The organism is Kitasatospora sp. NPDC023385, from assembly GCF_055664045.1.
Window position 1 is genome coordinate 166622 of record NZ_JBVOOL010000006.1, and the last position, 54575, is coordinate 221196.

Here is a 54575-nt window from a genome sequence, read left to right on the forward strand (position 1 = left end):
GGCGGTGAGCAGGTCCTTCAGGATGCCGATGGTGACCTCGTCGGCCAGCTCGCCCTCGGCGTCAAAGCGCTCGTGCGAGCGGAAGGCGACCAGTTCGGGCTTGACCACGACGTCGCTGTCGGTCCAGACGAAGACCTGGCGCAGCGCCAGCTGGGCGCGCACCGAGCCGAAGTTGGTGGGCGCGGCACCCATGATCGCGGTGGGCTTGCGGTGCAGCGGCAGGCCCTCGCTCTTGCTCCAGTCGGTGCTCAGCCAGTCCAGGGCGTTCTTCAGCACGCCGGGGATCGAGTAGTTGAACTCCGGGGTGGCGATCAGCAGGCCGTCCGCGTCGAGCACCTTGCGGCGCAGCTCCTCGACGACCGCCGGCCGCACGCCCGGGTGGTCGAGGTCGTAGTCGTACGGCGGGATGTCGCGCAGGCCGTCGTAGATCTCGATCTCCATGCCGGTGGGATTGAGCGTCCGGGCGGCGCGCAGCAGGGCGGTGTTGTGCGAGTCGGCGCGCAGCGAGCCGGAGATGGCGAAGACCTTGGACGGGCTCATGACGGTTGCTCCTTGCGGCGGTGTGACGGGCGGTACGGCCGTGGGTGCGGCTGTGGCTGAGCGGTTCGCCGTTCGCGGCGTTCCGACACCGAGGAATCTAAACGGATCAGTTCAGTTCGTCAACCAGACAGTTCAGTCTTCCCCGCAGCGATCACGCTCACCCACGGGGGAACCCCGCCTGGCCTGGCCGTACGGCCACGCAAGCCGCCCCGCCCCGCCCCTCCTGTCGGGGGCGGAGCGGGGCGGCGGCGGGGCGGCGGCGGTCAGCGGGGCAGTGCCCGGGAGGCGGCTCGCGCTATCACCGGTAGCGGTAGCGGATCCGGCCGCGGGTGAGGTCGTAGGGGCTGAGCTCCACGAGCACCCGGTCGTGCGGGAGGATCTTGATGTGGTTCTTGCGGACCTTGCCGCTGATGTGGGCGAGCACGATGTGCCCGTTGGGAAGTTCCACCTTGAACGTGGCATTGCGCAGGCACTCGGTGACGGTGCCTTCGACTTCGATGCCGTCTGCGGTCTTGGCCATGGCTCTCACCTCTTTCTCTCGGGTAGTGGTGCGGTCGGCGGGGAATGCGGGGCGCGAACTGCGGGGCGGGGCGTCAGCGGCGGACGAGTTCCAGGGTGCTGCCCGTACGGCGGGCGCCGATGCCCTCGAAGAGGGCGGTGGCGGCCGTGTTGGACTCCGTCACCTCGGCCCAGGCCGAGGCGGTGCCGCAGCGGTGCAGCCCGTCCAGTGCGTGGGCCAGCAGGGCCCGGGCGATGCCGCGGCGCTGCCGGTCGGCCCGGACGGCGAGCAGTCCGATCCGCGGCCGGGTCGGCGGGGCCACCCGCACCATCCCGACGTAGTGGCCGTCCTGCTGCGCCACCGCGTACTTCGAGGGGTCGAGCACGGTGGTGCCCGCCGGGCAGGGCAGGATCCGGGCCGGCATCGCCGACCAGCCGGGGCCGGCCTCGACCTCCTCGTGGATGACGAGGTCGAGGGCGCGCAGCGGGCGCTCCCGCGCCTCGCCGGCGGGCACGATGGTCACGCCCGCCGGGGGGCGTGCCGGGCCGAGGCCGGTGGTCTGCGGGTCGGTGGGTACGAGGTAGCTCCACTCGCGGCGGACGGTCGTGAAGCCGGCGCGCTGCCAGGCGGCCGTCGTGTCGTGGTCGGCCTCGTCGGTGAGGGTGTGCAGCGGTTCCGGCAGGTCGGCCGACATCGCGGCGGCGAGGCGGTCGAAGGCCGCGCCGTGCCAGGCGTCGATGCTGACGAAGAGCCGCCCGTCGGGTCGGCGTGAGGCGTCGCCGGTGCCGACCACGCGGTCGTCCTGTACGGCGTGCCACTGGGTGTCCGAGCTGCGGGTGACCACGAGTGCGTGGCCGTCGGCGCCCGGGGTGGAAGGTGAGGCGGTCATGGTGTTGTCCTTCGGGAGTGCCTGGTCCGAGGCGCTCCCTGGCGACACCTACGTCACCCGCCCACCGTGACGGAAAGGGGGGAGCACCCATGCGGATACAGCCTTCATGGGTCTCACCTCCTCGCGTTCTTGCACGGCTGCGCAGACGGTAGCAGTCGGTGGTGTGCCCGGCCAACCGATATACGGGTGGACCGGTCGTCGGCCTCCTGGGCGAGCGGTGCCGCGCGCAGGCCGTGGACGGACCGCCGGGGGTGTCCGCAGGGTGAGACGCCCCGTCCCACGCCGGCGGGTTTCTGCCAGCATTCCGGGCATGCAGCAGCAGCTGATTACCAGCGGCAGCGTGCCGGCACCGAGCCGGGAGGAGTGACCCTCCCCGGCCCGCCGCCCGCACGCAGACCTCTCGCGCTTCGCGAGGGGTCTTTCTGCTTTTCCGGCCGCCCGCCAGTCCCCTCCACAGACAGGACCGCCGCCATGGAACACACCCGGCTCACCGTCACCCTGCGCCCCACCACCGGCACGCTCGCCCGCCTCGCCTCCACCCTCAACAACCACCGGGTCCTGGACCTGGCCTTCAGCGCGGGGGCGGCGGCTTCGGCCAGGGCCGTCGTCCGGGTGCCGCAGCCCGAGGCCGTACGCGTCCAGCAGAAGCTGCGCAGGCTGGTCGACGTGATCGACGTGGCCGTGGAGCCGGCCGGGTGAGCCCGCCGCCCCGGGGGGGGCGAGCGGTGCGGCGGGCGCGGCTGCGCCGGGTCAGGCGGGGCGGCGGGCGCGGTCGGCGATGTTGCGGGCCATGGCGCCGAAGACCAGGCCGTGGAAGGGGGCGATCGCCCACCAGTAGGCGTGGCCGGCCAGGCCGTGCGGGTGGAACAGGGCGCGCTGGTGGTAGCGCGCGCCGCCGTCCCCGTCGGGGGTGACCCGCAGTTCGAGCCAGGCCAGTCCCGGCAGGCGCATCTCGGCCCGCAGGCGCAGCAGTCGTCCCGGCTCGATCTCCTCCACCCGCCAGAAGTCGAGGGCGTCGCCGACCCGCAGGCGGTGGCGGTCGCGGCGGCCGCGGCGCAGTCCGACGCCGCCGGCCAGGCGGTCGAGGGTGCCGCGCAGGGACCAGGCGAAGGGCAGGGAGTACCAGCCGTTGTCGCCGCCGATGCCCTCGACCACCCGCCACACGGCCGCGGGTTCGGCGGCCACGTGTCGTTCGCGCAGGTCCTGGTAGAGGCTGCCGCCGGCCCAGTCGGGGTCGGTGGGCAGCGGGTCGCTGGGGGCGCCGGGCAGGGAGGCGGAGGACCAGCGGGTGGTGACCTGGGCGTCGCGGATGCGGCGCAGGGCGAGTTCGACGGCGCGGTCGAACCCGGTCAGGCCGCCGGGCGGGTCGGGGATCCAGCGGGCGATGTCGTGCTCGTGGCAGACCACCTCGTGGCGCAGGGACTCCACCAGCGGGCGGGCGAGCGGGCCGGGGACGGGGGTGACCAGGCCGACCCAGAGGCTGGACAGGGCCGGGGACAGGACGGGTACGGGCACGATCACCCGCCGGGGCAGGCCGGCCACCGTGGCGTAGCGCCGCATCATCAGCCGGTAGGTCAGGACGTCCGGTCCGCCGATGTCGAAGGCCCGGTCGGCCTCGGGCGGCAGGGCGGCCGCGCCGACCAGGTAGGAGAGCACGTCGCGTACGGCGATGGGCTGGATGCGGGTGTCGACCCAGCGGGGGGTGACCATGGCGGGCAGGCGCTCGGTCAGGTAGCGGAGCATCTCGAAGGAGGCGGAGCCGGAGCCGATGATGACCGCGGCCCGCAGTTCGGCGACGGGCACGCCGGCGGAGCGCAGGACCCGGCCGACTTCGGCGCGCGAGCGCAGGTGCGGGGACAGTTCGGCTTCGGGTACGCCGGCGGGCAGCAGTCCGCTGAGGTAGACGATCCGGCTCACCCCGGCGCGGGCGGCGGCCTGGGCGAAGGCGCGGGCGGCGCGCCGGTCGGTGTCCTCGAAGCCGGGCCCGGTGGCGAGTGAGTGGACCAGGTAGTACGCGGTGTCGACGCCGTCGAAGGCGCCGTCCAGGGTCTCGGGCCGGGTGACGTCGCCGGTGGCGGCCTCCACCTCGGCGCGCCACGGCTGGTCGCGCAGGCGCCCGGGGTCACGGGCCAGGCAGCGCACCCGGTGTCCGGCGGCCAGGAGTTCGGGCACCAGCCGGCCGCCGATGTAGCCGGTGGCTCCGGTGACCAGGCAGCGCCGTCCGGTGGGGGTTCGCTCGTCCACCTTCCGCTCCTTCCTTCCGCGGTCCGCCGCCTCGCCGTGTCGCCGTGTCGTGGGCGGTGGGGGCGGCCACGGCCGTGAGCCTACGACGGGGCGGCGGGGCTCGCCGGGCGGGCGTTCGCGGGTCGGGGCCCTCGCAGGTCGGGGCCCTCACAGGTCCGGGTCAGGGGGCGGCCGGTGTGCCGACGCCCTGGAGCAGGGTGTCGACGACCCTGGTGGCGAGCGCGTCCACGGCGGCGTCGGTGTCCGGGGCCTCGGCCGCGGCCTCGTGGATGAGCGCGTAGTAGACGCGCCGCGCCCAGTGCGGATCCGTGTCGGCCCGGAGCAGTCCGGCGGTGCGGGCGCGCGCGAACAGCCGCTCGCACTGGGCCAGGACGTCGGCGTGCAGGCGGGCGACCTCGGGGGCGTCGGTGGGGACGGCGCCCATGGCGAAGCCCCAGCCGATCTTGACGCGGAGCACGTTCGCGGTGACCTGGTAGAGCGCGACGGCGGGCGGGGCGGTGTCGGGCCGGGCGGCTTCGACGGCTTCGTGGAACCGCCGGGTCGCCCAGGCGGCCAGGGCCGTGATCAGGGCCTCCCGCGAGGCGAACCGCCGGTGGACGGTGGTCCGTGCGACCCCGGCGGCCTCGGCGATCTGCTCCATCGTCGCGGCCGGGTTCGCGGACAGGACCCGTTCGGCGGCTTCGAGGATCGCGCGTACGGTCCGCTCGGCGTCGGCGCGCAGCGGTTTGGCGGGGGCGGGCGGGGCCATGGGTGCGGTTCCTTCCGTGGCGTCGGACGACTCGGCAAGGGTACGCCGGTGTGGCATCTCCCAGAGAACTTGCAACATCAGTGATGCATGTTCTAAATTCAGTGCGTCAGAAGCGTTGCACTTATGCGTGGAGGAACACCATGGACCTGCAGCTGAACGGCAAGACGGCCCTGGTCACGGGCGCCAGCCGCGGCATCGGACTGGCCGTCGTCCGGGCCCTGTCCGCCGAGGGCGTCCGCGTCGTCGCGGCGGCCCGCACGCCCACCCCGGAGCTGGCGGCGGCCGGCGCGGTCCCCGTGGCCGTGGACCTGTCCGATCCCGCCGGGGCCGGGCACCTCGTCACCGAGGCCGTGGCCGCCCTGGGCGGCATCGACATCCTGGTCAACAACGTCGGCGGCGGCGACGGCGGCCTGAGCGGCAGCTTCCTCGACCTGACCGACGCGCAGTGGGCGGAGGTGCTGGACCTGAACTTCCTCGCCACCGTCCGGGTCACCCGGGCCGCGCTGCCCGCGCTGCAGGCCGCCCGGGGCGCGATCGTCAACGTGTCCTCCATCGCCGCCCGCGTCCCGCACGGCGGACCCGTCGCCTACGCGACGGCCAAGGCCGCGCTCACCGCGTTCGGCAAGGCCCTCGCGCACGAGTTCGGCCCGCGGGGCGTCCGGGTGAACACCGTCTCCCCCGGCCCGGTCCGCACCGCGATGTGGGAGAGCCCGACCGGCTACGGCGCGGGCCTGGCCGCGTCCCTGGGCGTCCCGCACGCCGACCTCCTGGCCGGCCTGCCGGCGGCGACGGGCATGCTCATCGACCGGCTCGTCGAACCGGCCGAGGTCGCCGCGCTCGTCGCCTACCTCGCCTCGCCGCTCGCCGCCGCGACCACCGGCGCCGACCACCTCGTCGACGGCGGGGCGGTCAAGACCGCCTGAGCGCCGCCCGGGCGCAGATCAGCGGCGGCCCGGGGCGGACACCCGGATCCGGGCCTCGACGCCGTCGCAGAGCAGCCGCACGCTCTGGACGAACTTCTCGTCCAGCGCGCGGGCCGAGGTCGACGCGGCGGCCACCGTCAGCGGGAAGCGTTCGTGGAGGTCGGCGACGGCCCGCGCGGTGACGGGCACGGCGGGCGGGTCGCCCTGCTCCTGCAGCACGAACCCGGTGACGTGGCTGAGCAGCGCGTCGGCGGCGACCGCGCACGTGGCCTCGGGCGCCCCGGCGTCCCGCAGGGTCTGCAGCAGTCGTTCCATCAGCGACAGCGCCCCCGTGCTGAGGACCTTCGGGCTGTCGGCGAACAGGGCGGCGCCGCCCGGGTGTTGCCGGATGCTGTGCCGCAGGGTGACGGCCTGGGCCTCCAACCGGCCCTTCCAGTCGGCCGGTTGGGGCAGGACCGCCAGCGCGGCTGTGCCGGCGTCGTAGGCCTGGCGGGCCAGCCGGTCGGCCATCAGCTGGAGCAGGGCGCCCTTGCTGGGCACGTGGTAGTAGAGGCTCCCGGCGTACGCGCCGAGTCGCTCCGCGACCTTGCGCATGGAGAGTCCGTGATAGCCCGATTCGGCGAACACGATCATGCCTGCGTCGATGATCCGGTCGGCGGTCAGCTTCACGGGGCGAGTGTACCGGGGCTTTTCAAACACTGTTTGAATCTGCTCACCACTACCGCTAGGGTCGCGGTCATCGCAGGTCAAACAGGGGGATGGGGGCGGCGATGGACGCGATCGTGTTCAACGTGACGACGGCAGGGCTGATGGTGCTGATGTTCAAGGCCGGGATGGCCTTGATCGGGCCGGAGACCGTGCAGCGGCGCGGCCTGCCCTGGGCCGCGGCCGGGCTGGCCGTGATCGCGATCGGCGCCGTGGTGACGCAGCTGTGCTGGTCGGGGGCGATGGACGCCTTCGACTCCGATCCGAGCAGGTCGGGCTGGTGGCGCGTGGTCACCTCGGTCTTCATGCAGAACGGCGGCCTCTTCGGCGGGGCGTGGAACATCGCCACCCTCGTGATCGTCGCCGCGCTCGCCGAGTGGTTCTGGGGCGCCCCCCTGATGGTGGGCCTGTTCGCGGCGGGCATCCTGCTGCCGCAGCACATCGACTCCCTCTTCGGGGAGGCCGACCGGACCACCGTCGACCCGCGCAACTTCGCCGGGAGTTCGGGCGCCACCTACTTCCTCGCCGCGACCCTGGCCGCCGCCCTGCTGCTGCGCGGCGGCACCGGCGGCGCCCCGAAGGAGCGGCTGCTCGCGCTGGCCGTGCCCGCCGCGGGCCTGGCCATGTGGTTCGCCCAGTCCAACGGGCACGGCCTGGTGGCGGTGTACGGCTTCGTCCTCGGCGCCCTGGTCCGGGTCCTGGCCCGCCCGGTCATCCGCCCCGACCGGGACCTGCAGAACCCGCCGCGCACGACCATGGCCTCGCTGACGGCCCTCGTCGGCCGCCGCCCCCGCCAGGCCGGCTAGAGCCCGGCCGGACCGGCGGGCAGGCCGGGGACAGCCCGGCCGCAGCGACCCGCCGAACAGGACAGCACCGCCCCCGGGCCCCGCGCCCGGAGCCGAGGCGTGGGGGGGGGCGCGCCCCCGCCCGGGGCCCCCCCCCCCCGGCCCCCGCCGCCCCCCCCCCCCCCGGGGGCGGCGGGGGGGCGCCCCCCCCCCCCCCCCCCCCCCCCCCCCACGCCTCTTCGCCATGCGCGCCGCCGACCACGGAAGAGGGATGACATGTCGAAGCACGCGTACGGAGAGTTCTCGAAGCGCCTGGACGAGGAGGTGGCCAAGCTCGTGGACCACGCCCACCAGGAGGCCGCCGAGGCCGTGGACCGGGCGCTGGGCCGGACCCCCGCGCCGAAGGCGTTCGACCACGCCCACTGGCAGGACCGGCTCGACCGGCTGCTCACCGAGCACCGCATCCCCGGCGCGGTGCTGGCCGTCCTCGCCGACGGCGAGATCCACGAACTGGCGAGCGGCGTCCTGCACACCGGGACGGGCGTCGAGACGACCACGGACTCGGTGTTCCAGATCGGCTCGGTCAGCAAGGGCTACACGGCCGCGCTGGTGATGTGCCTCGCCGACGCCGGCCGGCTGGACCTGGACGCCCCGGTCGTGGACGTCCTGCCCGGCTTCGCCGTCGCCGACGCCGAGGCCACCCGGACCATCACCCCGCGCCAACTGCTCAACCACACCAGCGGGATCGAGGGCGACTACGTCAACGACACCGGCCGCGGCGACGACTGCCTGGCCCGCTACCTCGAGGGCACCGCGGACGTCGGCCTCACCAACCCGCCCGGCGCCACCATGTCGTACTCCAGCACCGCCTACAACGTCCTGGGCCGGATCGTCGAGGTGGTGACCGGCGGCACCTGGGACGAGGCCCTGAAGGAGCTGATCTGCGGCCCGCTCGGACTCGAGCGGACGATGACGCTGCCCGAGGAGGTGCTGCGCTTCCGCGCCGCGATGGGGCACATGGGCGACCCCGGCGAGGACCCGGTCCCCACCCCGCTGTGGAACATGCTGCCCCGCTCGGCGGGACCGTACGGCGGCATCTGCGCCACCGCCGCCGACGTGGTCCGCTTCGCCCGGCTCTTCATCGGCGGGGGCACCGCGCCGGATGGCACCCGGGTGCTCTCGGCCGCGGCCGTGGCGGCCATGCTCGCCCCCGAGGTGGAGATGCCCGACCAGTGGTTCCTCGGCGCCCACTGGGGCCTGGGCTGGGGCCTGTTCGAGTGGGACGGCGTGCGCGGCTTCGGCCACGACGGCAGCACCTTCGGCCAGCTCGCCTACCTGCGCGCCATCCCGGCGAAGGGCCTCGCCATCGCCCTGCTCACCAACGGCGGAGGCGCCGCTCCCAAGGTCCACGAGGCCCTCTGCCGCGAACTGAGCGCCGAGTTCGCCGGGGTCGCCATGCCCCGGTTCGAACCCGCCGTGGACCACCCGGCCGTCGACACCACGCCGTTCACCGGCACGTACAAGCGCGAGGGCTTCCTCATGACGATCGCCGACGACCCGAGCGGCGAGGGCGTGCTCCGGCTGCGCTACGAGGGGGCCGAAGGACTCGCGGGCACCTTCGAACCCCTCGTCTGGCACCTCACCCCGGTCTCGGACACCCCCGCCAAGACCGTGTTCGCCGGCCGCCGCAACGACAAGGACGCCTGGATACCCGTCGTGTTCTACGCCCTGGCGGACGGCAGCCGCTACGTCCACTTCGGCGTGCGGGCCACCGCCAAGTCCGGCTGACCACACGGTCCTTGAGCCCGAACCCCGAACCCCGGGCCGCGCGGCGGCTCGGGGTTCGGGGTTCGGGCGGCCCGGGGCGGCGGCGGGTCAGTAGCGCAGGGCGGCGGCGATCCGCCCGCTGTCGGCGAGGACGTCGTCGGGGACGAAGCTGACCTCGGCGCCGGTGCCGAGGGCGCGCTCGATCACCTCGTCGACGATGTCCTCCCGGGCCCCGGGCAGGCCCGCCTCGGCGGGGACGAGGTGCTCGCCGTCGTCGCGCACGGTGGTGCGGTAGTTCTCCTCGACCACCAGCCGGGCGATCCGGCCCTCGCCGGCGGCCCGCCAGACCTCGTCCAGGCCGGCCGCGAACGCCTGGCGGCCGTGGGCCTTGTCGAGCAGGGCGAGGGCCTCGGCGACCTCGCGCTCGGCGTGGGCGCGCACGGCGGGCCCGACCACCTGGCGGACGGTCTCCGCGTCGGCCTGGGCGAGGCCGCCGTGCGGGATCTGCGCGGTGGCCTGCTGGGCGATCGGGCCGACGGCGTCCAGCAGGGCGAGCGCGGCGGCCTCGCCGACCACGTACAGCGGGCGGGGGTCGGCGGCCAGCAGCTTGCCGATCCCCGCGTCGGCCTGCCGCAGGAAGGTCTTGGTCTCCTCGTCGCGGAAGGTGCTGGGCGTGTCGCCGATGCGCTCCTGCCGCTCGGGGTCGGGATTGTCGAAGACGCGCACCAGCGGGAAGCCGTCGCCGGTCTCCTCGCTGACCCGCTCCGGCGTGCCGCCCCACAGCGTCACCCGGTCGGCGGCGATCGCGACCACCCAGTAGGGGCGCTCGGCGGCGTGCGCGGCGACCAGGTTGCGGGTGAGGAAGGTGTCGGACAGGACCACCCGGGCCGGGGCGGAGCGCCCGAGCGACCACACCTGGTGCTCGCCGGGCGCGACCAGGATCGCCAGGCCGTCCTCGGCGTGCACCAGGTCGACCTCGGCCAGGGCCCGGTCGAGCTGCTCCAGCACGGCGATCCGGTCGGCCCGGGAGACCTGCGGGTCGGCCTGGACCTTCTCCTTCGCCTCGGCCAGCAGGTTGCGCAGCCGGACCGGGTCCTGCGCGTTGTCCGGCTCCCGGCGGTGCGTGGGCATCAGGATCGACACCGCCGGATAGGGCCGGGGCCGGCGCAGCTCGGCGAGGACGGCGGGGCTGAGGGCGGGGTGCATGGAGACCCTTTCCGAAGGCGGTTCGGCCTTCTGTGCGTGGACGCGCGAAGCCTGTCGCTGCTCCCCCCAAATGCCCTCAATGTACAGATCCGCGGCTTTCCCGGCGCGCGAGGAGCGGACCGGCCCCGGCGTGCCCGAAGGGCCTCGCCCGCGCGGCGTCCCGCCGGCGCCGCCCGGGCGGGACGGGCGCCGGCGGGACGCGGCAGCCGGACGCGGCAGCATGACGCGGCGGTGGGTCAGAACGCGACGTCGGTGCAGGAGTAGAAGGCGTTGCCGGTGTCGGCGATCTCCCAGACGGCGACGATCACCTGGTGGCCGGTGCGGCCGGTGGGCAGGGTCGCGGTGTGGGTGGTGGTCGCGGCGGGCTGGCGGCCGTTGTAGGGGACGGTCAGGAACGGGGTCAGATCCAGTGCGGCCCGGGTGATCGGGCGGGACGCGTCGTAGCCGGGCTTGGTGAGGTAGTACGTGAAGTTCGTGGTGGCGTGGCGGGCCTCGATGGTCCAGGTGAAGGTGAGCCGCTGACCGGCCGTCACCCTGGTGGTGGGCCAGGCGCCGCCGCGCGGGTCGTCCAGCGGGGCCCAGCGGGCGTCCCCGCCGGCGCAGATGGTGCCGTCGACCGGGCCGCGGGCGGGGAAGCCCTTCGGGCCCTCGACGCTCTGCGGTTCCCACTGGATGTCGCCGCAGTCCCACGGGACGGCGTCGGCGCCGCAGAGCGCGGAGCGGCTCGGCGGCTGGTCGATGAAGCCGTGGGACTGGGCCGGCAGGGCCGTTGCGAGCGGCAGGGCGATCGCGGCCGCGGCGGCCGCGAGGAGGTGGCGTGTGCGCATGGTGCTCCTCCGTGGGGGTGGTGGAGTGTGCGCCCGGCGCGGGTCGTGCGCGTGGGAGTGCGCGTGGGGACGTGCAGGGGGCCCGGCCAAGGTATGGCATGCCCGCGCCAGGCCGGTTGCCCGACACCGTAGGAGGCCGCCTCCCCGTCCGTCAATGGTCTGAACCAGTACGCAGGACCCGCTGCGCGGGGCGCCGTCGGAATGTCCCATCGGGCCCGGGAGAAAGCCCACGCGTAATTGCACAAGCGCTATAGATGCTCGGGCCGGTATTTCACGCCGGGGCTTGTCCCAGGCCGCGCGGAACCCCGAACCGGCCTCGCCGGTCGAGGCGGTCGAGGCCGTGGACGCCGCCCGCCGCCGACCCCCGCCACTCCCCCGCCGCCCGACGGCCCGCGAACGCACGCCTTGGCGCGTGCCGCCTGTCTGCGGTTGCACTTATCGCGCGTCTGCAACTATTGTGGAAGCTCGCTAGGTGCTCACTCAAGCAATCACGGAAGGGTCGGGCCCCATGCCTCTCGCTCTCCTCGCCCTGGCCATCGGCGCATTCGGGATCGGGACCACCGAGTTCGTGGTCATGGGCCTGCTGCCCCGGATCGCCGACGACTACGGCGTCTCCATCCCCGACGCGGGCCTGCTGGTCACCGGCTACGCCCTCGGCGTCGTCATCGGCGCGCCGCTGATGACCGCCCTGGGCACCAGGATCAGCCGCAAGACGATGCTGATGCTGCTGATGGCCCTGTTCACGGCCGGCAACCTGCTCTCCGCGTTCGCACCGACCTTCCCGCTGATGCTGGCCGGGCGCCTGGTGACCTCGCTGGCCCACGGCGCCTTCTTCGGCATCGGGTCCGTGGTCGCCGCCGACCTGGTCGCCCCCGAGAAGAAGGCCGGCGCCATCGCCACCATGTTCACCGGGCTCACCGTCGCCAACATCGTCGGCGTGCCGCTGGGCACCTTCATCGGCCAGGCCGTCGGCTGGCGCACCACCTTCGGCGTCGTCGCCGCGCTCGGCGTGGTCGGCCTGTTCGGCATCGCCAGGCTGGTGCCCGCGCTCCCGCGCCCCGAGGGCGCCCACCTGCGCCGCGAACTGACCGCCTTCCGCAACCCGCAGGTGCTGCTCGCGATGGCGATGACCGTGCTCGGCTTCGGCGGCGTCTTCGCCGCGATCACCTACATCGCGCCGATGATGACCGGGGTCGCCGGCTACTCCGACGGCGCCGTCACCTGGCTGCTGGTGCTGCTCGGCGTCGGCATGTTCCTCGGCAACCTGATCGGCGGCCGGTTCGCCGACCGCACCCTGATGCCGCTGCTCTACACCACCCTCGGCGGGCTGGCGGTCGTGCTGGCGCTGTTCACCCTGACCGCGCACGACAAGGTCCTCGCCGCCGTCACCATCCTGCTCGTCGGCGCCCTCGGCTTCGCCACCGTCCCCCCGCTGCAGAAGCGGGTCCTGGACCAGGCCCACGGCGCCCCCACCCTGGCCTCGGCCGTCAACATCGGGGCGTTCAACCTCGGCAACGCGCTGGCCGCCTGGCTCGGCGGGATCGTCATCGCCGGCGGCCTCGGCTACACCGCCCCGAACTGGGTCGGCGCCGCCCTCGCCGCCGCCGCCCTCGTCCTCGCCCTGTGGTCCGCCGCCCTGGAGCGCCGCGCCCCCGAACGCGGGGCCGCCGCCGCCCCCTCCCCGGTCCCGGCCCACTGACCTCCCCCCCCCCCCCCCCCGGAGAAGCACCGCCGTGAGCACCACCGTCACCCCGCTGACCACCGCCGACGCCGAGGCCCTCGTCCGCGCCGCCCACGCCGCCGCCGAGGCGGCCGGGGTCGCGGTCGGCATCACCGTCCTGGACGCCGGCGGGCACCTGCTCGCCTTCCGCCGCGACGACCGCGCCGTGCTGATCTCCGGCGAGACCAGCACCCGCAAGGCCTACACCGCCCTGCAGCTGAACGCCCCGACCGCCGACGTGGTCGACCTGGTCAAGCCGGACGGCCCGTTCCACTCCCTGCCCACCGCGCTGGACCGCCCCCTGCTGTTCATCGCCGGCGGCATCCCCGTCCACCGCGACGGCCGCCTGATCGGCGCCCTCGGCGTCGGCGGCGGCGCCCCCGAGCAGGACCACTCCTTCGCCACCGCCGCCCTGGCGGAACTGCGCTGACCCACCGCCGGGACGACGGCCCGCCCCGACGCCGCCCTATGGCCCCCGTGCCCCGGGCCGGGCCGGGCCCGTAGGGGCGACTACCCGCCGGTACCCGTGGGCGGGCCGGCCCCGGCGGGAACACTGCGCCGATCCGGCGCACCACCGCGCAGCAGACCCGGGAGCCGTCCATGCCGCCGTCCGCCCGCCACGCCCCCTCGGACGCCGACCGGCCGGCCAGGCGCGCGGCGCTGCGCCGCCTGGGCGAGTGGTGCGCGCGCCACTCGCTGCTCGTCATCGTGCTGTGGATCGTCGCCCTGGCCGGCGTCCAGGCCGCCAACAAGACGGTCGGCGGCACCTACTCGGACGACTTCTCGCTGCCCGGCACCCAGGCGCAGCAGGGCCGTGACGTGCTGCAGGCGCACGAGCCGGCCGCGGCGGGCACCAGCTCGCAGGTGGTGCTGCACGACGCGGCGCAGCTGACCGGCTTCCAGCCGCAGATCGCCCAGGCGGTCTCCTCGCTCCAGCAGCTGCCGCACGTGATCTCGGTGCAGAGTCCGCTGCCGCCGCCGGGCCAGCCCGCGGTGCCGGGCGGTCCGCTGGCCGCCGACGGGCTGACGGGGTACCTCACCGTCCGGTTCGACACCGCGCCGACGCTGCTGGGCACCGGCTACCTGACCGGGGTGGACGTGGCGGTGGCGCCGTTGCGGCAGGCCGGGGTGCAGGTGGAGTACGGCGGTCCGCTGGGCGAGCTGGCCCGGCCGGCGCCGGACGACCGTTCCAGTGAGGCGATCGGCTTCGCGGTGGCGGTCGTGGTGCTGCTGGTGGGGTTCGGCAGTGCCCTCGCGGCCGGGCTGCCGCTGGTGACGGCGCTGTTCGCGGCGGTGGTCGGGCTGGGGGTGCTGGGGCTGGTCGCGGCGCTGTCCACGTTCGCGACCGTCGCGCCCACGCTGGCGACGATGATCGGCATCGGGGTGGGCATCGACTACGCGCTGTTCCTGCTGACCCGTCACCGGCAGAACCTGATGGACGGCGTGGACCCGGTCGCCTCCGCCGGGCAGGCGGTGGCCACCAGCGGACGCGCGGTGCTGGTCTCCGGCTGCACCGTGATCATCGCGCTGTCCGGGCTGTCGGTGTCGGGCATCTCCTTCATCGCCAAGCTCGGTGCGGCGGCGGCGGTGACCGTGGTGTCGGCGGTGCTCGGCGCGCTCACCCTGCTGCCGGCGCTGATGGGGCTGATCGGGCGGCGGATGGACCGCTTCGCCGTGCGCCGCCCGATCGCCGAGGCCGGCGGCGGGGGCGGCCAGGGCGGGGAGGGCGGGAGCTGGCACCGGTACGCCCGGCGGGTCGAGGCGCACCCCTGGCGGTACCTGGTGGCCGGGGTGGTCGCGCTGGCGGTGCTGTCGATCCCGCTGTTCTCCATCCAGCTCGGCCACATCGGCGACGGCGCGGACTCCACCGACTTCACCGACCGGCGGGCCTACGACCTGATGTCCCAGGCCTTCGGCCCGGGCTCGAACGCGCCGCTGACCGTGGTCGTCGACCAGAGCACCGTGCCCGCCGGGACGAGGCCGGCCGTGCAGGCCTCCGTGCAGCAGGCCCTCACCGGCCTGCCCGGCGCCGCCGGCAGCACCCCGCTGCAGACCAGCCCGGACGGCGCGGTGCTGTTCGCCACCGTCACCCCGGTGGGCGCCCCGCAGGAGCGCGCCACCACCGACCTGGTCAACCGCCTGTCGGACACCGTGCTGCCCGGCGCGGTGGCCGACACCGGCGCGAGGACCTACGTCACCGGCAACACCGCGGCCCAGGTCGACTTCCTGGACATCGTGTCGAGCCGGCTGGTCCTGATCATCGCGGTGGTGGTCGGGCTGGCCTTCCTGATCATCCTGGCGGTCTTCCGCGGCCTGCTCGTCGCGGTCAAGGCCGCGGTGCTCAACCTGCTGTCGATCGCGGCCTCGTACGGGGTGGTGGTGGCGGTCTTCCAGTGGGGCTGGGGCGGGCCGGCGCTCGGGGTCGCGGGGAAGGTCCCGATCGAGAGCTACGTGCCCATGATGATGTTCGCGATCGTCTTCGGGCTGAGCATGGACTACGAGATCTTCCTGCTCTCGCGGGTGCACGAGGCCTGGCTGCGCACCGGGCACAGCCGGGACGCCGTGGCGCACGCGCTGGAGATCACGGCCCGGGTGATCACCTGCGCCGCGCTGATCATGGTCAGTGTCTTCGCGGCGTTCATCGTCAGCGACAACGTGGTGATCAAGATGATGGGGCTCGGCCTGGCGGTGAGCGTGCTGGTGGACGCCACGATCGTGCGGCTGCTGCTGGTGCCGGCGGTGATGACGCTGCTGGGCGCGGCGGCCTGGTGGACGCCGCGCTTCCTGGACCGGGTGCTGCCGCACATCGACGCCGAGGGCGGGGGCGGGCGGGCCTAGCGGACGGGCCTGGGCGGGCGGGCCTGGGCGGGCGGGTCTGGGCGGGCGGGTCTGGGCAGGCGAGCGTGGGGCAGCGGTCGTGGATCCGCGCGGCCTTGCCCGCGTGGTCATGTCGGGAGCCGACATGTCATCGGATGATCTTGAAATCTAGGGAGCGGGGAGTTCGGCATGGCCGCGCACATCGGCGCACCGCACGGGGGCTGGGCATCGGCATCGCAGCGATCCTGCTGGGAGGCGCGCTGAGCGCCTGTGGCTCCAGCCCGGTCTCGGGCCAACTCGCGGGCGGCGTGCAGAAGTGGGCCGACTTCCGACCGTGCTCTCCGACAAGGTCGCGCTGAAGCAGACCCTGCCGGGCCGCGCGGCCATGCCCGGCTGGGAGGTCCACAACAACCGGGTCGCCGTCGAGGACGGCACCGACGAGGAGTGCCCGGGCTGCAAGCTCGACGGCACCGCCGACTTCGAGGACGGCATCGTCACGGCCTCGTTCCGGATCACCACCTTCGCCACCAAGGGCGAGGCCGGCACGTACCTGGCGACGATCGCGGGGCAGGCCGAGAAGAAGGACGGGAACACGGCCACCAAGGTCCCGGGGCCGGCCGTCGGCAACGAGACCGTCGCGTTCAGCGGCACGCACAACGGCAGCGAGCGGAACGTCATCCTGATGCGGGTGGGCACCACCGTCGCGGGGGCCATGCTCGAGGACTCGGCGGACCTGCCGCAGCTGCAGAGGATGGCGACGATGCTCGCCCGGCGCATCGAGCAGGCCGCCGCCGGGCAGGCCGTCGACGCCGCGCTGAACGCCGGCTGAAGCAGCGGGGCGGCGAGGCGGCCGGCGTCGTCGCTGCCGGTGGGGCCGGAGCCGTGGAAGCCCTCGGGCCGCGTACAAAAGCCGCACCCGGGTAGCGGAACGGCATGCTGACACTCGGAGTCGAGGAAGAGTACCTGCTGGTCGACCCCCGCGACGGCACGCCGCTGCCCCGGGCCGCCGAGGTCCTGGCCGCCGCCTCGCTGGCGCCCGCACTGCGCCCCGAGGAGGCGCAGCACGAGCTGCTCCAGGTGCAGGTGGAGACCGCGACCCCGGTCTGCGAGGACCTGGCGTCCGTCGCCCGCCACCTCGCCCGGGTGCGCGCGGGCCTGAGCGCGGCCGCCGCACAGCACGGCTGCCGGATCGTGCCCGTCGGCTCGGCGCCGTTCGGGCCGGGCGGCCCGGTGCCGGTCACGGACGCCGAACGCTACCTGCGGGCCCGCCGCCAGGCGCCCGCGCTGGTCGACGACCTGATGCTGAACGGCATGCACGTCCACGTGGGCGTCCACGACGAGGAGGAGCGCCTGGGCGCCCTGGTGCGGCTGCGCCCCTGGCTGCCGGTGCTGATCGCGCTGAGCGCCAACTCGCCCTACTGGCGGGGCGAGGACACCCACTTCGCCAGCTGGCGCACGGTCCACTTCGACCAGTGGGCGGTCAGCGGCCCGCCGCCCGCCTTCCGCGACATCGCCGACCACCGGCGGCGGGTGGCGGCGCTGCGGGCCGCCGAAGCGATCGCCGACGGGGGCCAGCTCTACTGGCACGCCCGGCTGTCCGAGCGCTACCCGACGGTGGAGGTACGGGCGATGGACGTGCAGCTGACGGTCGCCGACGCCGAGCTGTTCGCCGGCCTGGCCAGGGCCCTGGTCACCACGGCCGTCCTGGAGGAGCGGGACGGGCGCCCGCGCCCCGACACCCCCGACGAGCTACTGCGCGCCGCCACCTGGCACGCCGCCCGCACCGGCCTGCACGGCCGGCTGGTCTCCCCCGCCGACGGCACCGCCCGCCCGGCCGCCGCCGTGGTCGAGGAGCTGCGCGCCTACGCCGCGCCCGGGCTGGAGGCGGCCGGCGACACCGGCCGGGTGGCGGGGCTGTGGTGGGCCTTCGAACGCGCGGGCAGCGGCGCGGACCGCCAGCGCCGCTGGTTCCGCGAGCAGGGCCGCGAGGGGCTGGCCGCGCACCTGGCGGGCTCCACCATGACCCGCACGCCCTGAGCCGACCGCCCTGAGCCGACCGCGGCCGGTCAGGCGAGGCCGCCGACCGGGGGGAGGCCGACGGTGCTCAGGGCGGCGGGCTGCCACTCGATCATCATGATCGTGGCGTCGTCGGAGAGCGTGTTGTTCTGGTGCTCCAGGATGGCGTGGATGAGCCGGCGCAGCGCCTCGGGGGCCTCCTCGCCCGCGGCGGTGGCCCGGATGACGAAGTCGGTGAAGCGGTCGAGGCCGAAGAGTTCGCCCCCCGTGCCCCGGGCCTCGGTCACGCCGTCGGTGTAGACCAGCAGCCGGTCGCCCGGCTGGAGCCGGCAGCTCTGGACGGTGCGGGGCACCCCGGAGAACGTGCCCAGACCCAGGGGCGGCTCCGAGGTGTGGGCGAGGGCGTCGGTGACGACCTGCTGGTCGCGGATCAGCAGGGGCTGGGGGTGGCCGCAGTTGATCCAGTGGAGGGCCCCGGCGGCCACGTCCAGGCGCAGCAGGATGCCGGTGGCGAAGCGGTCGGGCAGCCAGTGCTGCAGGGAGTCGTCGATGGTGGCGGCCAGGTCGGGCAGGTCGGCGCCGTTGCGCCGGGCGTTGCGGCAGGCGGCGAGGGCGACGGCGGCGGTCAGGCCGGAGGCGAGGTCGTGGCCCATGGCGTCCAGGACGGTGGCGTGCAGGACCCCGGAGGCCAGCGAGTGGTCGAAGGCGTCGCCGCCGAGGTCGTACGCGGGCTCCAGGACGGCGGTCGACACGACCCGGTGGGTGCAGACGGTGCGCGGCGGCAGGAAGGCGCGCAGCATCTCCGCGGGCAGGCTCATGGGCTCCGCGCGGGTGCCCAGGGCGTAGCTGTCGCTGGTGTCGCGTTTGGAGGTGATCACCATGGCGAGCAGGGCCGCGAGCAGGCGGCAGCGGTGCAGGGCCTCCCGGTTGAGGTCGGTCGTGCTGAGGCACAGGACGCCGAGGCGTTCGGCTCCGTCGGCCATGGGGAACCAGGCCACCAGGCCGGTGTCGTCCTCGGTGACGCGCAGGGAGCCGGTGCGAAAGGCCCAGCCGGCGCTGGTGCCGTCGATCGGCAGCGACGGGCCGTCGGCGATGGGGACGAGCCGGTTCTGCTGGATGTCGGCGAGGTAGACGGTGCTGGAGCCGATGCCGAGCGCCCGGGTGTACTGCTGGGCGATGGCCGGGACGTCCTTGGGGTCGAGGGTGCGCCTCGAGGCGAGGAACCGTTCCAGCAGCAGCTCGGCGGGACTGAGCGGCGGTGTCGGGTCGGCCATTCCTCCAGGGGAAGCCCTGTCGGTGGCGGCCGCGACCCGAGGGCTCCGTCCGGCGGTGTTCACCCGGACGCCCGGGTGCCCCGCGCCCCGGCCCTCGCCCTACCCGCCCTCCCCGCGCCCCGGCCCTCGCCCTACCCGCCCTCCTCGCCGCCGTCCTCGCCGTCCTCGCCGCGCTCGTCGGGGTCGAGGCGGCGGGCCCGGCCGGGTTCGGCGGTGGTCGCGTCGCCCTGCTCCTCCGCGGGGGGCTCCTCGCCGTGGGCGGGGGTCTCGTGGGTGGGAGTCCCCGGGTGGGGTCCGTCGTCCGTGTCGTGGTGCAGCGGCACGCCGCCCGCGCCGCCCTGGGGGATCTCGTTCACTGTCGGCTCCTTGCTCGCGTCCTCGGCCGTGTCCTTGCTCGCGTCCTTGCTCGCGTCCTCGATCGTGGCGGATTCGTCGGTCGCCTCGCGGGTGCCCGGCGCGGCGCGGGGCAATCCGCCGGGTGTCGGTCCGCGCGGCGGGGGCAGACGCCGGGCGTGAACCCGATCGAACGGGCCCTGCGGGGCGTGGACGGCTTCCAGCAGCGCCACCGGGCCCCCGGTGTGGTGGTCGGCGTCGTGCGCAAGTACGGGGACGACCGGGGCGGGCTGCTGTCCGCGCTGATCACCTACTACGGCTTCGTCGCGCTGATCCCGCTGCTGCTCCTGCTCAGCACCGTCCTCGGCTTCGTCCTGCACGGCCACCCCGGCGCCCAGCGCTCGGTGCTGGACTCCGCGCTCGCCGACTTCCCGATCATCGGCGACCAGCTGCGCCAGAACGTCCACTCCCTGCAGGGCAGCGGCCTGGCCCTGCTCATCGGCGCGCTCGGCATGCTGTACGGGGCGCTGGGCATCGCGCAGGTCCTGCAGCACGCGATGGCCGAGGTCTGGAACGTGCCCGGGGTGCAGCGGCCCGGCTACTGGCCGCGCCTGGTGCGCAGCCTGCTGCTGTTCGCGGTCCTGGGCACCGGGCTGGTGCTGGGCACGGCGGCCGCCTCGCTGGTCGGCACCGCCCTGGGCGGGCTGCCCGCCCGGATCGGGGGCCTGGTCGTCTCGGCGCTGGTGAACACCGCGCTGTGCCTGGCCTGCTTCCGGGTGCTGACCCCGCGGGAGATCCCCACCCGGGCGCTGTGGCCGGGCTGCGCGCTCGCCGGGCCGCTGTTCACCGTCCTCCAGGTGTTCGGATCGCTGCTGGTCACCCACGAGCTGCGCCATGCGGGCCAGGTCTACGGGTTCTTCGCGACCGTGATCGGCCTGCTGTCCTGGCTCTACCTGGCGGCGCAGGTCACCGTGTACGCGGCCGAGACCAATGTGGTGCTCGCCCGCCGGCTGTGGCCGCGCAGCCTGCTGCAGCCGCCGCTGACGGACGCCGACGAGGCGGTCCTGTCCTCCGTCGCCCGGCAGGAGGAGCGCCGCCCCGAGCAGCGCGTCGACGTCTCCTTCCGGGACGGGGAGGAGCCCGGGGGCGCCGAGCACACCGGGGGCACCGGGGACGTCCGCGGGGAAGGGGACGACCGCTCCGGCGGCACCGGCGGCGGCCCCGCTAGGCCCGATTCATCCTGATTCGTCCCCACCGGCAGCGGGCAGGTGCACACGTATGGGCGAGCGACATCACAGCGAGCCGGACACCGCGGTCGGCAGGGCCGAAGCACGGCGCCTGACCGACGAGCTGCGGGCGGCGGCAGCGGAGGCACGCACCTCCGCCCTGGTACTGACCCGGCGGGTGCGCGCCGCGTACCGCGGCCGGGTCTGGACGGCGCTCGGCTTCCCCTCGTGGGGCGCCTACGCCATGGCCGAACTCGGCCTCTCCCGGCCGACCGCCTACCGGCTGCTGGACCTCGCGGCGGTGGCCGAGGCGATCGAGGAGACCGTGGAGCGCGAGGCCGGGCCCTCGCTCTCCCACACGTGGGACACCTGGCCGGTGCTGTCCGTCCAGGCGGTCGTCGACCTGCGCGGGCGCCTGGCCGAGCTCGCCGACCTGATCGCCGAGCGGCTGGCCCGGGTACGCACCGAGGCCGGCCACGGGCCGGTGGAGGCCGCCCTGGTCGGTGCCGCCGTCGCGGACGCCGTGGCCGAGCTGCGCGAGCGCCCGGACGTCCCGCCCGTCGACCTCCAGAGCGTCCAGAGCCCCGAGGGCCACGACGTCGAGGCCTGGCGCGCCGTCGTCGCCCGGGGCCTGGACGCGCAGCAGCGGCTGCTGGGCGACTTCCGGGAGCTGGGCCTGCTCGCGCTGCGGGTCGCGCCGGGCTACGTCTCGGACCACGACGCCGAGGCCGTCCTGCACCTGCTCGGGAAGGAGATCGGCAGCACCTGCGAGGAGTTGATGGCCGGCCGCCGCTACGCGCTGACCGGGGACGCCCGCGCGGTCGAGGGCCGGTGAGGGCACCCGGGGCTCCCGGGGCGGTCACCGCGGGGGCGGGCCTGCGGGAGGCCGGGGCCCCGGGGGCCGGGGCCTGGCGCCGGCGTCCTCGGGGGGACGGGGCGTGGTGTCGGCGTCCTCGGGGGGCGGGCGCCGGCCGGGCGCGTCCGCGACGGGCAGGCGCGGCAGGGCGTACGGGTGGTGGTCGCGCAGGAAGCCGACGAGGTGTTCGCGCAGCTGGCAGCGCAGTTCGAAGGCGTCGGCGCCGTTCGCCGCGGTGGCCAGCACCCTGACCACGATGGTGGTGGGGGTGGTGTCGACGACCTGGAGGGCGCTGCCCTCGCCGTCCCACAGCTTGTTCCCGGCCAGGAAGGCGTCGAACTCCGCCCGCAGCAGCCCGACCGGGGTGTGGTGGTCGAGGTGGAGCAGCGCGGTGCCGGTGATCCGGCTGGAGCGGCGTGACCAGTTCTCGAAGGGGCGGCCGACGAAGTACGAGATCGGCATCACCAGCCGGCGCTGGTCCCAGGTTTCGATCACCACGGCCGTCAGGGTGATCTCCTCCACCGTCCCCCACTCGCCGCCCGCCACGACCACGTCCCCGATCCGGGCGAGGTCGCCGAAGGCCATCTGGACGCCGGCGAAGACGTTGGCCAGGGTGCTCTGGGCCGCCACGCCCGCCACCACGCCGACCAGGCCGGCGGAGGCGAGCAGGCTCGTGCCGATGCCGCGCACCGCCGGGAAGGTCATCAGGACCGCGCCCAGGGTCACCAGGGCGACGATCGCCTGGCCGATCCGGCCGAGCAGGTCGGCCTGGGTGCGGGCGCGGCCGGCCCAGGCCGGGTCGCGGCGGTGCACGGCGAGCCGCAGGGTGCTGTCCACGAGCAGGGCGACGACGCGGGCGCACAGCCACCCGCCGGAGGTGATGGCGAGGATCACCGCCAGGTGACGCAGGCCCTCGCCGGCGGCGGGCGGCGCGGCGACCCACGGCAGGGCGCCGAGCAGGAGCAGGCACGCCGTCAGCGCCAGGATCGGGAGCCGGCACCTGCGCACCAGCCGCGGCACGCCGGCGGTGCCGCCGCGGACGGCCAGCCGCCGCACCGCGGTCTGGATGATCCGGTCCAGGCCGTACGCGAAGAGGAGCGCCGCGGCGCTCGCGAGTGCCAGGCGTACCAGACTCCACCACATCGTCCGTTCTCCCCTTCCGCGCGGGCTTTCCCGCCCGGTCTCGCCTATCCCGGCCGGGCGCGGGCATGCCTGCCGACGTGCCGTCAGGACCGGGGAAGGCCGGGGCGGGCCGGGGTCGGGCCGGGTCGGGCCTGGGTGGCATGGAACGGGCGGGTGGGGGCAGCCGGTCATCGCGCGTGTGCGCAGGGCCGGGCGTCCGTCCGGCCCGTGGCCGTGGAAGGGAGACGGGCATGAGTGGGGACGTCGACATCTGGGAGTTCCGCAGCGCTTCCGGTCACACCGCCGGGACCGACCTCATCGGGTTCCACGTGGAGGCGCAGGACGGCTCGATCGGCAAGGTGGACAAGCTGTCCGAGGAGGTGGGTGCGCAGTACCTGGTGGTGGACACCGGTCCCTGGATCTTCGGCAAGCGGGTGCTCCTGCCGGCCGGCACCGTCACCCGGATCGAGATCGGGGAGCAGAAGGTGTACGTCGACCGGACCAAGGAGGAGATCCGGCACAGTCCGGACCTGGGCGAGGGGACGGACGAGGCGGAACTCGACGTCCGCGACCGGTACGGGCTCTACTACGGCCCGTTTTACACCGGGCGCATCATCTGACCGCCCGTGGGCCGTCCGGCGGCCGCCCCGCGTACGGCGCCGTGCCCGGTGAGGGAGCTCCCTCGCCGGGCACGGCGCCGTAGCGGCGGTGGTGGCGGGTCAGTGGCCGGCCAGGCGTGCGGCGTCGACCTCGGCCCAGATCGTCTTGCCCTGGCTGTGCGGCTCGGCGCCCCAGCGGTCGGAGGTGCGCTGCACGATGAACAGGCCGTGGCCGCCGGGCAGGGACGGCTCGTGCGGGCGGCGCGGGGCGGGCATGGCGGGGCTGCGGTCGCTGACCTCGACCCGCAGCCGGGCCCGGGTGGCGTCCAGGACGAGTTCCAGCGGGCCGTCGCCGTGCAGCATCGCGTTGGCGACGAGTTCGGCCACCAGCAGGACGACGTCCGCGGCGACGCCCTCCTGGGCGTCGACGGGATGGACGGACGCGTACCAGTCGCCGAAGGCCTGGAGGGTGAAGGCCCTGGCCCGGGCGACCGGTTTGGGCAGCCCGGTCAGGGTCAACCGCCTGCGTTGGCCGCCCGCGGGCAGCGTGGGCCCGGCCGGGTGCGGGTCGCCGTCCAGGGTCCCCGGGCTCATCGTCATGTGAGGGCACCCTTTCGGATCGACGGCGGTTGCCGCATGGTCGGTTTCCCGGCGCTTTCGGGATTATGCACCGCCCCGGCGGCGGGCCGTGGCCCGAATTCCACGTCCGCCGCGAAGGCCCGGCCCGCCCTGTTCAGGGCGCCAGGGCCGCCAGGGCTTCCCGGACCGACCCGTGCAGGGGGAACACGGCCTGCGCGCCGGTCAGTTCGAGCACCCGCAGGACGGTGGGCGAGACGGCGGCCAGGTGCAGGGCCACCCCCTCCTCCCCCGCTGCGAGACGGGTCCTGAGCAGGAGGTTCAGGCCGGAGGAGTCGCAGAAGCCGACGCCTTCGAGGTCGATCACCACCGCGCGGGGGCGCTGCGCGAGGAGGGCGGTGAGCGCGTCGGCGGCCGGCCCGAGCGTCTCGATGTCGAGGTCGCCCACGAGGACGCACACCACCGCGCCGGACGCCGTGGTGCGGGTCCGCACCGCCGGCTGCGCCCGGCGCGGGGAGGCCGAGAGCGCGATCTCCCCGTGGTCGTTGTCGGATGGCGTCATCGTCGTCGTTCCCCTCCGTGTCCGTGCCCTCCGACCTTACGGAGGTCGCGTCCGTCGGCCAAACAGGGGGTGCCGGACCGGGCCCGCCCCGGCGGTTCGGCCGCGGCGCACGGTCCGCCGCGGCGGTGCGGTCGGGCGCGGCGGTGCGGTCCGCCTCGGCGGTGCGGTCAGGCTTCCTCCAGCCCCTCGCGCAGGTGCCGCAGAGTGCGGCTGAGCAGCCGGGAGACGTGCATCTGGGACAGCCCGAGGCGGGCGCCGATCTGGGACTGCGTCATGTCCTCGCAGAAGCGCATCGAGAGGATGAGCCGGTCGCGTTCGGGCAGGGCGGCGACGAGCGGCTTGAGTGCCACCAGGTCCTCGACGAGGGCGAGGTCGCGGTCGTCCTCGCCGAGGCGCTCGCCCAGGGGGCCGGGGCGGTCGTCGTCCTCGGCACCGATGTCCAGGGAGCCGGCGGTGTGCCCGTTGGCGGCGGTCAGGCCCTCGACCACCTCCTCCTGGGAGAGGCCGACGTGGTCGGCCAGTTCGGCCACCGTGGGAGACCGGTCCAGCTCCTGCGCCAGGCTCTCCTGGGCCCGGGCCAGGACGATGCGCAGCTCCTGGAGGCGGCGCGGCACGTGGACGGCCCACGTGGTGTCGCGGAAGTGGCGGCGGATCTCGCCGAGGACGGTCGGCATGGCGAAGGTGGTGAACTCCACGCCGAGGTCGGGGTCGAAGCGGTCGATGGCCTTGATCAGGCCGACCGCGCCGACCTGCAGCAGGTCCTCCTGCGGCTCGCGGTGCGCGGTGAAGCGGCGGATCGCGAACCTGACCAGGGACAGGTTCATCTCCACCAGGGTGGCGCGGACGTAGGAGTACTCCCTCGTCCCCTCCTCCAGGGCGGCGAGCCGTCGCAGCAGCACCCGGGTGAGCTCGCGGGCGTCGGCCGGGGCGACCTCGCGCAGGTCGTCGACAGCGGCGAGTTGCGGCGGCAGCAGGTCCCGCAGCCCTGCGTCGGGCACCGCCGGACGGGGCGACGGCACACCCGTCGACGGATCGGCGGAACCGGGCAGTACACCAGTGGGGGCGACCATTGGAGTCCTTTCCTCGTGTCGGCACGGTCGAAGGCCCCAGTTACCCGGGGACGGCCGATCGATGCACCCACCCTGGGTGAAGGTTTCGTGAAAGCGCAGCGACTGCCCCGGAGGGCGGCGGCAAAACCTCCCGGACGGCCCGGCCCTCGGTGACTTATGGCCTAGGAACCGGTGACCTATGGCCCATGGCCGAGGGCCGGTGGCCACGGGGAGGCGGGCCCGTCGGCGCCGTCAGGCGGTGGGGTGACGGAGCCGGCGGGCGGCGGTGCGGATGGCGAGGGTGTAGGGGGCGTCCAGGGCGCGGGTGGGGGGGTCGAGTTCGGTGAAGGGCACCAGGGCGCGGTGGCTGTCGTCGGTGGACTGGGTCCAGGCGGTCCAGGCGTTGTGGACGTCCTCGTCGGTGACCTGCTCGCCCTTGGCCTGCAGCAGGACGGCATAGATCCGGAAGAGGTCCTCCGAACCCGCCGGAGGTCTCGCCTCCGAGGGCAGGCAGGAGCGGATGAGGTCGGCGATGGGATCGAGGTGGCTCATGACCCCAGTGTGCCGGTGACCAGGGTGCCGGTGAGGAGGATCAGGTGGGCCGCCGCGAAGACCACCGGCACCGCCCGCTCGGTGGTGCCGAGTTCGGTGTAGTGCTTGTGCCAGCGGCCGCTGCGGGAGACGCTCCTGAGGGTCCGCCACTCATCGGTGTAGATCCGCGCCGCGAGCTCCTCCTCCAGCCGGTTGATGACCTCGAACTTGGCGGCGTTGAGGTCCCGGTAGCTGCGCAGCTGCATCCACCAGGCGACGGAGAGGGTGCTGCCGGCCAGCGCGACGGCCGTCGGCACCCACCACGGGGACTCGGAGAGCCTGGGTATGCCGAACCCGATGAGGGTGACCAGGGCGGTCTGCACGGACAGGAAGTAGGTGTTGGCGACGCCCCGGCGGGCCGAGATCCGGTCGGCCATCTCCACCGCGAGCTTGTAGAGCTCGAGCAGTTCGCTCGAGCGGTCCGGTTCCGGCGGCACGGCCATCGCGACTCCCTCGGACGGGCGGGCGGCGGGCGAACCGTTCGGGTGCGGTGGCACCTCGCCGATGGCTGACGGGACGTCACCTTCCCTCCGGCGGCCCCGTTCTACCGGCCGGGGGCGGGCCCTGTCCGGCCGCCGGGGCGCCGCCGGGCCGCCCGTCGCGTGGCCGCCGCCCGGGGGCTGTCAGAGGGCGGGGACGGGCTGGAGCCGGTAGGCGTCGCCGTGGGCGAGGACGTGGCCCGCGGTGGGCGGGGCGAAGTGGGTGCCCAGCAGCAGGGTGTCGGTGCCGGCGAGCGAGGCGAGCAGGGCGTGGCGGGTGGCCCGGGAGCCCTCGGGGTCGATGTCGACGCAGGCGCCGATGGCGGGGTGGGCGAGCTGGACGGGGTGGTGGACGCAGTCGCCGGTGATCAGCGCGGTGCGGCCCCGGCTGGTCAGCTCGACGGCGACGTGGCCCGGGGTGTGGCCGGGCGTGGGGAGCAGGCGCAGGCCCGGGGCGAGGGCCAGGCCCTCGGCGGGGACGTCGACGACGTCCAGCAGGCCCGCCCGCTCGACCGGGAGCACGGAGTCCTCGAACATCTGCCGGCGCGCCTCCTCCATCGCGTAGCCGGCCCAGAACTCCCGCTCGGCCCGGGAGGCCAGGTGCCGGGCGCGGGGGAAGGTGGGCACCCAACGCCCTTCCACGGCACGGGTGTTCCAGCCGACGTGGTCGGCGTGCAGGTGGGTGAGGATCACCAGGTCGACGGCGTCCGGGGGGAAGCCGGCGGCGGTCAGGCGCTCCAGGTAGTCGGTGTCCAGGTCGTGCCAGGCGGGGTTGGCGCGCTGCTTGCCGTTGCCGATGCCGGTGTCCACCAGGACGCGCAGGCCGCCCACGGTGAAGGCGAAGGTGTGGCTGGCCAGGCGCAGCGTGCCGGCCGGGTCGGCGAAGTGGGGGTGCAGCCAGTCCTGGCCGGTCACCACGTCGGGGGTGGCGTCGGGCAGGAGCCAGGGGCCGGTCTCGGGGGGCAGCTCGATCTCGTCGATGCGGTGGACGGTGACGTCTCCCACGGTCCAGGACGGCGCGGGGGCGGAAGTGGGGGCAGGGGTGGGGGCGGGGGCGGGCATGGGGCTCTCTCTTTCGACCGGACGCAGCGCATGGGCGTCAGGGGGACCGTAGAACCTGCAGGACGGTGCCGAGGGTGGCGGTAGCGGTGGCCGTCGCCGGGGCCGGGACTGTGGCCGTGGCCGTGGCGGTGGCCGGGGGCGGCAGGGCGTGCAGGGCGGTGAGGGCGTCCGACTCGCCTTCGCCGAACTGGTGGGCCCGGGCCGCCCGGACGGCGGCGTTGAGGTGGAGGGCGGCTTCCTCCCGGTGCCCGGTGGCGGCGAGGGCGCGGCCGTAGAGGACCTGCAGCAGGACCCGGCGGGCGGCGGGGAAGGGCGGTTCGGCGAGGGCCAGGCCGCGGGCGGCGTGGTGGGCGGCCTCCTCGGGGGCGCCGGCGTCCAGGCACGCGCGGGCCAGGTGCTGGCGGGCGAGGGCGACGAGGTCGGCGCGGTCGGCCCGTTCGGCCAGGACGAGGGCCCGGGCGAGCAGCCCGCGCACCCGCGTGTTGCGGCCGTAGCGGCCCAGGGCGACGGCCAGGTTCATCAGGGCGACGGCCTGCGCGGTGCCGTCCCCGGCCAGGGCGGCGAGGTCGGGGGCCCGTTCCAGGTGCACGAGGGCCTGCTCGTGGCGCCCTTCCTCCAGCAGGACCCAGCCCAGCAGCGCCCGGGCGCGGGACTGGGCGCCCGGATCCCGGTCGGCCTCGGCGGCGGCCAGGCCGTGTTCGAGCAGCGGCACCCAGCCGTCCCGGACCTGCCACACGATCAGCGGCCACTGCAGCAGCACCAGGCGCCAGGCCCGGTCGTGCAGGCCCGCGGCGACCGCCGCCTCGACCGCCCCGCGCAGGGTGTCCCGCTCGGCGGCGTACCAGGCGAGCGCGCTCTCCCGGTTCGGGAAGGGGCGCACGTCCGCGGGGCGCCGGGTGCCGGGCGGCAGGGCGCAGCACGGCTCGCTGCCGGGTTCGGCGGCGTCGCAGGCGGCGACCAGGGTGTTCAGGAGGTGGTCGAGCAGGCGTGGCAGCACCTCGGTGTCGGTGTCGCCGGGCAGGGTGCGGGCGTAGAGGCGGACCAGGTCGTGCAGGGTGTAGGCGTCCCGGCCGATCTCGACGATGAGGTGGGCGGTGGCGAGGCGGCCGAGTGCCCCGGCGGCTTCGGCGGGGCGGCAGTCGGCGAGGGCGGCGGCGGTGCGGCTGTCCAGGGTGGTGCCGGTGTGCGCGCCGAGCCGGTGGAACATCCGGCGGGCCGGTTCGCTCAGGTGCTGGACGGTGAGGGCGAGGGCCGCGGCGACGCTGGTGTCCTCCATCTCCAGGATCCCCAGCCGGCCTTGCTCGTCGGCGAGTTCGTCGGCGAGGGCGGCCAGGTCGCGGGCCGGGCCGGTGGCGAGGCGGGCTGCGGCCAGGCGCAGGGCGAGGGGCAGGCCGTCGCACAGGCCGGCCAGCCGAGCGGCGGCTGCGGGGTCGGCGGCGACGAGGTCGGCGCCGAGGGTGGCGGCGAGGAGGGTGACGGACTGCGGAGGTGACAGTTCGGCGAGCGGGACGGGGCGGGCGGCGTCGGAGGCGACCAGGCCGCCGAGCCGGTCGCGGCTGGTGACCAGGGTGACGCAGCCGTCGCCGTCGGGCAGCAGGGGGCGGACCTGGTCGGAGCGGCGCGCGTTGTCCAGGACGATGAGCATCCGGCGGTCGGCGGTCAGTTCCCCGTAGCGGGCGGCCATGGCCTCGGGGGTCGCGGGCATCTGCTCGGCGGGCAGGCCCAGGCCGAGCAGCAGTTCGCGCAGCACGGCCGGGGTGGAGCGTTCGGGCAGCGGGCTGTGGCCGCACAGGTCGACGAAGAGCCGGCCGTCGGGGAAGGCGTCCTGGCGGCGGTGGGCCCAGTACACGGCGAGGGTGGTCTTGCCGACCCCGGCGCCGCCGGTGACCACGGCGATCGCGCCGGGGGCGGTGGTGGCCCGGTCGAGCGCGGCCAGTTCGTCCTCCCGGCCGGAGAAGCCGCGGGGGCGGCGGGGGAAGGGCCAGGGGGCGGAGCGCAGCGGGCGCGCGGCGGGCGGCGGCGCGGGGGTGGGTGCGGGTGCGGGGGTGGGTGCGGGTGCGGGGGTGGGCGTGGCGGCAGGGGCAGGGGCGGGGGCCGGGGCGCGTTCCGGGTCGGGGACGGACGCCGGGCCGCCGACGGTCGGCACGCGTGGCGGCGGGACGCGGTCGGGCCGCGGCACGGGGGTGGTGCGCAGCAGGGAGTCGTAGGCGTCGACGAGTTCCGGCCCGGGGTCGATGCCCAGTTCGTCGGCCAGGGCCCGGCGGGTGCGGTGGAACCAGTCCAGGGCCTCCGAGCGCCGCCCGGCCCGGCCGAGCGCCAGCATGAGGGCGGCGACCAGCGGCTCGCGCAGCGGGTTCATGGTGGCTTCGGTAGAGAGCACGCCGGCTGCGGCGCCGTGGTCGCCGAGCCGGCCGTGGGCGCGGGCCAGTTCCTCCACCGACGCGAGCCGCAGTTCCTCCAGCGCGTGGGCGGCGCACTGCAGGGGCACGCTGGGCGCGGTGCCGGCGAGGGCGGGGCCCCGCCACAGCGCGAGTGCCTGCTGGAGTGCCGCCACCGCCTCGCCGGTGTCGGGCAGTGACCGGGCCGAGCGCACCAGGCGTTCGAAGCGGTCGGTGTCCACCGCGAGTTCGGGCACCCGCAGCAGGTAGGCGCCGCCGTCGGTGACGAGTTCGACGCCGACGGAGGGCGCGCCGTGCGCGGCGAGCAGCGCGCGCAGGCCCGACACGTGGTTGTGGATGACGGTGCGCGAGTGCCGGGGCGGTTCCTCGTCCCAGAGCGTCTCGGTGAGCCGGTCGACGGTGACCGGTGCGCCAGGGTTGAGCAGCAGCATGGCCAGCAGGCTGCGGCGCTTGGCGGAGCCGACCGGAAGCTCCCGGCCGTCCGCGGCCACGGCGGCCACCGAGCCCAGCAATCGGAAGTCCAAGACCCGCCCCTCATTGATATGACAAGCATATGACAGTAGGCGACTCGCCCATCGCGGGCCGTCGCCCGGTGACGCACCCGCGACCGCAGGGACGGCGGTCGGCCGCCACGGGCCCCGCGCGCACGGTCTGCGGGGGCGCGGCACGGTCTGCGGGAGGCTTCGCACGGTCTGCAGGAGGCTCCGGCGGAAGTGGCCCCGCCTACTTCCGCCGGTGGTTCCGCCTGGTTCCCGGGCCCGGCAGATGGTCGAATCGCTCCGTACGCCCGGGCAGGCCAGCGCCGCCCGGGCCGCATCCGATTCCGTACCTTCCCCGGGGAGACCCATGTCCCGTCCGTCCCGCCACCGCAACCTCTCCTACGCGGGCGTGGCCGTCGCCACCCTCGCGATCTCCTGCGGCACCATCACGCCCAGCAGCGCGGCGGGCCAGGTCCTGTGGACCCCGAGCACCAGCAAGGGGGCGTCCTCCTTCGCCTCCGTCCAGTGCGCCCCGGGCAACTTCAAGGTCGTCAACGACTCCGCCAAGGGCAAGGTGTGGCGCGCCTACCAGGCCGCCGGACAGGAGCGCTGCGAGACGCTGAGCCCCGAGCTGAAGAACGGCGACACCTTCTACCTCGGCTGGTCGTCCAAGGTGGACATCAAGGACTCCAACAGCCGCTACGTCTTCCAGCTCAAGTGCGACCCGAGCACCGACACGGCCAACCACCCCATCGAGATCGACGCCACCGACGGCCGCATCCGCCTGCAGGAGTGGGACACCGCTCACGTCTCGCACACCCTGTGGACCGCGCCGACGGCGAACGGCCAGTGGCACGCGTACGCGCTGAAGATCCGCCTGGGCAGGACCGACGGCACCATCGACTTCTGGTTCGACGGCAAGAAGCAGACCTTCACCACCGGCTCCGGCACCTTCAAGGGCACCACCTGGGACGGCAACCGCAACTACCTCAAGTGGGGCTCCTACCACCCCTCCACGGGCGATGCGACGAACACCTTCACCAGCCCGGTCATGGCCACCACCCTGGAAGCCGCCACCGCCGGCTCGTAACCCCCGCAGACCAGACGCAGGCCCGGACCGCTTGTGGGAGCGGTCCGGGCCTGCGTCTTCCGGGCGCGACTCAGACGTCGCCGAACTCGCCACTGCGGACAGCGGCGACGAACGACATCCAGGCCTCGGACGGGAAGATCAGAGCTGGACCCTGAGGCTCCTTCGAGTCGCGTACAGGAGCCAGGCCGGGGAACTCTGCGGTGACCTCCACGCAGTCACCGCCCTGTTGGCTGTACGTCGACTTCACCCACGAAGCGGTAGTCAAGTCGAGGTCAGCCATGAGAGTCCTTCCGCGCATGGAGTATCAGTTGCAGAGTCGCTGACTCGGCCAGCGCCCCTACCTGGAGGCGATCGTATCTCCTGCGCCAGTCACGGAGCCGGTCGTCGTCTCGTTCGACGTGCCCTCGCCCCTCGGATTCGGAGTAGCCAAGCAGAGAACCGTCGGAGAGCGTCAGCAGCCGCATGGGCAGGGCGAACGGCCTGTGCTCCCCCATGCTGAACGGCGCCACCTGAAGTACTACGCGCCCCTGTTCGTAGAGCTGTTCAAGTTGCTCAAGCTGATCCCGCATGACCTCCGGGCCGCCGATGATCCGTCGGAGGCAGCTCTCGTCCAGCACGGCGTGGATGAGCGGCGGATCCCGCCGCGCCAAGGCTTCCTGTCGCGCGAGCAGGAAGGCCAGCCGCTCCTCTGCCTGGCTCGGGGTGATGTCCCTTCGGCGAACATCTGCTCTTGCGAGAGCCGCCGCGTAGGACTTCGTTTGAAGCAAGCCGGGGATGACGCCGAGTTCGAAGATCCGGATCTCACTGGCTCGCGTCTCGTTGGCTGCGTACTCCGGAAAGCCCTCCAGCAATGCCGAGTGCTTGGCCTGAAGCCACATCAGCAGCAAGGTGCCGCCCGTCTCCAGCACTCGATCGGCATCCCGTGCGAACTTCTCGCTTGGCGGAGTCCGGCCGGGCGGAGCAAGTTCGGCATAGGAGACGTAGGAGGGATCGACCCCCACAAGCCTCGCCAGTTGGGCTTGTGTGAGGCCGGCAGCCTTGCGCGACCTGCGAAGTTGCACCCCGAAAGGTGCCCATGGTCCTGATGTCGGATCAAGTTCCTTGAGGTTCACTGACCTTCACCTACTTGCCGAGAACTGACTTCAAGCTTCAGATCGGCTTCCGATCGTACGGGGAGAAGCACCACCATGGCTACACCCGGTGATTCGCCGGACGCACAGCGCGACCTGTGGAGACCCCCATGCCTGATCCGCAGAACCCCGACATCCACTTCCAACTCCACGAGGTGGTACAGGACTTCCGCCGCCACGAGGGCGTCTTCGTCGACGCCGAGTTCGGCAAGGCGGTGCTTCGGCCGCTGGGGGCGAGTGGCCCCCAGCGGCGGGTCGACCTCTCCTCGATCCGGCCGCTCGACCCCCGGGAGTTCGCGCCGGGCACCTGCGGGAGGCCCCGCCGCCGACCGTTCGACGGGTGACCGCCGTGACCGCCGTGACCGCCGAGACCGCCGAGACCGCCGAATCCCTCGCCACTGGAGCAGAGTTGAGCAGCGCCCGCCTCATGAGCCGCCCTCCCGGCCGGCGATCCGTCCACCAGGTCCTCGTCCTGCTCGAAGACCCCGACGAGCCGGACGAGTTCTCCGTCCTCCTGGTCGATCGCGCCCACCGGGACGGGCTGGCCCTGCCCGGCGGCAGCGCCGAGCAGGACGAGCTGCCGCACCTCGCGGCCCGCCGGCATCTCGAGACCGAGACCGGCCTCGTCCTGCCCCTGCGGACCATCCTGACCGTCGACTACGTGCCCGCCGCCGAGTTCCCCGAGGGCCTCAACTTCGTGTACGCGGGCGGGATGATCACACCCCGGCAGGCCGAGGTCGTCCGCCGGCACCAGCCGCCGGAGGAGGTCCGCGCCCTCCACTGGGTGCCCCAGGCCAAGCTGCGCGACGTCATGGCGGACGACCAGCACCGGCGCGTCGATGACGCCTGGGACGCGTGGGAGCACGGCGCGGGCCTTCCGCTCCTCGTACGGGGCGTTCCGGTCCCGGTCGGCTGACCCGGACGGCGCCCGGACCGCCGCGGGTGCGGTCCGGGCCTCCCCAGGACCATGGCCGCACTGCGCAACCTCGTCCTCGGCGCCTTCCGCCTCACCGGCGACGACCACGTCGCCGCTGGCCACTGGCCGCCCCCGGCCTCACCTGATCGGAGTCGCTGCGGGAACGAGATGGTCGAGTCCCTGCGCACTGCCCGTCGCGGCCTCGATCGAGCGCGGCAGCATGACGCCCTCGTAGGCGCGGACGGCCTCGTCGACGCTGGATGCGGTGCTGAGGGCGTGAGCGAGGTCGGAGCCGTCGACCATGGCGAGGTTGGCGCCCAGCCCGACCGGGGGCAGCAGGTGCGCGGCATCACCGAGGAGCGTGACGCCGGGGACGTGCTGCCAGGTGTGCGGGGCTGGCAGGACGAACAGGGGCCGGTTGGTGAACCCGCTGTCGCTGTTGCTCAGGATGTAGCGCAGGCTCCCGTCCCAGTCGTCGAACATCCTCAGCAGGTGCGTGCGCACGGCCCGCTGGTCGCCGAGGTCGAGACCGGCGGCCACGTGCCAGTCCTGCGGAGCGCGGAGCGCGATGTAGGCACGGATGTGGCCGTTGCTGTTGCGCTGGGCGACCAGGGACCTGCCGGCGCCCTTCGCCAGCATCGAGCCGTTGCCGACGAGCCGCGCGAGGTCGGGATGGCGGGTGTCGCAGTGGTCGAATCCGGTTTCGACGAAGGTGACGCCGGTGTAGCGGGGTGCGGCGTGCGACAGGGCCGGGCGGACGCGCGACCAGGCGCCGTCGGCTCCGATCACCAGGTCGAAGTCCTCGGCGGTGCCGTCACCGAAATGCAGCCGGCAGGTGCCGTCCGCGAGCGGGGTGGCCCCGCTGACGGCACGGTCCCACCGCACGGTGCCCTCGGTGAGCGAGTCGAGGAGCAGGCCGCGCAGTTGGCCACGGTCTATCTCCGGCCGGCCGCCGGCGGCGGAAGGTCCCTGATGCGTCAGGAGGGCGGCGTCGGCGAAGTCGAGCACGCGCCATTCCTCTCCTTCCGGGCGGGCGAGGGCGTGGAAGCGGTCGAGGAGCCCCGCCGCCCGCAGGGCGGCCTGACCGGTGTCGGCATGCAGGTCGAGGGTGCCGCCCTGGGGGCGGGCGTCGGCGGCGGCTTCGCGCTCGAACAGGGTGACGGAGCGGCCGTGTTGCTGCAGGACTCGGGCGCAGGTGAGGCCACCGAGGCCGGCGCCGACGATCGCGATGCGGAGGTCACGAGCAGAGTTCATGGAAGTGTCCCTCGGGAGGTGGATGCGGCGCCCTGGAGGCCCGGCATCACCAAGAAAGCACAGTCACGAAATAAGTGCAACGACTCAACTTTTACAGTCGATGCACCATGGGATATGGTGGGCGAGTGACCGAACCGACCGGGCGCCGCGAGCGCAAGAAGGCCCAGACCCGCCAGTCCCTGGCCGACGCCGCACTTGAGCTCTTCCTCGATCGCGGCTACGACCAGGTCGGCGTCAAGGACGTCGCCGACGCCGCCGACGTCTCGGTGACCACCCTGTTCAAGCACTTCCCCAGCAAGGAAGCCCTCGTCTTCGACCAGGACGACGACCTCGAAACAGCACTCGTCGCCGCCGTGCGCGACCGCACCCCCGGCCAGTCGATCCCCCAGGCACTGCGCGAGCACATCCTGCTGAAACAGACCCAGCTCGCCATCCACGCCACCGACCCGCGGTTCGCCGACTTCACGCGCCTGGTGCAGGAGACCCCCGCACTGCGCGACTACGCCCACCGCATGTGGACGCGCCACGAGGCGACTCTGGCCCGGGCCATCACCGAGGCCGTCGGCGCCCCCGCGGACGACGTCAGCAGTGCCGCCCTGGCCCGTTTCGCCCTTGAGGCCCGCGTCCTGATCCTGCAGCACGCCGAGCCGCACCGCGCCGCCGACGAGGCCTTCGCGTTGCTCGAACACGGCTGGGCGGCCTCCCACCCGGGCAGCTGACCCGGCTCAGCAGCTGACCCGGCTCACGCGGAGCCCTGGTGCGCGTGGAGCCCTGGTGCGCGTGGACGCGTTGCGCGCCCCGCAGGTTGAACCTGAGCAACGACGCTGCCACGCAAGCCACTTGAACCGGCATCCAGCCGGCCAGAACCTCCGAACGCCACCTCCCCGGAAGCCGCGAATACGCGTCAGCCCGTGGGCGTGCCGATCTGGTCGCGCTCCAGGGCGGAACGCAGCTCCGAGAGGGCCTGCGCGGCGGCCGTCAGGGGGGACGCCTTGCCTGCGTCTGCGATCAGTTCGGCCAGCCGCTCGGTGAAGGTCCCTTCGGCCGCGTCGGCCAACTGCAGGCCGTCGTCGGTCAGTTCCAGCAGTGACGACCGGCGGTCCGACGGGTTCGGCATGCGGGCGACCCATCCCTGCCGCTCCAGGCGGTCGATGCCCTTGCTGGTGGCCCCGATGCCGATGGCGAACTCGGCCGCCAGATCCGCCACCCGGGCCCCGGGGTGGTCGCGGAGGTGGCGCAGGAACTCGAATTGCGACGTGACGATGCCGTGCCGCTCGCGAAGACGGTCGTTGAGGGCGTTGTAGAGGCGTGTCTCGCACCGGACGAGGTCGGCGAAGAAGCTCGGGAGGTCGACCGTCTCACCGCTCGCTTTGGATGCCATGGCATATAGTCTACGTTAGATGCCACGGCATATAGTGCTGAAGAAGCTACTTGTGGCAGGAGAACGCATCATGAGCAGGGAACAACGCACGCGGATCAGCGCGATGCTGCGGCAGCCCCGGCCCGAGGGCCCCCAGTCGGTCGAGGCGATCCGAGCCGGATTCAAGGCGATGATGGCCCGGATGGCCGTCCCGGACGGCCTCCGCATCACCAGGACGACGCTCGGCGACCGACCGGCGCTGCACATCGAGCCGGGCACCGGGCCGGGCACCGGAACGCGCACCGAGCCGGGCACCGGGACGCGTACCCAGAAGCGCACCGGGACGATCCTGTACTTCCACGGCGGCGGCTGGGTGTTCGGCTCCCCCGAGACCGCGCTGTCGCCGACGGGCAACCTCGTGGCCAGGACCGGGTTCGCGGCGTACTCGCTGGACTACCGGCTCGCCCCCGAGCACCCGTTCCCGGCCGCAATCGAGGACGCGCTGAGCGCCTACCGCGCCCTCCTCGACCGCGGCGAGGACCCTTCGGCCATCGCGTTCGCCGGGGACTCCGCCGGCGGCGGCCTCAGCGTCACCACCTGCCTCGCCGCCCGCGACGCCGGCCTCCCGATGCCCGCCGCGATCGTGGCCTTCTCCCCCGGCCTCGACGCCACCCGGACCGGCGAGAGCATGGACACCAAGGCGGGCATCGACCCGTTCTTCACCCGCGAGAGCCTGGGACACACCGGGGCCATGTACCTGGCGGGAGCCGACCCGCACCAGCCCATGCTCAGCCCCGCCGTCCTCGCCGACCTGACCGGCTTTCCGCCGATGCTCCTCCAGGCGGGCACCGACGAAGTGCTCCTGGACGACTCCACCCGCCTGGCCGCCCGCGCCCGCGCAGCCGGAGTGGACGTGATCCTCGACATCACCGCCGACGTCCCCCACGTGTTCCAGGCCTTCGCCGGCGTGCTCGACGAGGCCGACCAGGCACTGGACCGCGCGGCCCTCTTCCTCACGCAGCACGTCCGCATTCCCGACACCCCGGCCGCGGCCGGGCCGACCAAGTAAAACTCGGAGCGGGCCCGGGCCCGTTGTGGGGTGGGCCACGTCCGGAGGGCTGCCGGCACCCTCGGAGTGAGAAGGGTCACGCTCCGTGCACTGTCCGGCGTTCGGGGGCTGCGGCCCCCGGGAGGACTGGGCGGGGCTTGGATCGGCACGGTCGGAGGTCCTGTCCGCTTCGGGACCAAGGTCATCAATCCGGTTGACCTTGGACCTCGTGGTGGCCCTGGCGGGGCGGGGCAACCCTGGACGGTCGCCCGGTGTGATCGGGCGGTTGGCGCCGTCCGAGGTGGGCGGCGCCGTTCCCTGCCGTCTACCCGGCGCACGGCGAACGGGCCCGGCCCGCCGCCGTACGCTCCGGAGGACCCCAAGCACATGTCCCAGACCATCGACAACGCCCCGTATACCGCGTTCCACCGCAGACTGGCCCTGGCCTGCTCGGGAGGGCCGCTGCTGGACGGCTACATCCTGAGCATCGTCGGCGTCGCCCTGATCGGGATGCGCCCCGACCTGGGGCTGTCCACCGCCGAGGTCAGCCTGATCGGCGCCGCCGCCCTGGTCGGCATGTTCGTCGGCGGCGCCCTCTTCGGCGTGCTGACCGACAAGATCGGCCGGGAGGTGATGTACACCGCCGACCTGCTGGTGATGATGGTCTGCTCGGTGGCCTCCTTCTGGGTGGACGCGGTGTGGGCGATCACCCTGCTGCGCTTCGTCCTCGGCATGGCCGTGGCCGCCGACTACCCCATCGCGACCTCGCTGCTCGCCGAGTGGCTGCCCGCCAAGCAGCGCGGGCGGCTGCTCGGTCAGCAGATCGTCGCCTGGTACGCCGGCTCCGTCCTCGCCTACGTGGTGGGCTACCTGTTCCTGGAACTGGCCGGGCCGGACAGCTGGCGGTGGATGCTCGCCAGCTCCACGGTGCTGTGCGTGGTCTTCCTGGTGATCCGCCGCGGCTCCCCGGAGTCGCCGCGCTGGCTCGCCGCCAACGGGCGGGTCGGTGACGCGGTGCGCGTGGTCGAGAAGCACCTCGGGGTCCAGGTCGACGGCCGCGAGCTGATGCCCGACCCGGCCGACGCCGGCCGGCCCGCCGGGCTGCGCCTGCTGATGACCCAGCCCTACCGTCGCCGCACCCTGTTCTGCGGCCTCTTCTTCCTCTGCCAGGTCGGCCCGCTGTTCGCGATGCTCACCTTCGGCCCGCAGATCCTCTCCTCGTTCGGCATGCCCGGCGGCACGGTGATGGAGACCCTGGGCACCGGGCTGATCAGCCTGGTCTTCCTGCTCGGCTGCTACCCGGCCCTGCGCCTGATCGACAGTCGCGGCCGCCGGCCCGTCATCATCTGGTCCTTCGCCCTGATGACCGTCCCGCTCGCCCTGCTCGGCGTGTGGCCCACCGCCCCCGCCGCGATCGCCCTGCTGGCGCTGTGCGCGTACGCCTTCCTGTGCGGCGGGCCCAACGTGCTCGACTGGACGTACCCCAACGAGCTGTTCCCCACCGAGATCCGGGCCACCGCCGTGGGCGTGGCCACCTCGGTGAGCCGGATCGGCGCGGCCGTCGGCACCTACCTGCTTCCGCTGTCCCTGACCGGACTCGGCACCGGGCCGACCATGCTCATCGCCGCCGGCACGACGGCCCTCGGGCTGCTGGTGAGCGTGCCGTGGGCGGAGGAGACCCGCGGCACCGCCCTGGGCGCCGCACCGAGCGCCGCCAAGGCCCCGGCGCGGACCGTCCCCGCCCCGCGGGTGCCGCAGACGGTGCGCTGACGGGCCGAAGGTGCGCTGACGGCCGAGGCGTGAGCGGCGGCGCCGTCCGGGGTTCCCGGGCGGCGCCGCCTTCTTTGCTCACGGGCCGTCGGCTTCCTCATCGGTCCGGCCGGCGGTCACGGCAGGACGTTTCCGACGTCGTCCAACCAGACGGCCTGAGCGCCGTCCGGGGCAACGGTCACACCACCCACGTTCGATGTCGGGCGGCCCAGCGGCCGCAGATACCGAACACGGGTGCTGCGTACGGGTCCACCGTCAGCGCCACGGGTGGTTGGCTTCGCGCAGCTTGGCGAGCAGCGCGGCCCGTCGTGCGCGCTGGTCCGGCGTCAACGGGGTCTCGTTGAACTCCTCCGGAGTGAGGACCGGCGGAAGTGCGGGTCGGCGTTTCGGGGTGCGCGGGTGGGTCGTCAGCCACGTCCGCAGATCGACCGGGGTGGCGTCCGCGGCCTCGTCGGTCACGTCGTCGTACGGCACCGGGCCGCCGAGGAAGTGCGTCCGGTGCGGCCGGTCCTCCGAGTCACCCGGCACGCGGTACCGCCAGGCACTCCCCCGCCTCCGCGTGTCGGCGACGCAGCACCTGAACATCCGTCAGGGAGGAGCGGTCGCATCCCTCGGGGTCGCTGAACGCCTGCGCGGCCAGGTCGTCCAGCCACTCGCAGGACGGGCAGCTGCCGACCGCCGGGGGCGGTGCGGCCGGCAGCCGACGGGCGAGGTCTTGAAGCGTCGCCGCATAGCCGTTTGCGGGCTGTTCCGGTCTCCCCGACGCAATCTCAAGCGACGTCACGGCTGGCTCCGGTGCTCTCCCACTGCAACGGCGCGAACGTGAAGGCGCTCGTCGGCCGGCGTTCCTCCTCCGCCTGGCCCTTCAGGTAGTCCCGGCGACAGGCCGCGATCAACGCCGCGCTGGCCGGCTTGCTCGGGGGCCGCTTCGACGTGCGCGGACGGGACGAGGCGGAGGGTGCCGGTGCCTCCGGGGGGTCCGGCGGCGTGCTCGTCGTCGCGGACATGCGTGGTGCGGCCATCATTGCTCCCTAACAGTCAGGGCCCGTCTCGTCACACCACGTTACGGGATCTGCGCCGAGGGGCTGGGCAGAGTCTCTGCCCCCTGTTTCAGGCCGCCATTCCCACGGCGTCCGCGAGTCGGCGGCCGGCGGGCTGATGTGCCGGGGAACCGGTCGTGAGGTCCCGGATCATGGCCCGCGCCTCCTCGTTCCACCGGGCGGTCTCGGGCGCCACCTCCACGGCCGTGGTCAGCAGTTCCGCCACCTTGCCGTGCTCGCCCTTCATGGCGTGTGCTCGGGCGACTTCGATCAGGTGCCGGCCACGACGGGGCACCGCGACGACGTCGGAGTGAGGCAGCCGACGTGCCCACCGGAGAGCCGTGCCGACCTGCCTCAGCTCCACGGCGACGGTGACCTTGTGCAGGACAGCGGCCTGGCGTGACCCGGACGTTGAGGGGCGCCAGTGCCCGGCCGGGAGGGTGTCCGAGACGGCGGAGGCCCGGTCGACCCACCTCCAGGCGTCTCCGGACTCGCCGGCTACGGCGTGGGTGATCGCGGCGTGGTAGGCCATGTCAGCCCAGGCGCAGGCCAGTTCGGGGCTTTCGGTCCGGATCGGGTCGAGCAGGCGGAGCGCGTCCTCCGTGACCGCCTGCGCGCTCTCCCACTGGCCCGACTTCCGGAACGCCTCCACGAGGAACCAGCACGCCTGGCTGATTGCGCCGGGGTCTGCGGATGCGCGAGCCGTGGCAAGTGCCCGTTCCGCCACCCTCCAGACCAAGTTGCCGTCGCCCTGGAACGCGGCGTACATCTGCGTGAGGTTCAGCGCGCTGGCGTACATGACCTGCGCCCGGCGACGGTCCGTGCACTCGGGGTGCGATGCGGCAACGGACGCGGCTGATACGAGCGGTGGCAACACCGCCGCGAGCGCGGTCCGGTGGTCGCCCCTGGTCATCCTCGTCTGCCAGGCGCCGGCGAGCTGAACCGCGATGTGGTCCAGCCGCGGAGCCGGCCCCCCGGCGGCCCCGAGCGGAGCACCGTCCACGGCCCGACGAACGGACGCCAGCGACGCATGCTCCACGCCGGAGTAGAGCGCACGCGGCATGCTGACGTCTCCCGTCAGGAGCGACAGGTCATCGACCCCGAGGTGCTGTGCGATGCGCATCAGCATCGGGAGTCGGGGCGGCAGCAGCGTGCCGTTCTCCACCTGCTTCAGCCACGAGGGAGAACGGCCGAGCAAACCCGCCAGGACGGCCCGGGACTTCCCGGCGCGCTCCCGGTAGTGCTGAATCCGACGGCCCACAGGCAGGGCGGGGTCAAGAGCCATGGGGTCAGCGTAGGGCCGACCGCCCCGCCCAGTCACGACTGGTCGGCCGGCGGTACCGCGGGCCGGGCGGCCGGAGGCTGACGGGTTTTCGCTGCCTCCGGGTGGCGGGGGTCGGGGTGCACCCTTGCAGGTGTGCGGCGTGTGCAACTATCTTGTGGGGCATAAATTGCAGCTGCAATCAGTTGCGGGTACGTCCTGCCTGCGCCCCTCAGCCTCGGCCTTTGGCCCCGGGGCCGCCTACCCACCGGGAGTCCGACATGAGCACCACCCTCTTCACCCCGTACACCCTGCGGGAGCTGACCGTCCCCAACCGGATCTGGATGCCGGCGATGTGCCAGTACAGCGCCGCTCCGGACGGGCAGGCGGTCGGTGTCCCCACGGACTGGCACTTCACCCACCTCGCGGCGCGCGCCGCCGGCGGCACCGGCCTGATCATCACCGAGGCCACCGCCGTCAGCCCCGAGGGCCGCATCAGCCCGTACGACCTCGGGATCTGGAACGACGAGCAGGCCGCGGCCTTCCGGCGGATCACCGCCTTCCTGAAGTCGCAGGGCACCGTCGCTGCGATCCAGCTCGCCCACGCCGGGCGCAAGGCCTCCACCGAGCGGACCTGGGTCGACCGCGGGCGCGCCCTCGCCCCCGGCGAGGACCACGGCTGGCAGCCGGTCGGCCCCGACACCTCGCCCTTCTCCCCCGCCCACACCGCGCCGCACGAACTGACCGAGGAGCAGATCAGCGATGTGGTGCGGCAGTTCGCGGACGCCGCCCGGCGTTCCCTCGACGCCGGCTTCCAGGTCGCCGAGATCCACGGCGCCCACGGCTACCTGATCCACCAGTTCCTCTCCCCCCACACCAACCACCGCACCGACGGCTACGGTGGCTCCTTCGAGGGCCGCATCCGCTTCGCGCTGGAGGTCGTCGACGCCGTGCGCGCCGTGTGGCCCGAGGAACTGCCGCTCTTCTTCCGCGTCTCCGCCACCGACTGGCTCACCGAGAACCCGCAGGACCCGCGCGAGGGCTGGACCTCGCAGGACACCGTCCGCCTCGCCAAGGAACTCCAGGCCCACGGCGTCGACCTGCTGGACGTCTCCACCGGCGGCCTCGTCCCCGACGCCCGGATCGACGCCGCCCCCGGCTTCCAGGTGCCCTTCGCCGAGGCGGTGCGCAGCGAGGCCGGGCTGCCCGTCGCCGCCGTCGGCCTGATCACCGACCCCGCCCAGGCGCAGGCCGTGCTCGCCGAGGGCCGCGCCGACGCCGTCCTGCTCGGGCGCGAGCTGCTGCGCGACCCGTACTGGGCCCGCCACGCCGCCGCCGAGCTCGGCGGCGAGGTGCCCTCCCCCGTCCAGTACCACCGCGCCTGACACCGGCATCCGCTCGCGGGCAGCGCCTCGATGCGGGTCCATCCCTTCAGGTGGTTTGGTCGCAGGAAATCTTTCGGCGCGGGTAGGGCGCGGTGACGGCATTTCAGGGGGCTTCGGCCGAAGGATTTCCTGTGAGCGGGGGGTGGGGCGGTGTCGGCTTGAGTTGGAGTGCACTCCAAGTCCTACGGTTCTGTCGTGGTTCCCGGCCGCCGGCATCGGCGGCCGGGACGGGACGTGGGCCGTGCATACGGACGGCCGGGAGAGGAGCACGACGATGAGCACTGCCGCGAACGAGGCGCAGGTCCGCCGGGAGCGTTTCGAGCACGGGCTGGAGGTGCTCGACCGGGTCGACGGCGAGGTCGGGCGGCGGGTGGTGGACTCGCTGGCCGACATCAGTCCCGAGCTGGGGCACCAGATCGTCGCGTGGGGGTTCGGGGAGATCTACAACCGCCCCCAACTGGCGCCGCGCGACCGCCAGTTGGTCACGCTGGGGATGCTCACCGCGCTCGGCGGGTGCGAGCCGCAGCTGGAGGTCCACATCAACGCCTCCCTCAACGTGGGGCTCACGCCCGAGGAGATCGTCGAGGCGCTGCTGCACTCCGCCGGCTACTGCGGGTTCCCCAAGGCCTTGAACGCCACGTTCGTCGCCAAGAAGGTGTTCGCCGAACGCGGCCTCCTGCCGGTCGCGGGCGCCTGACGGGGCCGAGGGGACCGACGGGACACCCTGGGGCGGCTGGAACCTTCCGGGGAGGGTGGGCGTCCGGGAAGGCGTACCCGAATCCGAACCGTCGAGGAGCCCGTCGTGCCCGACTACCTGCCGCCGCCACCCGCCGAGTCCTGGCTGCTGGGCGGGGTGACGGCCGTCCTACAGGAGGGCATCAAGCAGCAGTTGGGGTACTGGGTGGAGCCCGGCGACGTGCTGAGCCACGACGACGGGAGCAGCAACGGCTGGCAGTTGGCCTGGCTGCCGGGCGGGCGTGCGGTGATCAGCGGGTTCGACGTGGACTACAGCACTGCGCGGGACGCGGCGGACCTGCTGGCGGGCGCGCCGGACTGGGTGCCCGCGCCGGCGGCCCGGGCCGGGTTCTGCTTCTGGTGGGAGCCGGAGGGCGGGGGCTGGCGGTGTGCGCCCGGCGAGTCGGACCCCGGGGCGCTTCTGACCGGCTCGGTGAGGAAGGTCGAGGACCGGCTGGCCGACTGGGTCTGGGAGCGGGTTCCGGAGGAGGAGCCGGACGATTCGGCGTACGTCGACGGGTTCCACCAGCGGCTGGAGGAGTTGCTGGCCGCCGCCCGCGAGCAGCGTCTGACGGACGCCGAACTGGCGCCCGTCCTGGCCTGCTTGGCCGATCCTCAGGACTGCCGGCCGGCCGCCGCCCTCGCCCTCGCCGCGCAGGCCGGCTTCACGGCGGGCAGCCGTCGGCCGTGGGACACGGCGGACGGCTGACGGCTGACGCAGGGAAAGGGCCGAAGGGGCGCGGCTGCGCGCAGGGAGTCGGCCGGGCCGACTTCCTGCGCGCAGTCGCGTCCGGGGTCAGGCCAGCAGGTCGGACTGGAGGGTGACGACCTGGCGGAACGGCGAGGTGGGGACGCCGTGGGGGTTGGTCATGGTGATGACGGCGAGGATGTCGGAGGCGGAGAGGTAGGCGACGCGGGCGGTGGGGGTGCCCTTGGGCCCGTTCGCGGTGGACTCCAGGGCGGTCAGCTCGACGCCGTCGACGCTGTCCCAGTCCTGGTGGGCGGTGGTCTTGGTGTCCGGGGCGGCCTTGGTGCGGCCCTTGGAACGCAGGGAGGAGAAGGCGTCCCAGGACTCGTGGACGGAGCCGAAGCGCAGCAGCCGGATCTGGGTGCGGGTGCCGTCGGAGGCCGTCCACTCCCGGACGGTGGCCGCGCGGCAGGCGTCCTCCAGGAGGAGTTCGCGCAGCTTGGCCGGGTCCTGCTGCTCGGCGAGGATCGCGTCGCAGGGCACCCAGTCGGCGGTGGCCGGGGCGCCGGGCGCCGGGGATCCCGTCGGCGCCGCGCTCGAGGGCGGCGTCGGTGAGGCCGTCGGTGAAGCCGTCGGGGAGGCCGTCGGGGATCCCGAGGCGGTGGGGCTCGCCTTGGGGGCCGGGAAGGTCGGCGCGGTCACGGAGCCGCCGGCCTCCTTGGGGGCGGGCAGCAGCAGGTGGCGCAGGTCCGCGTAGTGCAGGGACTTACCCTTGCCGCTCGGGGCGGCCTTGCCCGAGGGCAGGGGCGGCAGCGCCAGCGGCGGGAAGGTGTAGCGGCCGTCGCTCGCGGTGGCCAGGCCGGGGAGGTCGGTGCGCTCGGGCGCGGTGACGGCCAGGGCGGTGCCGGTGCCGGCGAGGGCGAACACCAGGGCGGCGCAGCTCCAGCGGATCGCGGCCTTGCGGCGGCGGGCCCGGCGGGCCTGCTGCTCCGCGAGTGCCTCGGGGGAAACGGCGGGCTCGGGGGACACGGCGGGCTCGGGGGACGCGGCGAGCGTCTCGGCGAACTCGGGTGCCCCAACGGCGTCGACGGCGTCGACGGCCTCGACGGCGCCGATGGCCTCCGCCGACTGGGACTGCGGCGGGGTGGCGTGGTCGGTCATACGGACGCTCCCGGGCGGGCGAGGCGGTCGAGCTGCAGGGTGAAGAGGGCGACGATCCTGTCCTTGGGCAGCGGCGCCACGCCCTCGGTGTTCATGACGACCAGGAGGTCGCCCTCGGCGGCCGAGCACTCCAGGTAGTCGATCGGCGCGGACGGCGGCGCCGGCATCAGGTAGCAGTGCGCCTCGGGGTGGCCGGGGATGCTCGGGCCGATCCGGAAGAGGCCGGTGTCGCCGGTGAAGACCGCGGTGTACTCGTTGATCCGCTGCACTTCCTGCTGGTTGAACTGGCGCAGCTTCAGGCCGATCACCAGGTCGTCCCCGCTGGAGCGGTAGGTGCGCACACCGGTGGCCTTGACGTGCAGGCCCTCCCAGTAGGAGCGGAGCTTGTCGCGCTTGTCCTTGGGGATCTGCTGGAGTTCGGCGTCCAGTTCGGCGGACAGCTGCTCGCCGTTCAGCTCGGTGTCGTTGCCGTAGGCGCCGTCGTCCGGGCCGAGCTGGTAGCCGGCCGGGACGGGCACCAGCAGGTCGCGCAGTGAACCGAAGTGGCTGCCGTTGGACTTGGCGCCGAACGGGGTGGCGGTCGCCGTCGGGGCGGGCCCGGCGGTGGGGGCGGCGGCGGTGGCCGGCGCGGGGTCGTCGTACTGGGTCTTGATGATGCCGACGCCGATGGCCACGCCGACCAGGGCGGCCGCGGCCGTCGCGGCGCCCGCGCGCAGCAGGCGGCGGGAGCCGGGGTCGGGCGCGGGTGCCGCGGCGGCCCCGGGCGCGGTGGCCGGGTCGGGCGCGGAGCCGGCGTCGGGCGCGGAGCCGGCGTCGGGCGCGGTGGCGGCCGGGTCCACGGTCACGGTGTCGTCGTTCATACCAGCCGCTCCCACTGCCGCTTGGCGAGGTCCTTGAGGGTGCCGGCGTCCACCGGCTTGGTGGCGAAGACCTCGACGGTCATCTGCAGCGAGCCGCGCTTGGCGACGGCCTGCCCGTAGTAGTACGGCTCGGCGCTGTCGGCCCAGTGCCGGGGCGAACTCTCCACCGTGTAGCCGCCGTTGGCGCCGTCGTCGGCGAAGGGCTCCCCGGTGAAGGATTTCGCCTGGTCGGCGTCCTCCGCTGCGAACTGCACCAGCGAGACGCTGTAGCGGACGTCGTCCTTCTTCCAGTCGACCTCGGCCGCGCGCCGGAAGCCGCGCGAGATGAGGTCCTTGAACTTGAAGGTCGCCGACTCGCCGCTGCGCTCGGAGATCTCGCCGACCGAGACCCAGCTCGGCTTGTCCGGGTACTCGGACCAGGCGGTGCTGCCCTCGGGGGCGGTGATCAGCAGCTTGGTCAGGTCACCGTCGATGGCCAGCGGGGCGGGCTGCTCGGCGGCGAGGGCCACCGGGTCGACCGCCTCGGCCGGGTAGGACGGGTGCGCGACCTGCAGCGGCGGCAGCGGCGTCGGCGGGCGCTGCGCCTGCACGGCGTAGCCGACGCCGCCGCCGGCCAGGGTGCCCAGCACCAGGGCGTACGCCGCCAGCCGCACCGGGCGGGGGCGGCGCGGGGCGCGGGGTTCGCGGGCGGGGCCGGCCTCCAGCAGGTCGCCGGGCTCGGCGGGCGGCAGGACGGCCGACGGGTCGGCGGACGGCTGCTCGACGGACGGCTGCTCAGCGGCCGGCTGCTCAGCGGCGGGCGGCATCGGGGGCGGCGGCGGAACGGCGGGCGCGGCGGGCACAGCGGGCTCGGCTGGCGCAGCGGGCACCGGCTCCGCGGGTTCGGTGGTCACGGCAGTGGCTCCAGAGGAGGAGGGGAAGGAAGCAAGGTGGCGTCGGAGAACGGGCGGCGCAGCGGCGGCCGCGGCGGCCGCTGCTGCGGCGGCGGTGCGGGCTCAGCCGCCCGAGGCGAGCCAGTCGCGCTGGCGCTTCATCAGCTCGCTCAGCAGCGCCTTGTCCGGCGTCCCCTTCACATCGACGTCGACCGTGTACTGGACGTCGCCCTGGCTGGCGATGCCGGTCATCGAGCCGGTGTACGCCTGCTGCTTGGGCTTCTTGAGGTAGCCGTGGGCGCCGGGCACGCCGTCGATGTCGATCGGGTCCTGCGAGGTGAGCGTGTAGCCCTTGACGAAGTCGCCGGCCATCGCGGCGGAGCCGAGGTGCAGCAGGGTGACGGTCACTTCGGCCTTGCCGTCGGCGGTCCGGTACGTCCGGGTGGCGCCGTCCTTGTAGCCGTAGGAGGCGAGGATGCCCTTGATGCCGTCCTGCTTGCCGAAGAGGGCGGCGACGTCGTCGTCGGTCATGGTCATCCCGTCCGCGGGCCCGTACGACTCGCCGCCGGCGGGGATCGGGAGCAGGAAGAAGCGCAGGTCGCCCTCGTGCTTGCTGCCGTTGACGGTGCCCTTGACGGTGCTGGCCGGGGCCGGCTCGGCGGGGACGGCGGTCGGCAGCGGGACGGCCTCGGCCGTCGGGGAGGCACTCGCGCCGGCGCCCGCGCTCGCCTTCGGGGACGCGGCGGCCACGGGGGCGGTGGCCGGGCGGGCGTCGGGCTTGCCGACGGCGACGGTCACCGCGGCGCTGGCCGCCGTGACGGCGAGCAGGCCGGCGGTGGCCAGCGCGACGCCGACGGCGCGCGGCAGGCGTCGCGGGGCCGGCTGCGGCGCGGCGTCCGGTTCCGGCACGAGGGCCGCGTCCGGCTCCAGCCCCGGCACGAGGGCAGCCGCGGGAACGGGCGCGAGGGCGGGCGCGGGCGGCTGGGCCGGTGCCGGAGGTCCGGCGGCGGCGCTCTCGTTCTCGGGCTCGGGCAAGGGACTCCCCCAGGGAAGAATGCGGATTCTCACGCGCGGGCCCTCCATGGGGGACCACGACCCCAGCGGGTGCTCCGAACCGTCCGTCACGCGTGTCAGCAGGAATTATGAGAGTCCGTCGACACCGCTGCCAAAAAAATCAATCACCACACTCTCACCCAATGTTCGATGAATCGGACACGTCGTGATCTAACCGCAATGGGGAGCGAAGGAGGCAGCGGGCCCGGCCGGCGGGGCCGTCAGGCACGTGACGATGCCGCGGCCTTGTCACCGCTCGGGCAGGAATCCGGCCGCGGGGTGTGGGCGGCCTCCCGGGCGGTAGGAGGATCGGCGGGGCTGGGCGGGGCCGGCGGACGACGGGGGAGGGCGGCGGCGTGACGGACGCGGAGCACGGGCGGTGGTGGGCGGCGGCCGTGGCGACGACGGTGGCGGCGGTGGCGGTGCTGACCGCGGCGGGCGGGGCGGCGGTGTGGGCGTGGTCGCAGGACGATCCGGTGGCCGGGCCCCTGCCGTGGGTGTGCGCCGTGGCGGCGGCAACCGCTCTGGCCGCCTCGGTGCCGCTGCGACGCGAGGGCGCGGGGGGCGGGTTCGCGGGCACCGGTGTGCGGGTGGCGGGGTTCCTGCTGTGCGCGCTGGTCACGGTGTTCCTGGCGGCGCAGGTCGCCCTGACCGTCCGGTCCCTGGTGCACGAGCCGCGCAGCGTGGCGGCCACCGTGACGCACTGCCGGGTGACGGGCCAGGTGCCGGTGGAGGGCGGCGGCCTGGGCGACAAGACGTACGCCTGCACGTTCCGCTGGAGCGTCGACGGACGGGAGTTCAGCGTGGAGCGCCCGGAGGGGCCGTACCCGGAGGGGAAGGCGGCGCGGGTGTGGCTGGAGGACAACGGGCGGGTGTCCACGGGCCGGCCGGCCTGGGGGTCGGTCCCGGTGTTCGGCGTGCCGGCCCTGTTCTCGCTGGCCGGCGCGGTGTCCCTGGGCGGCTGGCTGCTCGGGGACGCCCGCAGGGCACGGCGGGCCGGGCGGCCTTGAGGGCCCTGGCGGCACCCCGACCAACAATAAGCAGTCAGTCGACATATGTTGTTTGACTGCTTATTGTGGGCGGTGCGCCGGCCGCCGTGCCGTCGCGCTTCCTGTCCCACGCGTGAGAGGACCGCCGTGCCCCGACTCCCCCAGACCGCCCGCACGTTAGCCCTCGGTGCCGCCGCCGTGACGGCGCTGGCGCTGGCCGTGCCGCCCGCCCTGGCCGCCCCGGCGCCGGGCACCCCCGGGCCGGACACCGACCCGGTGCCGGCCCTGGTGGCCGGGCAGGACACCGCCGCCCCGCAGCTGGTGACCGGCCTGTCCGAACCCGCCCCCGGCGATCCGGCCCGGGCCGCCCTGGCCCACCTCGCGGCCCACCCCGACCGCTACCGCATCGACACCGGCGAGCTGGCCGAACTCGGCTCCACCGAGGGCCCCGACAGCCGGCGCACCGTCAGGTTCGAGCAGCGCCACGGCGGGATCCCCGTACTCGGCGGCCAGTACCTGGTGCACCTGTCCGGCCAGGGCGCCGGGCAGCAGGTCCAGTCGGCGGGCGGGCACTACTTCACCGGGCTGAGCGCCCCCACCACCGCCACCGTGCCGGCCGAGGCCCTGCACCGGGCGGCGCTCGCCGCGCTCGCCGACCCGCAGACCGGCGCCCCGGGCACCGCCTCGGCCTCTTCCGCCACCGCCACCGCCGAGGACCACGGCCCGGTGATCCTGCCCGGCGGCCCCGGCCGCCTGACCGAGCACTACACCGTGCACGCCAAGGCGGGCGGCACCACCCGGGAGGTGTACGTCGACGCCACCACCGGCGTCGCCGCCCTCACCTACGACGCCCGCACCCCGGCCCCGGCCCCGGCCCCGGCCGGCGACCAGGGCGTCACCGGCAAGGCCACCGCCGCTCCGGCCACCGCCGCCCCCGCCGACGGGCTGCAGCCCGCCACCGGCACCGCCCCCGACGCCCACGGGCGCACCGGCGCGGTGAACATCGCCCGGCGGGCGGACGGCAGTTACCAGCTCACCGACCTCACCCGGCGCTCCGTCATCACCACCTACGACGCCGCCGGGCGCGACGTGGGCGACTTCGAGGGCATGCCCGTCCCGGCCGACCTCGCCCCCGCCTCCTCCCCCACCCCCGACTTCCCCGCCGCCACCGGGGCCGACGGCGCCACCGACGCCCACGTCAACGCCGGGATCGTGGACGACTTCTACCGCCTGCGGCTCGGCCGCGACGGCCTGGACGGGCAGGGCGGGGCGATCACCTCGGTGGTCAACGTGACCGGCAACGGCGCCCCGTACCCGAACGCGTTCTGGGACGGCAGCAAGATGGTCTACGGCTCGGGGCCGGGCACGTACCCGTTCTCCGCCGCCCTGGACGTGGCCGGGCACGAGATGACCCACGGCGTGATCCAGCACACCGCCAAGCTGCTCTCCCTCGGCCAGTCCGGCGCCATGGACGAAGGCATCGCCGACTACTTCGGCAACGCCATCGAGGTCACCGCCCGGGGCCTGGCCATGGACGACCCCACCGCCCCGCTGCTGGGCGAGGGCCTGTGCCGCACCGGCACCCCGCAGGCCTGCGCCACCCGCCGCCTGGACGACCACCGCACCACCGTGGACGACTACCTGGGCACCTCCAGCGTCGACCGGGGCGGAGTGCACCTCAACTCCACCATCTTCAGCGGCGCACTGTGGGACATCCGGCGCAGCATCGACCCGCTCGCCGCCGACCGGGTCGTCTACCACGCGCTCGCCGACTACCTCACCCCCGCGGACGACTTCGTCGCCGGCCGGGACGCGGTGCTCGCCGCCGGCCGCGACCAGGGCCTGGACCGGCGCCAACTGCGCGCGGTGGCCGCCGCGTTCGACGCCCACGGGATCAAGGCCGGCTGGCAGCGCCGGCTCGGCACGGACAGCCGCACCCTGGCGCAGTCGGTGACCAGCTCGATGGCCGCCCCCGCCGCCGCGAACGGGCACTGGGTGGTACTGGCCGACGGCCCCGCCGGCAAGGAGCCGGGGCTGTACGCCGGCACCGTCGGCGGCCACGACGCACCGGTGCGGCTCAGCCCCGCCGACGGGCGCTACCACAGCTGGGCGGCCACCGACGGCGCCAACGCGGCGTGGGTGGCGGTGGGCACCGACGCCCACGGCTGGGGCCAGGAGGTGCTGACCGCCCCGCTCAACGGCGCCGGGCCGGTGCGCAGCCTCCTGCGCACCGACCGGCAGCAGCTGGGCGAGGTGCAGATCTCCGGTGGCGACATCGCCTTCACCGTCACCGACGCCGGCCGCACCCGGGCGCGACTGTCCCACGACGGCGGTGCGGCGGTCGAACTGCCGCTGCCCGACGGCCACGGCCTCTCCGGCCTCACCCTGCGCGACGGCGTCCTCGCCTGGACCGAGACCTGGCAGGACGGCGGGCGGCAGGTGACCGCGCCGACCGTCTACTCCGTCGCCGCCGGGAAGGTCACCGCCCAGTACACCGCGCACGCCCCGGCCGGCGCCGACCCGGACTCCACGGCCTCCGCCACCCGGCTGGCCGGCGGACGCCTGCTGTGGGTGGACGTCCCCGCCGCCGCCACGTCCGGCACGGTCCGCTCCGGCACGGTCCGCTCCGGCGCGATCCGCTCCGGCGCCCTGGACGGCTCCGGCATCGTCGACGTGCTGCCCGCCGGCTCCCCCGGCGCCCCGTCGGGCGGCGCCGTCCTGGCCGCCTCCGACCAGGCCGTCACCTACGAGGTCAGCCCCGGCGCGCCCACCGGGGCCTGGACCAACGCCGCCCTGCCCAAGCTGTGGCAGGTGCCGCTGTCCGGCGGCGCCCCGCAGCGCCTGTCCTGCAACCGCGGCAGCCAGTCCGCGGCCGCCGCCGACCGGGGCACCCGGGTGCTCTGGCTGGACGCCACCACCGGCCGCACCGACCTGGTGGTCCGCGACCGCCCGGCCGGCACCTGCTGAGCCCGCGTCACCCGGCACCACCGAAGCGGCGGGGCCGCGGGGCACACCGCCCCGCGGCCCCGCCCGCTTGGCACGCCGGACCACGTGGCACGGCCGCCGCGTGACACGCCCCCGCGCCGCAGTCGGCGGCGCGTCTCACAGCCACCCGCGGCGGGCCGCCTGGACACCGGCCTGGAAGCGGGTGGTGGCGCCCAGGTGGGCGAGGAGGACGGAGACGCGGCGCACCACGGTGCGCCGGCCCAGGCCCAGGCGGCGGGCGATGGCGTCGTCGGTGGCGCCGCCGGCCATCAGGGTGAGGATGCGCCGGTCGCGTTCGTCGATGCGCAGGTCGACGTCGGCCACGCTGGCCGGGACGGCCAGGCGCCACAGGGTCTCGAAGACGGCGGTCATGGCCTGCAGCAGGCTGGAGGGGCGGATCAGCAGGGAGACGACGCCGGGTCGGTCGTCGGCGGGCAGGGTGACGATGGCGAGGTCGTCGTCGCCGATGGCGAGCTTGAGCGGCGGCTCGTCCAGGGTGCGGGCCTGCTCCCCCGCCTCGACCATGCGCGCCATGTTGGGCCCGGCGACCGGGTCCTGGAAGGCGCAGCCCCGGTAGATCGCGCGGTAGGCGACGCCGGCGGCCATCCGGCGGCGCTGCAGTACCTCCTGGTCGGCGTAGTGGGCCTGGTTGCCGGAGTACGGCGGCACGTCGATGACCCGGACCTGGTGGCGGGCGGCCAGTTGCAGGCGGCGGCTGGCGGCGAGCACCTCGGCGGGGTTCTCGACCACCTCCAGCGCGCCGTAGCTGCCGCTGTCGCGCCGGGCGAAGCGGTAGAGGCGTTCGAGTTCGGCGCCGGCCCGGCGGGCGGTGGCCTGGCGCAGCGCGTCGCGCTGCAGGACCGCCTCGACCACCCGGCCGGGTGGCAGTGCCTCCCAGGCGTGGTCGCGGTCGTCGGCGGTGTCGGCGGTGTCGAAGGCCACCGCGACGCCCTCGTCCGCGAGGTCCCGCAGCACGGCCAGGACGGTGTCCTCGTCCAGGCCGGCGCCGTGCGCCAGGTCCGCCACGCGGGCCCGTGGTCGACCGACCAGGCAGCGGTAGACGCGGCCGCGTTCGGAGTCCGGATCCAGTACGTCGTGCACGACGCTCCCCCCGTCATCGCATCCCCCGTCGCCCGGTCGTACCGGGCCGGGGGAGCCTACCCGCGCGGGTGACGCACATGCGCCAGTGGCCCAGGTGCGCCGCCGGGGGCTCTGGCGCGGGGGCGGTCCGTGTGGCGAGAGTTGTCGGTGTTCAGACAGTCAGGGTGAGACGGACCGTCAGGACACCTGCGACACACCTGCGACACCACCCGCCAGGACCCCTGCGGGACACCCCGCCAGGACAACCCGTCGAAGGCCGAGGACGACCCATGACCCCAGCCCGGCCCCTGCCCGCCCGGCTGCGGCGCGCCCGTACGGCCGTCGCCGCCCTGGCCGCCGGCCTGCTCCTGCTCGCCGCGCCCGCAGCGTCCGCCGTCCCCGCGCCTGCCGCCGCCGTCCCGTCACCCGCGCCGGGTGCCGCGGGCGCCGGGCCCGCCGACCCCGCCGGGCCGCCGCCGCTGACGGACGGCTTCGGACTCACCCAGGTCGGCGCTGCCACCGGCAGCGCCACCAACTTCGTCATCACCGTCACCACCCCGCAGGTCGCCGGGCAGCACACCATCCGGATCCTGCTGCCCGCCGACTACGCGCAGCACCCGGACCGGCGCTACCCCGTGCTGTACTTCCTGCACGGCGCCTCGGACAACCCGAGCGACCCGGCACTGGCCTACCCCGCCCTGACCGCCGCGCAGTCGATGATCACGGTCATCCCGGACGGCGGCCTGCGCGGCTGGTACACCGACTGGCTCGACCAGGGCACCGCCGCCGGCGCGCAGAACTGGGAGACCTTCCACCTGAACCAGGTCCTCCCGTTCGTCGACGCCAACCTGCGCACCCGCACCGACCGCGCCCACCGGGCCGTCGGCGGCCTGTCCATGGGCGGCTTCGGCGCCCTGCACTACGCCCAGGACCGCCCCGAGCTGTTCGGCCAGGTCCTCACCATGTCCGGCGCCAACGACCTGTCCACCGACGAGATGATCCTGCGCGGCGCCGTCGTCGCCATGCTGACCAACGTCGGCACCGTGCTGTGCGGCCCCAGCGACGGCCACCCCTGCGGCCTGGACTTCGGACCCAGCGTCTCCAGCGACGCCGTCTTCGGCACCCCGTACCCCGTGTTCAACGCCGACTGGCGCTGGAACGCCGCCGACCCGGCCTCCCGGCTCGGCGCACTCGCCCACACCGGCATCGCCGTCTACACCGGCAACGGCAACGGCAGCCCCGCCGACATGGAGTTCTGGGCCGAGGGCACCGCCAAGCGCGTCAAGGACCGCCTGGACGCCCTCAAGCTGCCCTACCACTACGTCGACTACGGCGACGGCACCGGCTGGGGCGCCGACTGCCACGGCGGCCACACCCCCGGCTGCTGGGCGCAGGACCTCGTGGACTACGTCCCGCGCCTGGAAGCGGCCTTCGCCGCCGCGCCGTAAGCACCCCTCCGCCCACCCCGACGAACACAGAAAGCGATCATGAACAAAACCATAAAAACAGCCGCGAAGTTCCTCACCACGTCGGCCGTCGCCCTGACCCTCCTCGTGCCCGCCCTCGCCGCCACCCCAGCCAGTGCCGCGACGACCGACGGCTACA

The 54575-nt window shown here is 74.4% G+C and carries 54 protein-coding genes (2 of these 54 running past the window's edge); 25 read left to right on the plus strand and 29 right to left on the minus strand.

Annotated features, from left to right (window positions below):
- From AC0B61_RS12300 to AC0B61_RS12310, 3 genes are all read right to left on the minus strand, one after another.
- Nucleotides 1–540, minus strand: partial view of an NADPH-dependent FMN reductase gene (locus AC0B61_RS12300; protein ID WP_471740579.1) — the 5' portion only. Its footprint begins 33 nt before the window's first position; only the first 540 of its 573 coding nucleotides appear in the window; the start codon lies at nt 538–540; its stop codon lies off the left edge, out of view.
- A gap of 298 nt (nt 541–838) precedes the next feature.
- Nucleotides 839–1060: a translation initiation factor IF-1 gene (infA, locus tag AC0B61_RS12305; RefSeq protein ID WP_471740580.1), complete on the minus strand. Its 222-nt coding sequence runs from the start codon at nt 1058–1060 to the stop codon at nt 839–841.
- Nucleotides 1061–1133: 73 nt separating this feature from the next.
- Nucleotides 1134–1928, minus strand: coding sequence for a GNAT family N-acetyltransferase (locus AC0B61_RS12310; protein WP_471740581.1), 795 nt, complete (start codon nt 1926–1928; stop codon nt 1134–1136).
- 471 nt (nt 1929–2399) lie between these two features.
- On the opposite strand from AC0B61_RS12310, the gene AC0B61_RS12315 reads away from it, so the two are divergent.
- Complete coding sequence (locus tag AC0B61_RS12315; RefSeq protein ID WP_471740582.1) at nt 2400–2627, plus strand: hypothetical protein; 228 nt, start codon at nt 2400–2402, stop codon at nt 2625–2627.
- Between the two features lie 51 nt (nt 2628–2678).
- On the opposite strand, the gene AC0B61_RS12320 is transcribed toward AC0B61_RS12315, so the two are convergent.
- Both AC0B61_RS12320 and AC0B61_RS12325 read right to left on the minus strand, forming a co-directional pair.
- On the minus strand, nt 2679–4172 hold the full coding sequence (locus tag AC0B61_RS12320) for an SDR family oxidoreductase (protein WP_471740583.1): 1494 nt from the start codon (nt 4170–4172) through the stop codon (nt 2679–2681).
- A gap of 160 nt (nt 4173–4332) precedes the next feature.
- On the minus strand, nt 4333–4920 hold the full coding sequence (locus tag AC0B61_RS12325; protein ID WP_471740584.1) for a TetR/AcrR family transcriptional regulator: 588 nt from the start codon (nt 4918–4920) through the stop codon (nt 4333–4335).
- A 140-nt stretch (nt 4921–5060) separates the two neighbouring features.
- Here AC0B61_RS12325 and AC0B61_RS12330 point away from each other — a divergent pair, with 140 nt between their 5' ends.
- On the plus strand, nt 5061–5843 hold the full coding sequence (locus tag AC0B61_RS12330; protein WP_471740585.1) for an SDR family NAD(P)-dependent oxidoreductase: 783 nt from the start codon (nt 5061–5063) through the stop codon (nt 5841–5843).
- A gap of 18 nt (nt 5844–5861) precedes the next feature.
- Here AC0B61_RS12330 and AC0B61_RS12335 read toward each other — a convergent pair whose 3' ends face one another.
- Nucleotides 5862–6512 carry a TetR/AcrR family transcriptional regulator gene (locus AC0B61_RS12335; protein ID WP_471740586.1) on the minus strand — a complete coding sequence of 217 codons (651 nt, stop codon included), beginning with the start codon at nt 6510–6512 and terminating at the stop codon, nt 5862–5864.
- A gap of 101 nt (nt 6513–6613) precedes the next feature.
- Here AC0B61_RS12335 and AC0B61_RS12340 point away from each other — a divergent pair, with 101 nt between their 5' ends.
- Nucleotides 6614–7354 carry a hypothetical protein gene (locus AC0B61_RS12340; RefSeq protein ID WP_471740587.1) on the plus strand — a complete coding sequence of 247 codons (741 nt, stop codon included), beginning with the start codon at nt 6614–6616 and terminating at the stop codon, nt 7352–7354.
- Nucleotides 7355–7609: 255 nt separating this feature from the next.
- Nucleotides 7610–9121, plus strand: a complete 1512-nt coding sequence (locus AC0B61_RS12345) for a serine hydrolase domain-containing protein (protein WP_471740588.1) — start codon at nt 7610–7612, stop codon at nt 9119–9121.
- Between the two features lie 87 nt (nt 9122–9208).
- Here AC0B61_RS12345 and AC0B61_RS12350 read toward each other — a convergent pair whose 3' ends face one another.
- Both AC0B61_RS12350 and AC0B61_RS12355 read right to left on the minus strand, forming a co-directional pair.
- Nucleotides 9209–10306, minus strand: coding sequence for a baeRF3 domain-containing protein (locus tag AC0B61_RS12350; protein ID WP_471740589.1), 1098 nt, complete (start codon nt 10304–10306; stop codon nt 9209–9211).
- Nucleotides 10307–10542: 236 nt separating this feature from the next.
- Nucleotides 10543–11133, minus strand: coding sequence for a lytic polysaccharide monooxygenase (locus AC0B61_RS12355; RefSeq protein ID WP_471740590.1), 591 nt, complete (start codon nt 11131–11133; stop codon nt 10543–10545).
- A gap of 508 nt (nt 11134–11641) precedes the next feature.
- On the opposite strand from AC0B61_RS12355, the gene AC0B61_RS12360 reads away from it, so the two are divergent.
- From AC0B61_RS12360 to AC0B61_RS12380, 5 genes are all read left to right on the plus strand, one after another.
- Nucleotides 11642–12832 carry an MFS transporter gene (locus AC0B61_RS12360; RefSeq protein ID WP_471740591.1) on the plus strand — a complete coding sequence of 397 codons (1191 nt, stop codon included), beginning with the start codon at nt 11642–11644 and terminating at the stop codon, nt 12830–12832.
- 34 nt (nt 12833–12866) lie between these two features.
- Nucleotides 12867–13283 carry a GlcG/HbpS family heme-binding protein gene (locus tag AC0B61_RS12365; protein ID WP_471740592.1) on the plus strand — a complete coding sequence of 139 codons (417 nt, stop codon included), beginning with the start codon at nt 12867–12869 and terminating at the stop codon, nt 13281–13283.
- Between the two features lie 170 nt (nt 13284–13453).
- A complete protein-coding gene (locus AC0B61_RS12370) occupies nt 13454–15691 on the plus strand; it encodes an MMPL family transporter (protein ID WP_471740593.1) in 2238 nt (745 codons plus the stop codon).
- A 313-nt stretch (nt 15692–16004) separates the two neighbouring features.
- A complete protein-coding gene (locus AC0B61_RS12375) occupies nt 16005–16499 on the plus strand; it encodes a hypothetical protein (protein WP_471740594.1) in 495 nt (164 codons plus the stop codon).
- Between the two features lie 104 nt (nt 16500–16603).
- On the plus strand, nt 16604–17707 hold the full coding sequence (locus AC0B61_RS12380; protein ID WP_471740595.1) for a carboxylate-amine ligase: 1104 nt from the start codon (nt 16604–16606) through the stop codon (nt 17705–17707).
- Nucleotides 17708–17736: 29 nt separating this feature from the next.
- On the opposite strand, the gene AC0B61_RS12385 is transcribed toward AC0B61_RS12380, so the two are convergent.
- A complete protein-coding gene (locus AC0B61_RS12385) occupies nt 17737–18960 on the minus strand; it encodes a PP2C family protein-serine/threonine phosphatase (RefSeq protein ID WP_471740596.1) in 1224 nt (407 codons plus the stop codon).
- A 131-nt stretch (nt 18961–19091) separates the two neighbouring features.
- Complete coding sequence (locus AC0B61_RS12390; protein ID WP_471740597.1) at nt 19092–19430, minus strand: hypothetical protein; 339 nt, start codon at nt 19428–19430, stop codon at nt 19092–19094.
- Nucleotides 19431–19472: 42 nt separating this feature from the next.
- Between AC0B61_RS12390 and AC0B61_RS12395 the strand changes: the two genes are divergently transcribed.
- Together AC0B61_RS12395 and AC0B61_RS12400 are read left to right on the plus strand one after the other, a co-directional pair.
- A complete protein-coding gene (locus AC0B61_RS12395) occupies nt 19473–20537 on the plus strand; it encodes a YihY/virulence factor BrkB family protein (RefSeq protein ID WP_471740598.1) in 1065 nt (354 codons plus the stop codon).
- 34 nt (nt 20538–20571) lie between these two features.
- A complete protein-coding gene (locus AC0B61_RS12400) occupies nt 20572–21354 on the plus strand; it encodes a hypothetical protein (protein ID WP_471740599.1) in 783 nt (260 codons plus the stop codon).
- A gap of 24 nt (nt 21355–21378) precedes the next feature.
- Here AC0B61_RS12400 and AC0B61_RS12405 read toward each other — a convergent pair whose 3' ends face one another.
- Nucleotides 21379–22518 (minus strand): mechanosensitive ion channel family protein, encoded by a 1140-nt coding sequence (locus AC0B61_RS12405; RefSeq protein WP_471740600.1) that lies wholly within the window; start codon nt 22516–22518, stop codon nt 21379–21381.
- A 230-nt stretch (nt 22519–22748) separates the two neighbouring features.
- Here AC0B61_RS12405 and AC0B61_RS12410 point away from each other — a divergent pair, with 230 nt between their 5' ends.
- The gene (locus AC0B61_RS12410) at nt 22749–23117 is read left to right on the plus strand and encodes a PRC-barrel domain-containing protein (protein WP_471740601.1); all 369 of its coding nucleotides are present in this window, start codon (nt 22749–22751) and stop codon (nt 23115–23117) included.
- A gap of 99 nt (nt 23118–23216) precedes the next feature.
- Here AC0B61_RS12410 and AC0B61_RS12415 read toward each other — a convergent pair whose 3' ends face one another.
- The 7 genes from AC0B61_RS12415 to AC0B61_RS12445 form a co-directional block, all read right to left on the minus strand.
- A complete protein-coding gene (locus tag AC0B61_RS12415; protein ID WP_471740602.1) occupies nt 23217–23696 on the minus strand; it encodes an ATP-binding protein in 480 nt (159 codons plus the stop codon).
- A 133-nt stretch (nt 23697–23829) separates the two neighbouring features.
- Nucleotides 23830–24234, minus strand: coding sequence for an STAS domain-containing protein (locus tag AC0B61_RS12420; protein ID WP_471740603.1), 405 nt, complete (start codon nt 24232–24234; stop codon nt 23830–23832).
- A gap of 167 nt (nt 24235–24401) precedes the next feature.
- On the minus strand, nt 24402–25304 hold the full coding sequence (locus AC0B61_RS12425) for a SigB/SigF/SigG family RNA polymerase sigma factor (RefSeq protein ID WP_471740604.1): 903 nt from the start codon (nt 25302–25304) through the stop codon (nt 24402–24404).
- A gap of 231 nt (nt 25305–25535) precedes the next feature.
- Nucleotides 25536–25835, minus strand: coding sequence for a DUF7701 domain-containing protein (locus tag AC0B61_RS12430; RefSeq protein ID WP_471740605.1), 300 nt, complete (start codon nt 25833–25835; stop codon nt 25536–25538).
- Nucleotides 25832–26317: a RipA family octameric membrane protein gene (locus tag AC0B61_RS12435; protein WP_471740606.1), complete on the minus strand. Its 486-nt coding sequence runs from the start codon at nt 26315–26317 to the stop codon at nt 25832–25834. The genes AC0B61_RS12430 and AC0B61_RS12435 overlap by 4 nt, the downstream gene beginning before the upstream one ends.
- A 180-nt stretch (nt 26318–26497) precedes the next feature.
- A complete protein-coding gene (locus tag AC0B61_RS12440) occupies nt 26498–27415 on the minus strand; it encodes an MBL fold metallo-hydrolase (protein WP_471740607.1) in 918 nt (305 codons plus the stop codon).
- A 37-nt stretch (nt 27416–27452) separates the two neighbouring features.
- On the minus strand, nt 27453–30338 hold the full coding sequence (locus AC0B61_RS12445; RefSeq protein ID WP_471740608.1) for an AfsR/SARP family transcriptional regulator: 2886 nt from the start codon (nt 30336–30338) through the stop codon (nt 27453–27455).
- Nucleotides 30339–30660: 322 nt separating this feature from the next.
- On the opposite strand from AC0B61_RS12445, the gene AC0B61_RS12450 reads away from it, so the two are divergent.
- Nucleotides 30661–31383 carry a heparin lyase I family protein gene (locus tag AC0B61_RS12450; RefSeq protein ID WP_471740609.1) on the plus strand — a complete coding sequence of 241 codons (723 nt, stop codon included), beginning with the start codon at nt 30661–30663 and terminating at the stop codon, nt 31381–31383.
- A gap of 70 nt (nt 31384–31453) precedes the next feature.
- On the opposite strand, the gene AC0B61_RS12455 is transcribed toward AC0B61_RS12450, so the two are convergent.
- Nucleotides 31454–31663: a DUF397 domain-containing protein gene (locus AC0B61_RS12455; protein WP_471740610.1), complete on the minus strand. Its 210-nt coding sequence runs from the start codon at nt 31661–31663 to the stop codon at nt 31454–31456.
- Nucleotides 31656–32495 (minus strand): helix-turn-helix domain-containing protein, encoded by an 840-nt coding sequence (locus AC0B61_RS12460; protein ID WP_471740611.1) that lies wholly within the window; start codon nt 32493–32495, stop codon nt 31656–31658. The genes AC0B61_RS12455 and AC0B61_RS12460 overlap by 8 nt, the downstream gene beginning before the upstream one ends.
- Nucleotides 32496–32623: 128 nt before the next feature.
- Here AC0B61_RS12460 and AC0B61_RS12465 point away from each other — a divergent pair, with 128 nt between their 5' ends.
- Together AC0B61_RS12465 and AC0B61_RS12470 are read left to right on the plus strand one after the other, a co-directional pair.
- The gene (locus AC0B61_RS12465) at nt 32624–32857 is read left to right on the plus strand and encodes a hypothetical protein (RefSeq protein ID WP_471740612.1); all 234 of its coding nucleotides are present in this window, start codon (nt 32624–32626) and stop codon (nt 32855–32857) included.
- Nucleotides 32854–33429: an NUDIX domain-containing protein gene (locus tag AC0B61_RS12470; protein WP_471740613.1), complete on the plus strand. Its 576-nt coding sequence runs from the start codon at nt 32854–32856 to the stop codon at nt 33427–33429. The genes AC0B61_RS12465 and AC0B61_RS12470 overlap by 4 nt, the downstream gene beginning before the upstream one ends.
- A gap of 138 nt (nt 33430–33567) precedes the next feature.
- Here the strand turns inward: AC0B61_RS12470 and AC0B61_RS12475 are convergent, their stop codons facing one another.
- The gene (locus tag AC0B61_RS12475; RefSeq protein ID WP_471740614.1) at nt 33568–34683 is read right to left on the minus strand and encodes an FAD-dependent oxidoreductase; all 1116 of its coding nucleotides are present in this window, start codon (nt 34681–34683) and stop codon (nt 33568–33570) included.
- A gap of 107 nt (nt 34684–34790) precedes the next feature.
- Between AC0B61_RS12475 and AC0B61_RS12480 the strand changes: the two genes are divergently transcribed.
- Nucleotides 34791–35402, plus strand: coding sequence for a TetR/AcrR family transcriptional regulator (locus AC0B61_RS12480; RefSeq protein WP_471740615.1), 612 nt, complete (start codon nt 34791–34793; stop codon nt 35400–35402).
- A 185-nt stretch (nt 35403–35587) separates the two neighbouring features.
- Here the strand turns inward: AC0B61_RS12480 and AC0B61_RS12485 are convergent, their stop codons facing one another.
- Entirely contained in the window at nt 35588–36064 is a 477-nt protein-coding gene (locus AC0B61_RS12485; protein WP_471740616.1) for a MarR family winged helix-turn-helix transcriptional regulator, read from the minus strand.
- Nucleotides 36065–36134: 70 nt separating this feature from the next.
- Between AC0B61_RS12485 and AC0B61_RS12490 the strand changes: the two genes are divergently transcribed.
- Both AC0B61_RS12490 and AC0B61_RS12495 read left to right on the plus strand, forming a co-directional pair.
- Nucleotides 36135–37112, plus strand: a complete 978-nt coding sequence (locus tag AC0B61_RS12490) for an alpha/beta hydrolase (protein ID WP_471740617.1) — start codon at nt 36135–36137, stop codon at nt 37110–37112.
- Between the two features lie 366 nt (nt 37113–37478).
- Nucleotides 37479–38861, plus strand: a complete 1383-nt coding sequence (locus tag AC0B61_RS12495) for an MFS transporter (protein ID WP_471740618.1) — start codon at nt 37479–37481, stop codon at nt 38859–38861.
- A gap of 255 nt (nt 38862–39116) precedes the next feature.
- Here AC0B61_RS12495 and AC0B61_RS12500 read toward each other — a convergent pair whose 3' ends face one another.
- Nucleotides 39117–39389 carry a hypothetical protein gene (locus AC0B61_RS12500; RefSeq protein ID WP_471740619.1) on the minus strand — a complete coding sequence of 91 codons (273 nt, stop codon included), beginning with the start codon at nt 39387–39389 and terminating at the stop codon, nt 39117–39119.
- Between the two features lie 582 nt (nt 39390–39971).
- Nucleotides 39972–41186, minus strand: a complete 1215-nt coding sequence (locus AC0B61_RS12505; RefSeq protein ID WP_471740620.1) for a helix-turn-helix domain-containing protein — start codon at nt 41184–41186, stop codon at nt 39972–39974.
- Between the two features lie 257 nt (nt 41187–41443).
- On the opposite strand from AC0B61_RS12505, the gene AC0B61_RS12510 reads away from it, so the two are divergent.
- The 3 genes from AC0B61_RS12510 (at nt 41444) to AC0B61_RS12520 (ending at nt 43991) form a co-directional block, all read left to right on the plus strand.
- Complete coding sequence (locus tag AC0B61_RS12510; RefSeq protein ID WP_471740621.1) at nt 41444–42547, plus strand: NADH:flavin oxidoreductase/NADH oxidase; 1104 nt, start codon at nt 41444–41446, stop codon at nt 42545–42547.
- A 274-nt stretch (nt 42548–42821) separates the two neighbouring features.
- Complete coding sequence (locus AC0B61_RS12515) at nt 42822–43244, plus strand: carboxymuconolactone decarboxylase family protein (RefSeq protein ID WP_471740622.1); 423 nt, start codon at nt 42822–42824, stop codon at nt 43242–43244.
- Between the two features lie 105 nt (nt 43245–43349).
- On the plus strand, nt 43350–43991 hold the full coding sequence (locus tag AC0B61_RS12520) for a hypothetical protein (RefSeq protein ID WP_471740623.1): 642 nt from the start codon (nt 43350–43352) through the stop codon (nt 43989–43991).
- 87 nt (nt 43992–44078) lie between these two features.
- Here AC0B61_RS12520 and AC0B61_RS12525 read toward each other — a convergent pair whose 3' ends face one another.
- From AC0B61_RS12525 to AC0B61_RS12540, 4 genes are all read right to left on the minus strand, one after another.
- A complete protein-coding gene (locus AC0B61_RS12525; protein ID WP_471740624.1) occupies nt 44079–45131 on the minus strand; it encodes a hypothetical protein in 1053 nt (350 codons plus the stop codon).
- Complete coding sequence (locus AC0B61_RS12530; RefSeq protein WP_471740625.1) at nt 45128–45991, minus strand: hypothetical protein; 864 nt, start codon at nt 45989–45991, stop codon at nt 45128–45130. Before AC0B61_RS12530 ends, AC0B61_RS12525 begins: the two co-directional genes overlap by 4 nt.
- Nucleotides 45988–46884 carry a hypothetical protein gene (locus AC0B61_RS12535; RefSeq protein WP_471740626.1) on the minus strand — a complete coding sequence of 299 codons (897 nt, stop codon included), beginning with the start codon at nt 46882–46884 and terminating at the stop codon, nt 45988–45990. Before AC0B61_RS12535 ends, AC0B61_RS12530 begins: the two co-directional genes overlap by 4 nt.
- A 102-nt stretch (nt 46885–46986) precedes the next feature.
- A complete protein-coding gene (locus AC0B61_RS12540) occupies nt 46987–47898 on the minus strand; it encodes a hypothetical protein (protein ID WP_471740627.1) in 912 nt (303 codons plus the stop codon).
- A gap of 374 nt (nt 47899–48272) precedes the next feature.
- Between AC0B61_RS12540 and AC0B61_RS12545 the strand changes: the two genes are divergently transcribed.
- Entirely contained in the window at nt 48273–48926 is a 654-nt protein-coding gene (locus tag AC0B61_RS12545; protein WP_471740628.1) for a hypothetical protein, read from the plus strand.
- Between the two features lie 177 nt (nt 48927–49103).
- Nucleotides 49104–51872, plus strand: coding sequence for a M4 family metallopeptidase (locus AC0B61_RS12550; RefSeq protein WP_471740629.1), 2769 nt, complete (start codon nt 49104–49106; stop codon nt 51870–51872).
- 135 nt (nt 51873–52007) lie between these two features.
- On the opposite strand, the gene AC0B61_RS12555 is transcribed toward AC0B61_RS12550, so the two are convergent.
- Nucleotides 52008–52991, minus strand: a complete 984-nt coding sequence (locus AC0B61_RS12555; protein ID WP_471740630.1) for a hypothetical protein — start codon at nt 52989–52991, stop codon at nt 52008–52010.
- Nucleotides 52992–53260: 269 nt separating this feature from the next.
- On the opposite strand from AC0B61_RS12555, the gene AC0B61_RS12560 reads away from it, so the two are divergent.
- Both AC0B61_RS12560 and AC0B61_RS12565 read left to right on the plus strand, forming a co-directional pair.
- Nucleotides 53261–54418 (plus strand): alpha/beta hydrolase, encoded by a 1158-nt coding sequence (locus AC0B61_RS12560; protein ID WP_471740631.1) that lies wholly within the window; start codon nt 53261–53263, stop codon nt 54416–54418.
- A gap of 39 nt (nt 54419–54457) precedes the next feature.
- Nucleotides 54458–54575, plus strand: partial view of a hypothetical protein gene (locus AC0B61_RS12565; RefSeq protein ID WP_471740632.1) — the beginning only. 1445 nt of this gene lie beyond the right edge of the window; only the first 118 of its 1563 coding nucleotides appear in the window; its start codon is at nt 54458–54460; the stop codon falls past the right edge of the window.

What these genes read in the sequence shown, in the direction of transcription:
- AC0B61_RS12340 (WP_471740587.1), top strand. Translation starts at nt 6,614, where the DNA reads ATGGACGCGATCGTGTTCAACGTGACGACGGCAGGGCTGATGGTGCTG.
- AC0B61_RS12350 (WP_471740589.1), bottom strand. Translation starts at nt 10,306, where the DNA reads ATGCACCCCGCCCTCAGCCCCGCCGTCCTCGCCGAGCTGCGCCGGCCC.
- AC0B61_RS12525 (WP_471740624.1), bottom strand. Translation starts at nt 45,131, where the DNA reads ATGACCGACCACGCCACCCCGCCGCAGTCCCAGTCGGCGGAGGCCATC.
- AC0B61_RS12440 (WP_471740607.1), bottom strand. Translation starts at nt 27,415, where the DNA reads ATGCCCGCCCCCGCCCCCACCCCTGCCCCCACTTCCGCCCCCGCGCCG.
- AC0B61_RS12490 (WP_471740617.1), top strand. Translation starts at nt 36,135, where the DNA reads ATGAGCAGGGAACAACGCACGCGGATCAGCGCGATGCTGCGGCAGCCC.
- AC0B61_RS12380 (WP_471740595.1), top strand. Translation starts at nt 16,604, where the DNA reads ATGCTGACACTCGGAGTCGAGGAAGAGTACCTGCTGGTCGACCCCCGC.
- AC0B61_RS12455 (WP_471740610.1), bottom strand. Translation starts at nt 31,663, where the DNA reads ATGGCTGACCTCGACTTGACTACCGCTTCGTGGGTGAAGTCGACGTAC.
- AC0B61_RS12505 (WP_471740620.1), bottom strand. Translation starts at nt 41,186, where the DNA reads ATGGCTCTTGACCCCGCCCTGCCTGTGGGCCGTCGGATTCAGCACTAC.
- AC0B61_RS12355 (WP_471740590.1), bottom strand. Translation starts at nt 11,133, where the DNA reads ATGCGCACACGCCACCTCCTCGCGGCCGCCGCGGCCGCGATCGCCCTG.
- AC0B61_RS12310 (WP_471740581.1), bottom strand. Translation starts at nt 1,928, where the DNA reads ATGACCGCCTCACCTTCCACCCCGGGCGCCGACGGCCACGCACTCGTG.
- AC0B61_RS12485 (WP_471740616.1), bottom strand. Translation starts at nt 36,064, where the DNA reads ATGGCATCCAAAGCGAGCGGTGAGACGGTCGACCTCCCGAGCTTCTTC.
- AC0B61_RS12405 (WP_471740600.1), bottom strand. Translation starts at nt 22,518, where the DNA reads ATGTGGTGGAGTCTGGTACGCCTGGCACTCGCGAGCGCCGCGGCGCTC.
- AC0B61_RS12435 (WP_471740606.1), bottom strand. Translation starts at nt 26,317, where the DNA reads ATGGCCGTGCCGCCGGAACCGGACCGCTCGAGCGAACTGCTCGAGCTC.
- AC0B61_RS12360 (WP_471740591.1), top strand. Translation starts at nt 11,642, where the DNA reads ATGCCTCTCGCTCTCCTCGCCCTGGCCATCGGCGCATTCGGGATCGGG.
- AC0B61_RS12370 (WP_471740593.1), top strand. Translation starts at nt 13,454, where the DNA reads ATGCCGCCGTCCGCCCGCCACGCCCCCTCGGACGCCGACCGGCCGGCC.
- AC0B61_RS12495 (WP_471740618.1), top strand. Translation starts at nt 37,479, where the DNA reads ATGTCCCAGACCATCGACAACGCCCCGTATACCGCGTTCCACCGCAGA.
- AC0B61_RS12325 (WP_471740584.1), bottom strand. Translation starts at nt 4,920, where the DNA reads ATGGCCCCGCCCGCCCCCGCCAAACCGCTGCGCGCCGACGCCGAGCGG.
- infA (WP_471740580.1), bottom strand. Translation starts at nt 1,060, where the DNA reads ATGGCCAAGACCGCAGACGGCATCGAAGTCGAAGGCACCGTCACCGAG.
- AC0B61_RS12480 (WP_471740615.1), top strand. Translation starts at nt 34,791, where the DNA reads ATGGGATATGGTGGGCGAGTGACCGAACCGACCGGGCGCCGCGAGCGC.
- AC0B61_RS12415 (WP_471740602.1), bottom strand. Translation starts at nt 23,696, where the DNA reads ATGACGATGAGCCCGGGGACCCTGGACGGCGACCCGCACCCGGCCGGG.
- AC0B61_RS12410 (WP_471740601.1), top strand. Translation starts at nt 22,749, where the DNA reads ATGAGTGGGGACGTCGACATCTGGGAGTTCCGCAGCGCTTCCGGTCAC.
- AC0B61_RS12475 (WP_471740614.1), bottom strand. Translation starts at nt 34,683, where the DNA reads ATGAACTCTGCTCGTGACCTCCGCATCGCGATCGTCGGCGCCGGCCTC.
- AC0B61_RS12465 (WP_471740612.1), top strand. Translation starts at nt 32,624, where the DNA reads ATGCCTGATCCGCAGAACCCCGACATCCACTTCCAACTCCACGAGGTG.
- AC0B61_RS12315 (WP_471740582.1), top strand. Translation starts at nt 2,400, where the DNA reads ATGGAACACACCCGGCTCACCGTCACCCTGCGCCCCACCACCGGCACG.
- AC0B61_RS12560 (WP_471740631.1), top strand. Translation starts at nt 53,261, where the DNA reads ATGACCCCAGCCCGGCCCCTGCCCGCCCGGCTGCGGCGCGCCCGTACG.
- AC0B61_RS12330 (WP_471740585.1), top strand. Translation starts at nt 5,061, where the DNA reads ATGGACCTGCAGCTGAACGGCAAGACGGCCCTGGTCACGGGCGCCAGC.
- AC0B61_RS12420 (WP_471740603.1), bottom strand. Translation starts at nt 24,234, where the DNA reads ATGACGCCATCCGACAACGACCACGGGGAGATCGCGCTCTCGGCCTCC.
- AC0B61_RS12345 (WP_471740588.1), top strand. Translation starts at nt 7,610, where the DNA reads ATGTCGAAGCACGCGTACGGAGAGTTCTCGAAGCGCCTGGACGAGGAG.
- AC0B61_RS12515 (WP_471740622.1), top strand. Translation starts at nt 42,822, where the DNA reads ATGAGCACTGCCGCGAACGAGGCGCAGGTCCGCCGGGAGCGTTTCGAG.
- AC0B61_RS12530 (WP_471740625.1), bottom strand. Translation starts at nt 45,991, where the DNA reads ATGAACGACGACACCGTGACCGTGGACCCGGCCGCCACCGCGCCCGAC.
- AC0B61_RS12385 (WP_471740596.1), bottom strand. Translation starts at nt 18,960, where the DNA reads ATGGCCGACCCGACACCGCCGCTCAGTCCCGCCGAGCTGCTGCTGGAA.
- AC0B61_RS12400 (WP_471740599.1), top strand. Translation starts at nt 20,572, where the DNA reads ATGGGCGAGCGACATCACAGCGAGCCGGACACCGCGGTCGGCAGGGCC.
- AC0B61_RS12430 (WP_471740605.1), bottom strand. Translation starts at nt 25,835, where the DNA reads ATGAGCCACCTCGATCCCATCGCCGACCTCATCCGCTCCTGCCTGCCC.
- AC0B61_RS12450 (WP_471740609.1), top strand. Translation starts at nt 30,661, where the DNA reads ATGTCCCGTCCGTCCCGCCACCGCAACCTCTCCTACGCGGGCGTGGCC.
- AC0B61_RS12425 (WP_471740604.1), bottom strand. Translation starts at nt 25,304, where the DNA reads ATGGTCGCCCCCACTGGTGTACTGCCCGGTTCCGCCGATCCGTCGACG.
- AC0B61_RS12510 (WP_471740621.1), top strand. Translation starts at nt 41,444, where the DNA reads ATGAGCACCACCCTCTTCACCCCGTACACCCTGCGGGAGCTGACCGTC.